Genomic DNA, 57671 nt, shown 5'->3' with positions numbered 1-57671 from the left:
CTTAAGGCAATTGCGTCATCTATATCCCTGAAACTAATTATAGGTGCCAGCGGACCAAAAGATTCATGCACTACCATATCAGCATCCCGGGGAACATCTACAATAACTGTAGGTTCAAGGAGGGCGCCCGTCCTTTTACCACCCAATATCACTTTAGCACCCTGTGCAACCGCTTTGTTGACCACGCTCTCGAGGTAAATAGCCGAGGCCTCATCGATGACTGTGCCCACCCTTGTTTCCGGATCAGCAGGATCCCCACAGGTATATTCCTTTGCTTTGGCAACAAATTTTTCAATGAAAACGTCCTTGATTTTCTCGTGCACCAGGATCCTTTTAACCGCAGTACAACGTTGGCCGCTATTGCGGAAAGAACCTTCTGCTGCGAGGTAAACCGCGAGGTCGAGGTCGGCATCTTCCATAATGATGACAGGGTCATTACCACCCAGTTCCAGGATAACTTTTTTGTACCCTGCGGCAGAGGCGATATGCTTACCCACGGGAACGCTACCCGTAAAAGAAACGATATCCACGCGTGGGTCTTTCACAAGGGGTTCGGCAATTTCATTGGTAGGGCCCAGTAACACACTGAGCATATAATGCGGTAACCCTGCTTCGTATAATAATTCAACAATCTTGATAGCAGTGAGCGGGGTCTTTTCCGATGGCTTTAAAATAACCGGGGTACCAACAGCGATGGCAGGTGCAATCTTATGCAGTACCTGGTTCAGCGGATGGTTGAACGGGGTAATGCAAACCGCGAGGGATAAGGGTTCGCGGAGGGTAAAGATTTTTCGGGCTTTACCTGATGGGGAGATATCACAGGAAAAAATCTGGCCATCATCTTTTAAGGATTCTATACCTGCAAACAACAACACATCATGGGCGCGGCCGGTTTCATAGATCGCTTCCCTGATCGCCAGTCCGGATTCCGCACTGATGATTTTGGCAATTTCTTCTTTGCGTTCCACCAGCAAATGCCTGGCTTTTTCCAGGATGCTGTAACGGTCGTAACGGGTAAGTTTCTTTCCGCCTTTCAGCGCGGCGAGGATTGCTGCTTCGGTATGCGATGCATTGGCAAGGTGAACGGTGCCTACCACACGACGGTCATACGGACTGCGCACCTCGAGTTTTTTCTCAGATACTATTTTTGTCCCTGCAACATAGCAGTGCATATCCAGGGTTTCCTGGCTGCGGCCATGCGTTACTGTTGGCGCTAGTATGGTGCTCATAAAGTCGTTCCATTTATGGTGAAATCGAAAATGTCGAAATTCCTGGGATCCGCAGCTGCCTTCATTTTATAGGCATTATTTAAAGGATGTGAAATGATCATGGGAACCATTTCTTCGTACCTGCCGCCATGAGAACGCAGGGTACCATCCAGGGCAGAAAGGTCGTGGTACTTCGGCCTGCGGCCAACTACAACATCGCGGCCGGATAATACAACCAGGTCACCAATACGGTCAGCGGGTTGTTCCAGCACATGCACTGCAGTAGCGCGGTCGTAAACTTCGGTTATACCTGGTTGTAAGGACAACCAGTTTTTCACATCTGGAATAATTGATTTATCATTCAAATGCACAACAACATAAGAACCCAGTGCACCGTGGTGTTTCACGTAAGGGTCTGTAATCGGGCAGATAACCCGGAAGCCTTTATCGCCGAACTGCTGCTCCAGCATATCTTCAACATATAATACATTGGGGGAACCATCAGCTTTAACTTTAGCGTTCATGCCATGATCGGCAGTAGCGCCTACAATTGCACCGAGTTGGAAGAGCTTGCCAAATTCCACATCCATCGCTTCATAAAAGGCAAGAGACTCTTCCGCTTCAGGGGAATAAGTGTGTTGCATATAATCTGTAAGCGAGAGGTACAGGAAATCTGCAAGGCCTTTTTCAATAAAGGCAACCCCGGCGCGCAAAACAAATAAGCTTGCGTCTGCGCTATAGATTTTCGGTGTTGGGTGACCGACAATATTTTCAACGTCGTCAATGCCGTGGGTTTCCACTTTGGCCTGGTTGGCTTTCTCGGCAGAGATAGCGATACCTTTCATTTTAAAAGAAAGGATATCCCTGAGTTTTTCTTTTGCCGTAACAACTGCCAGTTTCCTTCCCGCGTTGGCGGCAGCAGCCAGTATTGTTTCAGCACGCAGGTACTCAGCCGAGTTCATCATTACTTCCTGGTCGATGGCCTCGTTATAAAAAAAGTTACCGCTGATACCGTGAACGGCAGGGGCAACACCAGTAACAATGGATGAGTTATTGACATTGGTAAAAGAGGGCAAAGCACCACGCACCATACCACGATATCCCTGGCGCGCCATCCTTTTCAGGTTAGGCATCCTGTCGTACAAAAGAGTAGAATCGAGATACTCATCTGCTGATCCGTCAATGCAAATCACTACAATAGGTTTAGCAGCCGGCTGGTATTTTTTACCGTTCGCTTCGAAAGATTGGGTTGAAATATTCATGGTGTTATATTGATTCCGGGAATTAGAGACCGCAACAAAAGTAAAGATATAGTTTATACATGTTTAGTATCATTAAACTTTTGTTACCAAAAAACAGGATTTGGGGCTGGAATATTTTGCTGGCGGTGGTAAAAAGTTAAGTTACACTAACCTTTCCGGTTTGCTAAAAGGGTCAGGATTAATCCCTTGGGGTTGAAAAATAATAGATCACCAGCAGTTGGGCGTCGGATTCCCCGATATTGGAGGGTTTATGCCCAAGCCGGCCATCGAAGAAGAGGGAATCACCTTCCTCCAAAATATATTCCTGGCCATCTATAAGGTAGGCTACTGTTCCGGTGATGACATATTTATATTCGTAGGCATCTGTATGGACAACTTTATTCCGGGATGCCCCTGATTTGAGGGTGAGCAGGATAATATCGACCGGTCCGCCACTCAGGGAATGGGTAAAAATCCTTTTATAGTTAAAGCCGCGGGATGTTTCTTTCTGGAATGGCTGGTAGTCTTTTGCCCTTATGACAAAAACCTTTTTCTTTTCACCCCCCGGGGAGATGTCCTTAAAAAAATCTTTAAGGTCTAAATGGAGGGCGCCGATAATATTCATCAGCACAGGCAAAGAGGGCACGGTACGGTTGTTCTCAATCTGTGAAATCAGGCCTTTGCTCACATTTGACTGGTCTGCAAGTTGCTGGACGGTAATCTTCTTAACCTTTCGGCTCTCCTTAATTTTATTGCTGATCTTAATTAATATATCTTCCTGCATAGGGGCATATGGCAAACAATTGAGTTTGATTAGTTAGATCTTATTGATATTAAAGGGCAGGGTCCTGATCCTTTTCCCGGTTGCGGCAAAGATCGCATTGCACAGAGCAGGCGCCAATGGTGGCAAGCCAGGCTCACCCACACCTTTTATTTTATCACCACCTTCTGCCAGCACGAATACCTCGATAGGCGGCACTTCATTGATCCTGAGGGCAGGGTTATTGTGGAAATTTGATTGCGCCGTGCGGCCGTTTTCGAAAGTAATGCCGTTTTTTATGGCTGCTGTAATGGCCATGACCACTGCACCCTGAACCTGTCCGACAACAGTATCGGGATTAACCACGGTTCCCAGGTCGATAACGGAATATACTTTTTCAATTTTGACCCCTTCGCCGTTTTGGGATACCTCCACGACATTAGCCGCCAGGCCCGCAAAGAATTCCCACTGCGCCACACCCCGGCCCCAGCCCTTCTGCAGGGGTTTGTCCCAATTAGAAACTTCCCTCAGTTTCCTGAGCACACGCATGGTATCTGACTTGGCGTCCAGCATATTAATGCGAAAATCCATCGGGTCCTTTTTTGCCTTCACCGCCAGTTCGTCAATAAAGCATTCATGGGAAAATGCGAGGGTGGTGCTGGTTACGGCACGCCATGCGCATATGGGAATGTGGATATCAGCCCAGACATAAAGGTTTTTCATGTTCGGGATCCTGTAGGCCTGCTCACTGATACCTTCGGTCATTGTGCCGTCGGTCTTTGTTTTATCGTATTTGTCATCACGCGCAGCATTCAGCGAAGGTGCGATCACTTTATGCTGGAAGGCAGTCAGTTTACCATCAGTTCCCAGCGCGCCTTTCATGGCGGAGAAGGTCATCGGGCGGAAGGGTCCCTGCTGGGTGTCATCTTCGCGACTCCAGATCAGCTTCACCGGCTTGCTTATTTTTTTGGATAAGTATACAGCTTCATGCACGTAGTCAGGATACAACCTCCTTCCGAACCCGCCGCCATTGAAGAGCACATTGACTTTAAGGTCTTCTTCCTTTATGCCGAATTCTTTGGGGAAGCTACCCATAATCCTGCCGGGCACCTGGGTGGAGGTCCATATTTCTACCTTATTGCCTTCTTTCCAATGCGCCACACAGTTCATGGGCTCAATCGGGGAATGCGATACCACGGGCGTTTCGTAGAAGGCTTCAACTTTATTTGGCGCTTCCGCGAATGCCTTATCAAAATCACCTATACTCTTATCTACTACACCTTCGGTTTTCGCCAGCTCACGTAACTGCTGCGCATAGCCGGCACTGTTAAAATTCTCCTTGCCCTGGAAATCCCATTTTACTTTCAGCGCTTTGCGGCCCTGCACGGCTGCCCAGTAATTATCGGCAATCACTGCAACACCTTCAGTACGGTACTTGCCAAAAAGGCGCTCGCAGGATATTACCTGTTGCACACCCTTGACCTTTTTGGTTGCAGCATCATCAAAACTGACCAGCCTGCCACCAAAAACGGGGCACCTTTCAACGCTGGCATATACCATGCCCGGAACATCAATGTCAATACCGAAAACCGCTTTACCACTGGATTTCAGCGGCACGTCCGGACGGGGAATTGATTTTCCCAGCAGTATAAAATCTTTCGGGTCTTTCAGTTTGGGGGATTTAGGCACTTCCAGTTTCGAGGCTGCTTCAGCCAGCTCACTGAATTTCGCCGACCGCTCGCTGGCCAGGTGATGCACTTTGCCGTTTTCCACTGTACATTCTGCCACAGGCACTTCCCACATTTTGGCGGCGGCAGTAACCAGCATCTCTCGGGCAGCTGCGCCAACGGTCCTGTATTTTGTATAGGTTGTCCTGACAGATGAACTTCCACCGACAAACTGGTCGGGGCCGAATTCTTTTTCACCGCCCGTTTGCTTTATGGTTACCATGTCGAGGGTGAGGTTCAGTTCTTCCGCAATCAGCGATGGGATGGACTGGAAGGTTCCCTGGCCGATTTCCGGTTTGGTATTAAATATGGTGATCGCACCACTCTTTTCAATAATTATAAATGGCGTTAAACCAAAGGACTCCCCGACGCCGCTCATGTTCACTACCTCCTCTATACCCTGCCCTTCCGCCACTGATAACCCGATCATAAATCCGGCTCCGGTAATACCGGTAAGGCGAATGAAATTCCGCCGGCTAATGGTTGATTGCCTGGTATGCATGGTTTAGTCTTTAGGCTTTTTGTGATTTTTGTATTTCTGCTGCGCGATGGATCGCAGTTTTGATGCGCGGATAGGTGCCGCAGCGGCAAAGGTTCCCCTGCATGGCCGCATCAATTTGCGCATCGGTTGGCGACGGGTTTTTTTTCAGCAAGGCCACGGCCGACATGATTTGCCCTGACTGGCAATACCCGCATTGTGGTACCTGCAATTCAATCCAGGCCTGCTGTACAGGATGGTCTGTTTTCTCGGACAAGCCTTCAATAGTGGCAATTTTTTTTCCTGCTGCCGCCGATACGGGATAGCTGCAGGAACGAATTGGATTGCCATCCAGCAAAACAGTACATGCGCCGCACTGTGACATACCGCATCCGTACTTGGTGCCTTTTAATCCAACGAAATCACGGATAGCCCATAACAATGGCATTTGGGGATCTACATCAATTGTATGGGAAGCGTTGTTAATATTGAGCGTAATTGAGGCCATAACTAATAGTTTAAGCGGGTAATCAGGTCCACTAATTTAACAAATGTTTTGGGTTAGTCCATCGGGTTATTTAACCCATATTATATTTGAAGGATGAAGCAAAAACACCCGGCCCCCGTTTCGGTATTTCACTTATCGGTTATTGTTGCCGCCCTGGGCTTTTTTGTAGATGTATACGACCTGCTGTTGTTTGGTATTATCCGCAAGCCCAGCCTGCTTTCACTCGGGTTATCCGAAACTGAAGTACTAACAAAAGGGGAATATATCATCAGTGTGCAAATGATTGGGATGCTTGCAGGGGGTATCCTCTGGGGGATACTGGGCGATAAAAAAGGCCGACTTTCGGTATTATTCGGATCCATCCTCTTGTATTCGGTTGCAAATATTTTAAACGGGATGGTGACTTCGATTCCGCAGTATGTGCTGCTGCGCTTTATCGCGGGAGTAGGACTGGCGGGTGAACTGGGTGCCGGTATCACCCTCGTGAATGAATTGCTGCCGAAGGAAAAACGTGGCATCGCATCCGCCATGGTGGCGGGATTCGGCGTATTTGGCGCAGTTACCGCTTTCTTTATGAAAGAGCAGTTTGACTGGCGCACCTGTTATTATATCGGCGGCGCGATGGGACTTGCATTGCTGGTCTTACGGATATCTGTAAGTGAAAGCGGGCTCTACGACCAGGTGAAAAAAACTTCAGTTGAACGCGGCAACTTCCTGATGTTCTTTACCAACCGCGAACGGTTCGGGCGCTATATGCGCTGCATCCTGATTGGCATCCCGGTATGGTTTACCGTAGGGGTACTGATCACTTTTTCAGACCAGTTCGGAAAAGCCTTCGGGATTGAAGGCATCGATCCCGCCAAGGCAATTTTGTACCAATACCTGGCCATTGCATTTGGTGACCTTACCGTTGGCTTGTTAAGCAACTGGTTGCGCAGCCGCAAAAAAGCCCTCTTCATTTTTTACGGCATCCTCGCTTTCTTTATGGTATTATTTTTCCTGCAGGATGGTGGAAGCACCGACCGGTTTTACTGGATCTGCGCCGGGCTCGGGTATGGCACCGGGCTTTCCGTAGTATATATCACAATGAGCGCTGAACAATTTGGTACCAACCTGCGCGCAACCGCAGCGATCACAATTCCCAATATGGTGCGGGCTGCCGTACCGCTGAGTTTATTGCTTTTCAAGGGATTGCGTAACCTCACGGGCAACTACATCACCGGCGCATGGCTAACTGCAGTAATCGTAATGACCATTGCCGTTTTAGCGGCCTTGAAAACAGCGGAAACTTTCGGGAAAAACCTTGACTTCGTGGAGGAATAGTAAAACTTCACCCGCCGGGTGTTACCCGGCGGGTGAAAACTATACGATTAGCGGCTATTTGCGGCGAGGTTTGATTTGCTGAAAAACCACACCATGCCTTTTTCCCTTTGCTCGGTGAATGCCTGGGGAACCAATGCCATCAGGTTTTTCTTTTGCAGCTCATTGAGCAAACTCCTGATAGGCAACCCCAATTTCTCGTCTTTTGCGAAGATTTTCTTCTCCACAAAGAAATCCATCAGGTCAATTGCTTTGACTTTTAAGAACTCAGGATGCTCTTCAAAATACTCGGCCACTGCTTTTTTAACCTTAAATGCTGCCTGGATCTTTTCGTCTTTCATACTTTAATCAGTTCAGATGGCTGCAAGGTAGGCCTTTATTCCTTCACCCGCCGGGTGTTACCCGGCGGGTGAAGTTAACACACTGCCAAATCAATGAGGATCATCCAAAGCGCTGACCCAAGTCATTGAGGGCGAAATGGTGAGTAGCGAACTTTATAGCGTATCCGATCATTCTTTAAACCAGGTTTATGAAACAGTCCACCAAAGCAGTTGATTACAAAGTGCTGGCTATAAGCAGTGCGGCTTTCGCCGATAACGGCATGATCCCTTCAAAATATACCTGTGACGGCATTGATGTAAACCCGCCCCTCCAGGTAGATGATATTCCACATAATGCAAAACACCTGGCAATAATTGTGGATGATCCTGACGCACCCGGCGGAACCTGGGTGCATTGGGTGAGCTGGAATATGCCGGTATCGAGCCATATCAAAGAAAACACGGCAACCGGCGACGAAGGCGTGAATGATTTCGGCAACCAGGGGTACAATGGCCCTTGCCCGCCTCCGGGAACCCACCATTATCATTTTAAGGTATACGCACTTGACGATACACTGGACCTGCCAGCGAGGGCAGACAAAGCCAAACTGGAACATGCCATGGCCGGACATATATTAGCATTCGGGGAGTTGGTCGGGCTGTACAGCAGGAAGCGGTGAGGAAATAATAAAAACGGACAAATGACGATAATTTTACGACATAATGCTATTTTTGTAAAAAGGGAGAAAAATGGCAAAGACAAAAAACCTGGAAGAACCAGCAATTGCTTATAATTTTTCAGACGATAAAAGCATTTTCCGTTTAATAGACGCTGTCAGGAATGGATTGTCCTACACCTTATTTAACTCACTCCTGGATAGCATTCCTTTCAGTTTATCAGAATGGTCGCAATACCTGCATCTTTCAGACAGAACCATCCAGCGCATCAGGAAAGAAAAAAAAACATTTGACCCGGCAAGCTCCGAGCGCATTGTAGAAATCATCCGATTATATAATTATGGTACCGGCGTTTTCGGGAACAAGGAAAACTTCGACAGCTGGCTGGAAACGACCAACCTGGCCCTCGGTAGTATTGTACCAAAAAGCCTTTTGGATACCAGCTTTGGCATCAGCCTTCTCAAAGATGAACTCACACGCATCGAACACGGTGTACTGGCATGATAGTATTCCGGCTGGCAAAGGAAGCCTATGCAAAAGACCTTTCGGGAGCGGGTGCGGAAAAATCCGGCGGCCGGTGGAACAGTAAGGGCAATGCCATGCTGTACACCAGCGAATCACGTGCTTTATGCATGCTTGAAGTTGCCGTGCATATTCCCCTGCATTTAATCCCGTCCGATTATTGGCTGGTAACCCTTGAAATACCGGGCACAATACCCGTCCTGGAAATTAATCCCAAAAACCTGCCGCCCGAATGGACAGCAATCCCGCCTGCAAATTCCACGCAAGAAACAGGTGACCGGTTTTTACTGGAAGCAAAATATGGTGTTATGAAAGTGCCGTCTGTGGTTGTGCCGGGGGATTTCAACTGGCTGGTGAATCCATTACACCCTATGGTGAAAAAAGTAAAGATCATTGCCACCGAGCCCTTTAAGTTTGATGGCCGGTTGTTTAAAAAGTGAACAATTTAATCCAGGCGCCACTGGTGCATTACATGGTGTTTGCGCATAGTCGTGAGTAATGCATATTTCCCATTCTCCTGTTTTTCCATAACCACGATATCGCAATTTTTAGGATTTGCGAGTTCCTCAAATTCCTCTACGGTATAATGAAACCAGCGCATCAGGAAAAGCCTGATGGTCATGCCGTGAGTAACCACTACTGCATTCTCTGCGAAATCGGGCTTTTCAAAATCGCGGAAAAGGGTATTGAAGAAATCACTCACGCGGTCGAAGACATCGGCGGCTGATTCTCCGTCTGGAATGCGGAAATAAAATGTCCCGAAAGCATCACGGCTCCGTTCAACCGCGTTACATTCTTCCAGGGTTCGCAAGTGGCCCCATTCCTGTTCCCTGATCCGCGGTTCCTCCTGCATCTGGCAAAAGTTTTCCGGAAATACGTTGGCTATCTCCGCAAAAGTTTGCCGGGTGCGGAATAGCGGGGATACATAAAAGTAGAGTGATTCATTCCCTACCAGGGATTTTAACTGCTCACCGGCTTTCCGCGCCTGGGACTTCCCTTCGTTGGTTAGCAGCAGAGCATAATCGGGCTTTCGGTTATACATGGCTTTTTCCACATTGCCCTCGGATTGGCCGTGGCGGATAAGTATGATGCGTTTGGGTTTCATAATATTTTCATTAGTATTAATCTTTATAGGGCGCCGGCACCTTCAATATACGCCAGTTCGAAGTAATCTTCTTCAATGCCTTTGGTACTTCCCCTTCAAGTCCATGAATAATGCCCCGCCATTTTCCATCTTCCATAAAAAGCGCAAGGTCTGTCCGTTTATCCAATTCAAGGTGAAACTTACCCGCACGGACCGATTTTAATCCGCCTGCTGCTATCGCTTCCACATCGCCGTCTTTATCTAACCGGATAGCCGCAATACCGAGCGCATCAAAATCAACTTGTATACCGTGGATTGTAATCGTGCTGTGGATCGGATCTCCCATTACATCCTTTTCGCCGGAGGCCTGGATGACTGTACCATCGAGCAAACGGATTGTTCCATTGGGCTTAGGCATCACAGAAGCAGGGAAGCCTGAATTGCCCCGCATTTCACCCCTTGTTTGTGGTGCTATTCCTTTTACTTTCAGCGCACTGATGATTTCTGCTGCTGCAGCCCCGACATCTTCTGCAACATGCATTGCCGCAGGAATCGCATCATGCACTGGCTCGCCTTCAAAATCAATTGTTCGGTTACCCACGGAATAAAGCAAGGTTTTCCCGGGTTCTCCGGCTTTAGAAAAGAAACCTGCAATCTCGTTATGGTCGCAGCCTGGTTTATATAAAACAACGGCCTCGTATTGCTGTGGGCCATACTGGATTTTGCCATCTGCATTTACCTGCATTGCACCATTAACAATTTCACTGGATGGGATAAGGTCAGCATAATAGCCTTCCTTCCATAAAGCGTTGGTTATATCCAGGCCAACATCTGCAAAACCATTTTTATCAGCAAAGTTTAACGCGGATGGATGACCGAATACAACTGCCACCGGGCAATCAACCGGCGCTGATGAAATATAATTGAGCAGGCTGATCCGCCTTTCGGCCATAAGGAGGTTGCCTGCCAGCAGAGATGTTGTGAGGTTTTTCCATTCAGAAGGCCATAGCGGATGATAATTCAAACGGCCACCGCCGAGTATAGCAATCCAAAGGTCCTTATTGTACTCTTCCATAGATTTTTCATAATACATATTGTACCAAAGCGGACTATTCCATTTTTTGCTTAATGCGGTACGCACACAAAATGGGGTGCTTTCATCCGTTTGCGCGAGGTCCCGTTTAGCAGACCACCAACTCAGCCCGTTCTTAAAAATTTCTTTGTCACCGGGATAAGGAAACCATGTTGGATGTGTTGCTGATACCGCCTGTTGCCCGAATATTTCCTTGATAGCCTTGTAATAATCCGTTTCAATTTCGCCGTTACGCTGCCAATTCATTTCCATGTAATGGTTAATGGCAGCCAGCCTTTCCCCTTCGCGGCCCGCTTCACCAAAAGACATTAATACCATATCCCGCAAGAGTTCATGACCGGGTCGTCGCTTCGCATATGCTTCTGCCATATACCGGGAATACCACAATTCACTGGTCAGCGGATCAAACCGCCCCGGGAAGCCCCATTCGTCTTTACAGGCCCCGGCAAGCGGTGCATCCTGGTATTGTTTCAGTATCTCTCTCTGGTAGGATAATAAATGCGGCGCAAAAACATCGGGCGTGTAAACAGTTACGGCAACCAGGGCACAGGCTGTCATGCCCTCGTCTGTGGCCAAACAATCAACAATGATATTTACCGAATCCTTATTCCCGAAAGCTTTAATGCGGTTACGGATCTCCGTGACTGACCCGGCGCAGATTAACCCATTCTTCTTTTTATACTTATAAATGCCCACCACTTCACTCTTTAAAGAGTTGTAACCTGTGCGGCCAAAAGTGTAGTGGTCTTCAAAGGAAGGGGATTTTACCATCGTTTGAACAGAGCCGGATCTTGCCAGGGGAAATTCCTTTAATAAAATAATCTGCTGTTGTTCTTCCGGATAACGTTCCAGGAATTGCTTCCTTGCCAGCCGCAGGTCAAGGTCCATGACAATACCCATTCCTTTTTGCTTTGCATAGGCCGCACCCGCCTTCACCTGGTCATGCACGGTAGGATCGGTGAGTTCACCGGGATAACGCAGGCTGGTGGTCAGCAAAGAGAAGGGGGAATATTTTTCGTACAGGTCAATAAAGCGCCTGTACCCTCCTGGTTCAAATTCGGCAGCCGTCCAGAACCAACATCCAATGGATGGCCACGATGTTTTAATGAGGTTAGCCTGCTGGCCAGGTAGGGAGACTTTAATTCCCTGGGCTTTGCAGGACAGGGAAAATATTACTATGCCTACTAAAAAAATTACCCTGTTCCTGCGGATCAGTTTCATGTGTTATTTTATTTCGACCTTTTCGCCAGGTAGTCGATCAGTAATTTCGGGTAGTCAGTTTGTATGATGTTCACACCATGCTGCAGCACCTGTTCAAAAGCTTCCGGATGCCCTCCAGCAACGGCTTTATCTACATCGCCCAGTGCATTGATCCAAATACGGCCACCCATGGCTTTTATTTCTTCCACTATTTTATCAGTATGCTGGTTTTCATCGATGTGGATAGCGTTTGCTTTATAGGGATCAAAAAATGGTGCAATATCTGCTTCCTTATAAGACCTGGCCAAAACAAGGCAATCCTTGTCGATATCCCTGACCATTTTTATTTCCTGCGGTTCGTAGACAAAAAAGATGACGGTCCGTTCCGCTTTCATTTTTTGTACCATCGCGATAATCTCTTTCACTTTATCATCTGCCTTGATATCGAGGTCCACCAATATTTTGTTCCTTGCCAGTTTCAGCGCTTCCTCAAAAGTAGGCACCTGTTCATTTGTTACCTGCCCATTATGCTTTAAACGCAGTTTCCTGATTTCAGCGAATGTCAGGCTATCGACCCGACCGGTACCATTTGTTGTGCGGTCTACCTTGCTGTCGTGCATCAATACCAGTACGCCGTCTTTGGTTGCACGGATGTCGAGCTCAACGATATCAACCCCTATTTCAATTGCTTTCCGGAATGCAGCCAATGAGTTTTCAGGATCATCGTTATGTGTGCCACGATGGGAGGCCACCATGATGACGCCAGATTGCGGCGACAGAAACTGGGTCCGCTTTTCCTCGAAACTCCTTTTAGCGCCATTGCCCGGTGCAGGTTGCGCGAATGTTACAAAACCAAATACTACCAGAACCAGTAATAAACCAACCTTAACCATTTTCATAGCGTGTACTTTTTCGGCCTGAAGTTATTAAGTTATTTAATTGCCCACCCTTTGCATTTCTTCTACCGTAGTTCCTTTTTTATTTACCGGTTTGAATGGATTCCCAAACCTGTAAGTGAATGCTAAAGTCGCTACCCTGCTGTCACGCTGCAGTTTAAAATATTCAGTGGCGTGGTTAAATAAGGTAAAGCCTTCCATATCCTGCGTGTAGAATATATCGCGGTAGGATAATTTCAGGCTGCCTTTATTTTTTAATACCTGCCTGGAGATACCCAGCGATACCTGTCCTGTTGGTTGTATTACCTCCTGGATATCGGCCTGGCTCCGGGTGATATAATAACCTGAAAGTTCCGCTACCCAGGCTTTAGCAAAACGATATTGGTTGGTGAGTGAAAAATTCATTTGCGTAATGGAAGATTCCATATCCTTCCATACAAATCCCGCCATCTTTTTATGGATAAGGTCAAGCTGTGCGTTGGTGGTTAAGTCCGGAATTACTGTTTTATTGAAACCAACGGACAAGCCCCATACCTGCCTTTTGCCGAGGTTTCCATCGGAGTAGTAAATAGTACCAATACTGTCCCTGTAAAATACCTGTGAAAAATAATCTTTGGTTATACTGTAGGAGAGGCTGGTGCTGAGGATATCCCTGAAGCGGTGACTCAATTCAACGTTGTGCGTGTATTGCGGTTTCATCAGCGGGTTACCCGCCATGTAGGTGTACTTGTTGATGATGGTAACAAATGGATTTAATTTCTGGTAAGGCGGACGGTCAACGCGCTTACCAATGGTGAAACTTAATTCATTGTCGGCATCGATCCTGTAGCTTACCCTAAGGTTCGGGAACAGGCTTCCATAGTTATTAGAAACAGCGGAGTCTTTCCGCAGGCTGTTCCCGAATTGTTCAGCTGTGTAGGAAGTAAACTCATACCTGAGCCCCATTTCCAGCGACCAATTATCTGATTTTTTCCCAATGCTCGCATAGGCCCCACCAATACTTTCCGCATACAGGAAATTGTTTGTACGCGACAGTTCTTCTTCCCATCCGGCACCCTGGTCCACATAATAAGCTGCTTTATTATCGGTTTTGGTATCCGACCATTTTACACCGGTCTCCAGTTTTATTTTATTGCCCAGGTCGAGCTGGTGGTCTGCCTTAAAAGAAAAGATCCGGATGGCAGTAGGCAGTTCCCCTTTAAATGATTCAGTATAGGAAGTATTGCCCGTTCTTTCATTCCTGAAAGCCTGGTCGCCTTCAATGTTGTAACCCAGCCAATCGAGGTCGGCGGTCAGTTCTTGCCTTGGGGAAAATTTATGCCGGAAGTTGAGGTTAGCCGAACCATTTTTCCAATCGGTTGAATTCTGGCTCCTGGTATCAATCAGTGAATCCTTTGCACCGGTTTCATTCATCCAGATGGCCTGCCCGGTCCCCTTGCTGTTCCTGTTAAGCAAGGTTCCCGATAAAACAATACCAAGTCCGGTATTCGTGGAGAGCGCATAATCGACACCGGCACGAAGGGTTTGGGTGTTTGACCGCATCTTAAGGAAAGTGGGCTGCTCCAGTAAGGAATGAATGGTTTTATCATCATCCATATAATAGGTGCGAAGGGCATACATGTCGATGTAATTACCATTCGAATTCAGGCCATAATTACTGAAGACATTGAATTTCCCGTTACGGTAATTCAGCCCGATACTGTTATTGGTTTTACTGTAAACACCTTGCCCAACCGACAGGTTCACATTTCCATTAAAGCCCTTTTGCCCGTTTCTTTTCAACCTGATATTAATAATACCACCATTCCCGGCGGCATCATATTTTGCGGAAGGGTTATCTATCAGTTCAATGGATTCGACCTGGCTGCTGTTCATACCGGCAAGCATAACCGATAATTCAGCACCGCTGAGGTAACTTGGTTTATTGTCGATCATTACAAGCACCTGGCTGCGACCCTTCAAACTAATATTACCATCCTTGTCGATCGTAACACCAGGGGTCCTTTCCAGGAACTCCAGGGCGTTGGTACCAGCGTTGCTGATGCTGGCATCGACCTGGATAACGGTGCGGTCGGACTGGTATTGAACAGCAGTTTTTTTACCGGTAACCGTAACATTCTCCAGGCTGCCGGATTTCTGCAGGGAGAATGAAAATTCATACCCGGCGCCAGGCTGTGGCTGGGAAAGATCAACCAGCTGGCAGGATGCCTGGAAATTTACGCGGGTGATACATATCCGGTAACTGCCGGCCTCAATATTTTTAAGGATTGCGTTGCCGGATGAATCGGAGCGTACTGAGGAAACCAGGCTGGAATCCATTGAATTCAGCAGGCTGATAGTAGCAAAATCCAGTGCATGCTGCTGGTCGTCGGTAACGTGCACGATGATTTCCCGGCTATTATTAACAGCAGGTTGCGCAATGGCAATGAATGGAAGCAGCCAAATGAAAAAGCAGGATAAGGCAAGTCTTGGCTTCAGCATTTAAATGAAGATAGAAAATGTCTTTGTGATAAGCAATCACCCGATAAATTGACTTAAATCATTATTCTTTTGCTTTCCAACACGCAAATTTGCCATATCCGGAAAATAGCCCGGCAAACATTATGAGAAAGGTATTAGTCCCGACCGACTTTTCGGCCTGCGCCAACAATGCGGTTGCTTTTGCCGTTCAGTCGGCCAAAGCGATTCCCCTGGAAATCACCCTGCTGCATTCCTTTGAGCTTATGGGCAGTGTCTATACCGACTATATGGGCATTAATAAAGAATTCAACCAGATGCAGCTGGATGAAATAAGTAAGCGGTTGTATGACCAGGGAGCGGCTATAGAAAAAGAACTTGGACAGCCGGTAAAAATAAAAGTGATTACGGAAGCCCTGGGCAAGGCCATCCTGCAGGCAACTGAAGAAAATAAATTTGACCTCATCATTATGGGAACAGTGGGTGCCGGGGAGAGCCGGAACAGGTTCTGGAGTACCAAAACCGGCGCCGAAATAGGAAAGGCAGAAACGCCCATATTAGTGATACCGCAGGAATACCAATGGCAAAAGCCAGCCAATATACTATTTGCCACCAATCATTTTGAACATGACGAGGCCATACTTGATCCCATTTTTGAGTTGGCGGGAATATTTGGGGCAAAGGTACAGGTAGCCATATTTACTGATGAAGATGATGACAGTCCCTATACCTTCCTGGACCATGCCCATACAACGCCTAACTATGAAAAGGCGCTGAAGAAACTTCACCCGGAAAGCAGCGTCAGCACTGTACAACTATTCGGGCTTGAATTCAGCGAAACACTGCAGCGGTATATTGATGAAAACAGAATTGACCTGCTGGTGATGGTAAACTACCACAAAACACTTTGGGACAGGTTCTTCCATCCAAGCATGACAAGGCAGATGAGTTATCATACAAAAATCCCCTTGCTGGCCTTACCTTCACAGCAGGAAGAATGGAGACAATAACCAAAGACTGTAAAACAAATCATGGCTGCCAAAGCACGTTTCGAAGTTTGCGCTTTTAATATACAATCCTGCATCATAGCAGAAAGAGCCGGAGCTTACCGGGTGGAATTATGTGATAACCCTGTAGAAGGCGGAACCACCCCAAGCTATGGACATATCAAAAGAACCAGGGAAAAAATATCCATCAAATTATATCCCATCCTGCGGCCAAGGTGCGGGAACTATTATTATGATGAAGATGAACTGGCCATTCTCAAAACGGATATATCCGTTTGCAAAGATTTAGGATGCGATGGCATCTCGATAGGTGTGCAGAAAATCAATGGGGAAATAGATGTAGATAAGCTGAAGCAATTTGTTGAATGGGCATATCCCATGGGGGTGACCTGTAACCGTGCATTTGATGCAACACCTGATCCATTCAAGGCTTTGGAAGACCTCATTGAAGCGGGCTGTGAGCGGGTATTGACATCAGGGCAAAAAAGCGGCGCGCCGGAAGCCGGTGCTTTGCTGGGGAAGCTGGTTCAGGCCGCAGGCGACCGGATCATTATCATGCCGGGGGCTGGAATTACGGCTGCAAATATTAAGCAGTTAATAGCAGAATCGGGTGCGAAGGAGTATCATGGTTCGGTGCGGAAAGCAACGAAGAATCCCATGAGTTTTGCCAATCCAAATGTGCTTGATTTCGGCAATGTGTATTTGCCGGATGAGGATGAATTGAAAGCGATTATAGCCTGTTTATAAGACAGTCCGTTCCGGCTGGATTTAAGGGGGTTGCACCATGTATATCAGTTTCCCAAAAAAGGCCGCACTATTTGTTGCCCAATCAATACAACGATGACTGCATAGAGGACCACGGCCAGAATTATTTTTACCTGCAGTTTTTTGTTTTGAAATGCCTGCAGGAATTGAAACCTGGTATAAACCAGGTAAGCGAGCACCGGTGGAATGATAAAAAATACCGCATAGGCATACAGGTTAAGATTCCTGGCAATTAGCAATAGCGGGATAAACATCAACTGAATCATGGAAACGCCACAAAACATATAGACGTTGGCAATTACCATTTCCGGCAGGTTGTATTTTTTTTCCCGGAAAACCAGGTAATCGCCGATGCTGCACAACATGCAGAAGAATATAGTCCTCAATGCAAAATATTTATGCGCGACCATGGCGCTCTGCTCCTCCAACTCATGCAGGTTAACGGAAGCCAGTACCGTGCGAAAATTAAAATGAACATACAAATAAGAACAAAGGCCCCCGGTCAATACCAGCATGGTAAATGGATTTACATGCCCCTTACGCTTTCCCTCCAGGTACTCCCGGATGCTATGCCCCGGTCTTTTTATTAATTCCAGGAGCGAGAAAAACAGTCCGTGGTCAACATGAAATATTGCATGCGGCAGGTGTTCCAGCAAAAGTCTCCATGTGATGCGATGCGTGCCTGCGCTTTGGCCACAAGCATTACAATAGTTCAACTGGAAACTATGCCCACAGTTTTTACATATCATCATATCACCTTCCAGGTTGTTTGTTTTGTTATCAGCAGTTAACATTATTTTTTCCGGCTGCCGCCACCCATATTTCCGCCCCGGTTCGTTTTGTTGAAATTGTTATTCTGGTTGCTGCTTCGCTCCCGGCTTTGCATTTGTTTATCAAGGTTTGCTTTTTGACTATTATCTACTGGTGACCAGCTGTTATTATTTCGTTGCTGCCAGCCACCTTTTTCATCGCGCTGGTAAACGTTGCCATTCTTATCGGAAACCAGATTATTCTGTTGAGGCTTGTTAGGTTGACTGAGATCCTTATTTACCGGTTTATTACCAGGCGCGTTTCCGTTTCTTTTGATATCATTGGTCGTAACGCCATTGCGCTTATTGTAGATATTATTAGAGTTATTAACATTGATATTTACATCGCCGCCAATATACACCGGGCCGCGTCCACCATACATCCCGCCATGGTAGTGCGGGTGATAAGGTGGATGGTAAACGGGCGGGCCCCAGTAACCATAATGTCCGCCGGTATAGAAATGGAAACTGAAATACCCGGTGCTGTAATGGAAACCCATGCTCCACCCGGTAAAGGGATTGTAATGCATGCTAAATCCATAAGTTACCGGACGCGGATAATAATAAGGCCCATACCATGGATTGTAATAATAGCCGGTTCCATATACCACTACAGGCCCGTACACATAACAGCCCATATAGGCCGGTGTATAGCCTACATACACATATTGCGGCGTGCTTTCGTAGATGTACACATATTTGGTATTATAAGCCTGGCTGCTGGCCGGAATATTGTCCACATCTTTGGGGCGCTCATCAGAAACGGCCCAGGGACCCGTGGGCTTTGAAGCTTTAAACCAGACACCGTTTTCAACGCAATAATAATCGCTGCCCGATTTTATAACCGTGCTGGCGGTGTTTTTAGCGAGATAAAGACTGGTGCCTTCAATCTGTTCAAATTTGGGTTCGCCATCATATTTTACAGTGCATTTGGCCGTCTTCCGGTCCACTTTTGCCGTTTGGGGTATCTGCGCATCCATCACGGCATCGTGGGCTTCATCGGTTCCAGCCACACTGGCCAGGACGATATCTTTTTCTGAGCCTTTGGGAATCTGGGCGAAATCACGGGGCAACTTGTCGCTCGCAACATAGGTCCAGGGCCCTGTTAATCTCGGGCTTGAATACCAGCGACCTGATACCAGGATAAAGTAATTACGGGAATTGATATCCATGAAGATGTTGTCATCTGTATTGGATGCATAAAGAAGATTGACACCCGTGATGACAGCAAAATTCGCTTCCCCGTTTGTCTGGATCAACTCGGTTGGTGTTGTTGCCACCACGATCATGGGTGCGGTTTCCGGAGATGAGGTGCCTGCAGATGGATTTTGCTTTTTTTCCTGTTCCTTTACCTGTTTATCCAGTTGCTGCAATTCGGCGGGCAATTTGGTTACCTGCTTCCAGGTTCCTGTTATTGCGGTAGTTGAATACCAGAATTTGCCGCCATAGAGATAAAATAAATTGTCCTTCGGATATTGTACAATTAAAAAGGCGGTATTCAACACTTTTTTCATCTTCAGCTTGTCATCCATCTGCAGCTTAGGCTCACCATCGATCAGCACAAGCGTTGACGGTTGCGTAGCATATATAATACTGGGCGGATCATTTTTAAGATCGGCAGCCAGTAATTTTTGTTCTTCTTCAGCAGCCGCTGCGATGTCGTCAATAGAGGTTTTCAAATTCCAGCCCGGCGCTTCTTTCTCCAGGTAGGATTTCATTGCGGTAATTTTTTCCCCTTCAAGTCCTGATATTTTAATATCGTTGATCTTTACTTTTTTAAGCAGGGCCATCCTGTTATCGCGATTGGTTTCCATTTCTGCTGTAAACCAGAGTGCACCAAACACAGGATCGTCAGTAGGTTTTTGTTTGATGGAAACAGCCGTCCTGCCGGTAGCGATATTACCGTCCAGTTTTTCGAACTGAGGCTGGTAGATTGTAATTTGTCCATCACCGTTACCCTTTAAAACCCGGGGCCATTGTTCCTGGGCCATACAAATGCCGGATAGCAGGGTAAGGACTAAACTGTAAAATATTTTCATTGCAATTGGTGTGGTTTGCTTTTTGTTCATATAGTTTATCTAGTCATTCTCTTTGCCCGGCATATAGGATGCTTTATACACAGAGTCGTAGTGGCCATGGTGATCGTATACTTTATTTTGCGTAGCGTAAACATTCCATGCTTTTATTAAATCAGCTTTAATGTCGGGATGCTGTTGCGAGAGATCCGTTGTTTCCGCCGGGTCTGTATCCAGGTCATACAGCTGCCATTCGCCGGAACCAAATGGCCGGGGCAGCCTTAATATTTTCCACCTGCCTTTGATATAGGCTTTCATTTCAAAGAGCTCCCAGCCCATGCCTTCGCTTGTGTGCACCGATACTGAATCACCTTTTAAAACAGGGACCAATGATTTCCCGACCAGCGGGTGGATTTTTTTACCAGGGTCATTCGGGTATGGTGTATTTGAAAGTTCGAGGATGGTGGGCATCAGATCGGTAACATGGACAAAGCTTTTATTCCATTCGCCGGCATGGTTCATTTTTCCCGGCATTTTTATGATGAGGGGCGCTTTGATACCACCTTCAGTTGCAAAAGTTTTAAATAGCCGGAATGGAGCCGAAGATGCCTGTGCCCAGCCGGGACCCATTTCTACATAAGAATTCCTTTTCCCCCGATTCTCATACTTGTTGTTGAACTGGCTAAGGTATTTTCCATCGGCATTGCCCGGGTAAGTATCGGCGGTTGCACCGTTTGCCCCATTGTCAGACATAAATACAACCATGGTATTCTCATATAAGCCCTCTTTTTTCAGGTAGTCAATCACGCGACCCATACTCATGTCGAGGTATTCCAGCATGGCCGCATACACTTCCATATCGCGGGCGAATGCTTTCTGTTGTTCCTTGCTGAGCGATTTCCATTGCGGGATCTTAGGGTTTTTGGAGAAGCGGTTTAAATTTTCGGGGACGATTCCCAGGGATTGTAAATTATGCAAACGCAGGGTCCAGAGCGAGTCCCAGCCGATGTCGAATTTGCCCTTGTATTTCGCAATATATTCATCGGGGGCATGCAAAGGATCATGGACAGCCGTATAGGAGAGGTAGGCAAAAAATGGTTTTTTATCCGATTTGTTCTGGTCAATAAAATGAATCATGGAATCGGTATAATTCTTCGAAGAATAGAAATCCAGCGGCGGTTCCACCACGGTGCCGTTCCGGGTATATTCCATGTGTTGCGGCGGCGCAAGTGCTTTGCGGTCGTTCCAATGGCTACCGCCGCCCGTACCCAGGATAAAAGATTCTTCAAAACCACGATCGTGCGGATCCTGGCCAGGCCCTTCCCCCAGGTGCCATTTTCCCGTCATATAGGTATGGTAGCCGTTGTTATGCAACAATTCGGGAATCGTAACCACCTCATCACTCAGATGGGCCCTGTAGCCGGGAAGATTTAACTGGTGTAAGGCAGGATAATCCATCTCGCTCATGATGCCAAGGCCAGCAACATGATTATCGTTCCCGGTTAATAAAGCCGAGCGCGTTGGGGAGCAGGTAGGCAGGACATGGAAACCAGAGAAATGCATTCCCTCCTTGGCCAGCCGGCTGATAACAGGCGTTTCGATATTACCACCAAATGGGGCGATATCACTATACCCCAGGTCGTCGGCCACGATAATTAAAATATTAGGCCGGGAGGAGTCTTTCCCACTGGTTGTTGCGGCATTCTCCTGTTTTGTTGCAGTGTTCTTACAGGAAGAAACAGTTAACAAAAAACAGGCGAAGAAACCAAAATATATATGTCTCATATCCATTGACTTAAATTTTCCAGATGAGGTTTAGGTACTGTAATATTTCCTGTTCAAGGTCGAGGCAGAGCGCTTTGTACTCGTTTTCCATGCGGGTATCAGCCACTATCAGGTGTTGCCTTAATTTTGAGAGCGTGTTTTTACATTGAAGGTAATCATCCGATAATGATTTGAAATCCTCATTGTTGTTGTATAAGAGGATAATTTTTTCCCTGTATTGCGGAAACCGTTCCAGGATGTTATCAAGCTCTTTTTCCATAAATACCTATATTAGGTGTACTGCCTGAAAAAATATTTATCTTGCCACAGCCATTCAAAAAGTGAGCACAATAATACCCAGAAGGTTAACCGCAGACAAGTTAAATACCGTAAAACGGGTGTAAAACAAACTGTTAAACGTGGACAAAATGGCAATTAACCCTGCTATGGTGAATGAGCAGCTCTCGCAAATCCTTTCTTCGGAAACATTCCAGAGTTCAACGATACTTTCGCGGTTCTTAAAATTCATTGTCGAGGAAACTCTTGCCGGAAATGAGGCAGCATTAAAGGAATATACCATTGCATTAAAAGTATTGTCGAAAAGGCCGGACTTCAACCCGCAGTTAGACCCGATTGTACGCATACATGCGGGAAGGTTAAGGCGCAGTCTCCGGGAATATTATAACAATGCCGGGCAATCAGACACCCTGATCATCTCCATGCCCAGGGGTTCCTATGTTCCTGCATTCTCGGCTATTCCTGCAGGAGAGATTACCAGGAACCAGGCTGCTGTGAAGCAGGAGATCATAGTCGGAAGGAAGACATCCATTGCCGTGCTGCCCTTTAAAAATATTGGTGCAGATGCCTCCACGGGAAATTTTGCAGATGGATTGGGAGACCGCTTAAGCACCGAGTTGACGCGCTACCCGGAACTGGCGGTAGTAGCGTATTATTCCTGCAGGAGTATTGCTGACAAGATCACTGATGTTAAAGAAGCGGGCGCCATGCTGGATGCCCAATACCTGTTAACAGGCAGTGTACAGAGAGACGATACGCACATACGCTTAACCGTTCAGTTGATCCTGGCCGGGACAAGGGAGCAGGTATGGGCCAATTTTTATGAAAGGGACAGTAACGTGTTGAATTTACTGGAAGTACAGGATGAGATCGTCTGGCAGGTTGTAAGCCAGGCAGCGGGGCATTATGGCGCTATATTAAGGAATGTATCAAAAATCCCGCCGGCGAAAAGCATTCATGATATCAGTGTTTACGAAGCGATTTTCTGGTATTACCATTTTGTAAATAACCTTTCGGAAGAGATATTCCACAAAGCAGAAAATGCCATGCAACAAGCGGTGGAAGCAGACCCTGAATATGCGCTGGGCTGGGCTGTGCTGGGGGAATTATTTGTAGGTGGATACTTTTTAGGGTTCCAGAGTAAGCTCACCCAACAGCAGCTGGAACTGGCCGTAGTGTATGGTAAAAAGTCCATCAAGACAGACCCGTTTTGCCAGCATGGCTACCAGACCATTGCCCTGGCCAACCTGTTTCTCCATAATAAAACCGAAGCAAAGAAAGCCATTGAAGCGTGGATGACCATTAAGCCCGGAGCCGCGGGTATCATGGGCGCAATAGGCTTTTGCCTGATCTGTTGCGGGGAGTATGACCGGGGATTTAAGTTACTGGATGAATCGATACATTTAAATCCCTATTACCAATGGTGGTTCAATGGTGGGCTTGGGTTCTATCATTTTGAGAAAAAGAATTATGCAGATTCCATCTATTGGGCCGAGAAAATGAACATGCCAGGTGTGCCCTGGGAGCTGCTCTTAAAAACAGCATCGCTTGCGGAACTGGACCAAATGGCGGAGGCCCAAAAATGTGGTGAGCAGTTAATGCAGCAGTTTCCCTTCCTGAAAGACAAACTCCGGGAATATACCGGCGCCTTTATCAATGATGAACAATTCCTACAAAACTTACATAAAGCTTTATTGAAAGCAGGGGTGCAATGATTTACCGGTGGTTTACGGTAAAACACTTATTTACTACAATCAGCGAGGCTAATATTGCGCAGGATTTCTGAAGAAATAATTAACCAATTAAACATTAAAAAGGAAAAAAGGAAGGCACAGGCAGGATCAAAATAAATAAGATAAAAAGATAAAACAGGCATGACACAATATTTGTTGTTATAATATCATACCGATTGGTATTTTATTTGTATATTCGAAGCTCAATATGCAAGAAACAATATCAAAATCGGAAAGGACCAGGCAATTTATTATTGAGAAAACAGCGCCTGTTTTTAATGCAAAGGGCTTTGCCGGTACCTCACTAAACGACCTTACGGAAGTAACAGGGTTAACGAAAGGAAGTATCTATGGAAATTTTGAAAATAAAGACGCGGTTGCTTTGGCGGCCTTCGACTACAATTTTGGCAGGGTTACCCTTTACATGAAAAGCAAAATACAGGAAAAGGAAAACGCGATAGAAAGACTATTAGCCTATCCAAAGGTATACCGGGATTTCTTAAAAATTCCTTTCCTGCAGCCCGGATGCCCTATCCTGAATACCTCGACAGAAGCAGATGATACGCATCCATTATTGCGCCAAAAAGCCGCCGATGCATTGGCTTTCTGGAAAAAATCAATAGAGAACCAGGTTAAGAGAGGAATAGAAAGGAAAGAAATCAAGCCAAAAACAAACCCTGCTGAAATTGCGATCATCATCATGTCGCTCATTGAAGGCGCCATCATGCAGGCCAAAGTAACGGGCAGGTCAACGGAATTAAAAGTGGCCATGGATTTCCTGGAAAAATTGATTCGTGATATCGAAAGCTAATTTTTTTACCCAATAATATACCGTTCGGTATATATTAAACAGCCCATTATGACAACACTCAAAAAAGTACTGGAAAGTAAAATGAAGATCCGGTTTCCTGATGGAAGTGGTAATCATCGAAACTCAATTAATTGAGCTCACAGAGAAGAGGCTGCTTTTTGAAGCCCTGATGTGGAATAAGGATAAAACAACGCTGAAGGCTATCATGTGGGGAAAACTGGTTCATTACAACCTAACCACACAAAGGAGCATTGCACATTCGGAAGAATTAACCCAGTTCTTCAAGCAGGTGGTCAATCCACTACCAATAAAAATCAGTTTTGAAGAAAGAATAAGAAGTATCAAGTATACCACTTAAAAATACCAGACATGAAATTTGATTACCTGAACGCTTTGCAAATACTCGAAAGAACACCGAAGGTGCTCCATAGTTTATTGCATGGTATTTCTGATGAATGGTTATTTAGCCATGAAGGAACCGGAACCTGGAGTCCGTTTGATGTTGTGGGCCACCTGGGTAGTGCATGATCTTAACCACCTGTCACAAATATCCAGGGTTATGGCGAAGCAGTATAAGGATGAAGTGGGCTCATTTACCACCTATCTCCGTATTCTTAAATAATGCAAGATGAAAATAATCGGACTTGTAGGGGGTATCAGCTGGAGTTCCACCATAGACTATTACCGGTTTATCAATGAAGAAGTTAACAAACATATGGAGGGATTACAGTTTGCTGAATGCATCATTTATTCTGTCAATTTCCACGAGTTCCAAAGGTGTAATGCAGCATATAACTGGGATGGCACTTTTGAACTTTTGGCAAATGCCGCTTCGCAGCTGAAAAAAGCAGGCGCTGAAGTCCTTCTGCTGGGCGCCAATACAGCACATATTGTAGCGGACAGGGTCAGGGAGCACACAGAACTTCCACTGATCGATATCAGGGTGGCCACTGCCCATGCCATTAAGGCCAAAGGAATGTCCAAAGTTGGTTTATTGGGAACCAGGTACACCATGGAAATGGATTTCTATAAAAAGAAATTATCGGACTATCATATTGAAGCGATAATCCCGGAAAACCAGGCAGACCGGGACTTTATAGAAGAAACATTACTTCATGAGCTGGGCAAGGGGATATTAGTAAACGAAACAAAAGCGGCCTACATCAGCATAGCAGATCAATTGATAGCCCGGGGAGCAGAGGCAATAGTATTAGGATGTACAGAAATCCCCTTATTGATACAGCAGGAAGATATTCCTGTCCCGGTTTTTAATACCACAGCCATCCATGCACAGGCAGCCGTAAATTTTGCATTATCTATCTATGAAATGGAACACTAACCTATACGATCAAGAACATGATTTCGTCTCAAAATACGGAGAAGATGTCATTGCGCTATTAGCGCCACAAAAAGATGAATACATCCTGGATCTGGGTTGCGGAACCGGTGACCTGGCGGCAATTATCAGCAACAAAGGGGCGACCGTAATTGGGGTAGACAATTCACCTGAGATGATTGCCTCTGCTAAAAATAAATACCCTGCCATCCGCTTTGAAATCGGATCTGCCGATGACCTCGGTTATGCAACAGCATTTGACGCCGTTTTTTCCAATGCAACGCTGCATTGGGTTTTGGAATACGAAAAAGCAATACAATGCATTTATCATTCCCTTAAACCAGGCGGGCGTTTTGTTGCAGAATTTGGAGGTAAAGGAAACGTTGCCCATATTATCAGGGCCTTACAATCAGCATTGGTTGGAAATGGATATGCTGCGCTGGCTGCTAAAAAAGTCTGGTATTTCCCAGCCCTGTCCGAATACAGTTCCTTACTTGAAAAGCAGGGCTTCAGGGTTGTATTTGCCACTCATTTTGACAGGTCAACGCTATTAAAAGGGGCTACTGGTATCAGGAACTGGCTACACATGTTTGGCCAGCCTTACCTGCAAACCCTGCCTGCCGCCGCAATTGACGCTGTCCTGAACACGGTCGAAGAACAAATACGACCAACCAATTTCAGGAATGGAAGCTGGTATGCGGACTATGTGCGGCTAAGGATAGTAGCTATAAAACAATAAATAAAACCGATATGCCAATTGACATTACCAATGCTGTTGTACATGATTTGCCGGTCATCTACCAGCTATTTGAAGAAGCCATCCTTTTCCAGAAAAGGAACCAGTATATCGGCTGGGACAGTTACGACAAAGAATATATACAGGAAGATGTTCAGAACGGTCTTTTGTTTAAGATGGTGCAGGACAATACGATCGCATGCATTTTCAGTATTTGTTACAGCGATCCGCTAATCTGGCGGGAGAAAGAAAATGGTGACGCCATTTACCTGCATCGTATAGTCCTGAACAGGGTGTATAAGAATGAAAAGGCATTTAAGACAGTTTTAGAATGGGCGATAAGCCATGCCAGGGAAAAGCAGGTATCCTATATCAGGATGGACACCTGGGCCGACAATGAAAAGATTATCGGGTACTATAAAAGTTATGGTTTCCACTTCATTGAAAACTATACCACTCCAGGCACGCCCGATTTGCCACTGCAGCACCGCAACCTGAATGTAGCTTTATTAGAATTTGAAGTTCATGACCTGCAAAAAGTCAACATACAAAACGGATTCTCACAAATCGATACCTACTGGAACCAAAAAATCATTGGCCAGGCAAATGGCCAGTTAATTAAACTGGCTAAAGGATTAGGTGAATTAAACTGGCACAAACACGACGACCAGGATGAACTATTTATCCTGTACAAAGGGCATCTGACCATTCAATTAAGAAATAAAGACATCGAACTGAATAAAGATGATATGTTCATTGTTCCCAAGGGAGTGGAGCATTGCCCCAGGGCAAACGGGGAGGTAGAATTTTTGATAATGGGCTTAAACATTACTTCTAACAAGGCCGGCGGTCGTCCCGATAACTTTCCCTTATATCACGATACCCTATAATCGCATATACAAAAAAACTGTTTGGAAATGGATAATGAAACACAAATGCTCATACATGCTGTCAAAGCAATACAGTACCGGTTTATCAAAGCTACCAATTGTTCAAAGGAACATTTTGGGGAATATAAAGTTGGTCCCCACACCAGGACACCTAATGAAATTACCAATCACATATATGATTTGGTAAACAAAACAGCATGCAGGATTAAAGAAGGTCATTTCAATTGCCCTGCACCTCAATTGTTAGATTTTTCCAGAGAAAAAGAAAGGTTGCTGTCAGGGCTGGAAGAATTGATATATATCATAAACACTTCAGTAATGGATTTTGAATTGTGGAAAAAATTGCTTCAGGGTCCTGTTTTGGATATAGCCACACATATAGGTCAAATAGCCATGCTGAACGGGCTGCACGGCAACAAAATACCAGGAGAAAGTTACTTCGATGCAATACTGACCTAATCACTGCAAATGAAGAATTTCGAAAATTTATACATAACAGGTGCCGGGGCTATCGGCTTTTCCGATGGAGTTAACATTACTGATCGGGACAATGTAGCTTTTGTGGATGCGCAGGAATTGCAGTTGCGGCCATTGGGCAGCAACATATCTGTTTTGGTCATACGCGGGTTAGCTGGTGGCGGTATCAGAGACCATTGCAAATAGGTTACAATGGCCCTGTTCATATTTGGGGACTAAACTACTTCACATGAACAAACTCTTATTGATTGCAGTAATGGCCAGCCTTGTCCGGGTGGCTGCGGGAATCGGTATCGGTGAATAAGCTGGAAGTATTCTTGGAAACATGTACCCGTGATTTAATAAAATCATTTGGATTATGAACGATGAAATTGTATCAGCGTGTGACCGTTGCGGTAAGCCTATTCCGAAAGGAAGCGCTTATGTCTGTATCTCGAGGAATATTGAGCAAATTGAGCACAATATTGCCGGGAACGAGGATGAAGTGCAGGTTATAGATGCAGAAATAATAATTGCTTTATGTGGTAGTTGCGGGAATAAATTTGATACCGGCGCGCTGCAAAAATTAGTGCAATTAATCCCATGGGATCCGGAGGACAGGAAAAAGAATTAACCAACCGGGGGAACGGCATTATCCATCAACAACGATGCCTTTCCAGGAAGCTTCAATGCATAAGGCCTGTTAAAAGCCTCCTGGTTAAGCTTAAACCTTTCTGAGAGGATCCGAATAGTGTCCTTAGACAGGCCTTTTTTGTAGTTGAGCATATCGGAAACCAATCCTTCACTTACCTGTAAAAGTTTAGCTAAATCAACGGCCTTCCTTATATTGTCTGCTTTAAAAAAAACGAACAAAATTGATATCACCTGCCTCCCTGAAGAAATACAAATCATCATCATTGATGATCAGTTCTGCAAAACTGAGCATGGTGCCACCGTTACGGGCAGGCTTGTTATCCAGCCATCCCTGTAACTGACTTAACAGACCCTTGTACATGCCGGAAGTGCCAATGATTAAAAAGATGCCGTAATCCGCACCCTGCATGAGCAGTTTAGAAAATAACCGGGCAGACTTTTTATGCTGGGTTATTTTCAACTGGAACAGCTCATCGATGATGATCAGGAAATGTGAAGCCGGGCGGCTGGCTTTCCTGGTGAATAGATCTGTAAGGTATTGTTCCAATTCCAGCCAATGGGTAAAATTGGTGCCCTGGATATTTTCCAACCGATAGCGGGAAATCACCCGAAGCACTCGGTCCTGGGGTAATAGCGCTGAAGCATAATGCTGGGTAAACTCCTCCAGGTATTTATGCCACTGGCTTTCATTATTGTATACAACAAATAAGACAGGCAGTCCGGCACAGGGCCTGGTTACTGTAGTATTGTCACTGGTTCGGCCGAGGTAAATAGTCAAAGGGAGCGTTTAGCGGTAGCTACAATTTACGCCGATTGAATTGTAATCTATTTGCAAACATGTTGTATGCCTGCATAGTTTACTTGTATAATATTTGTGGAATCATGGCCAACACATTGGTCAATTCATTCTAAAAGGATCAGTTATAAATCGCGGCTGTAAAATCACCTCCTCGCGGGAAAAGATCATGATTCGACTAAGGTCTGGTTGAATACCATAGTTCCTGATAAAGCCTGACGGCGCCATCACCACACAAGAAAAACAACTGAATTTTTGCCGGTAAGATTCGTTTAACCCGGAATAAGCAGATATCGTTTTCACCTGCTGCACCAGGAAGTTTAGTCGAACAGCAATAAACTCCACATCAAAATTATACCGGCTAAGCGTTTCGTATTCCTCGTGTTCGTCATTATAGATTGCCACCAGGGGTTTTTGGAAATCCTGTTCCTGCCGGTATTGCAAACCCTGGTAGATCTCGATCCTTGACCGGGCTATTTCCACCTCCACCAATTTTGAGTGCTGTTTTTCATTGTTAATCAGCATCAGGGCTGATTCTTGAAAAGGAAAGTGTAAATGCGACATATTATAGGTTTTATTTTGACTGAGTTTGTCCGCATTATATGCCCACCGTGGTGCCTCCACTCGGTTGGTATCATCATAAAAGATGAACTCTTAATGCACTGCAAATATACAATTTTTTCTTTCGCCATGTTACCAGCAATACTCTTCGATCTGTGGTTGCAGAAGTGTCTTCAATAGTGTCGTGCAGTAAAGCCACCTGGATGGCAAAAGCAGTATCAAAATTTTCGGTATGGAAACCCGCTATGATGATCCCCATTGTTACATTGCTCAAATGAACAACATATGGCAGGTCTGAACCAGGCACATCCTGGTTTTTTCCAGGTGTTTTGCTGTTGCATATTTTATCGTTTCCTGGTAAATGCTTTGAATATCCACTGATTCAGTTTTAAGATTGATGCTATGGGTGGATTATTGTATCTTAAATCTATGTCATTGAATTTTTTCACCTTCAGAAAAGAAGATATCACTTGTCTCAAATGCGGATGGAAAGGAAAAGGTGCGGAATTATCATATGGTGACTTTAGTGAAGAACATGCTATTTGCGATATGGATTGTCCTGCTTGTGGAGAACATGTAGGTTTCTGGCAAGCTCCATTGACTGATGAATTAGAAAGATGGAAAAAAGCAAATCCCGGAGCAGAAACAGGTTGGTAAGGACGAATGCAACCTATTTGCAATGGACTAACTATGTCGCGATGCAGCAGGAAGTGTCATCTGGGCCAACTTTTGGGGAATGTGATCCCAATGCTTAAGAAAAATTCCCCCTCTTCTATACTGCCTCTTTTTGTTTTTTGTTTTTTACCGGGGTACATACGATCGGCTCACCCAATGCAGCTTCAATCTTAGCCAGGGAGCGGAGTGTATAGTTATGCAAACCGCTAAGTAATTTGCTCACTTCTGCTTCAGACTTTCCCAATAGTTGGGCCAGGTCTTTTTGTTTCAAATTCTTTCGGTCAAGGACCCCAGCAATAAAATGGGCAATTTCCAAAGACCTTTCAACAAATATCTTATCCTCTTCCGGCAGTTGCCTGATGGATTCCCGGATCTCAGGAACATGTACTGTACTCACTATTTTCTTGCTGCCTTGCTTCATAAATGGCATCAGATAATTTATTGGCAAAATTGAAATGCGGAAAACAATTAGGGCAGTCCTGAACCCGTTGCGCTGTTTTCCGACCTCCATTTAGCAGGATGACCACCTGTTCAGATAAAACCAGGCAGTATAGCCTGAGCCCAAAATCCGACTCCCCATCACTTTCCACAAAACGATAAGTTGGGGGCGGAAGCCTTTCTGCATAACCCTCTCTTTTAAAAAAGTGGTCCTGGGCACCATAAAGGGTTCCTATCCTGCTGAGCCACCAGTTCAATATCCCAACCTGTTTCCAGTCTTTGGGGTCCTTCTTCATTCGTTTCATAAAGTCGGCAAATTCCGAATCCGGCTTGCCAACAACTTGAGCAGAATAAAATGCTACTTTATCATATTGATGATCAGGTAAGGATATTATCTCTAGCAGCAACTTAATTTAAAAGTTAAGACGAAAGTAATTCGTCTGGGTGAAGAATGCAAATTTATCCATGGCCTTTTTTAATGCATTGAAAATCAGTTTTATTATTATTCCCTGCAATAGTTAATACACCCTTTTTTTAACTGTTGATCACCTATCAGCGGGATGCAGGGTCCAATAACCTATTCATTGGTTTAGTTAACACCCTCTTCAGATATTGCTTCACTTGCAATGCCACCGGCATTATTCCAGGTTGCTTTAATTTCAAGCTGCTTAATTTTTAGAGACATTCCATCCGTCATTTATCAATTGGATTTGCTGGCGGCAGGCTGCTTCCATAGTCGGGGAAACATTAAATACAATTTTTGCCATTTCCCTGGAAAAGGAATAAGAGAAGCGGCGTACCGGCAAAGCAAATTGTAGCCATATAAACAACCGGCCAAAAAATTAATTACTGTTAAAATCTGGCAAAGTCAGGGTATATTGAACCCCTAATAATAACTGTTAAATTATTCCATCATTAAAAGCAGCGGCATGAGCGCAACAAAAAACAGCTTACTGGAAAAACTTGAAAACGGTAAAAATGTATATGGAACCTGCATTACTTCTACAGGCCCGATGTGGCCCCGGGCAGTTAAAAGTGCGGGACTCGATTTCGTATTTATTGACACAGAACATATCCCTTTAGACAGGATAGAACTTACCCTGCTTTGCCAAATGTTTAAAGCGGATGGAATTGTGCCAATTGTCCGCATCCCTTCACCAGATCCCTACAGGGCCTGCCAGGCGATTGACGGTGGTGCCACGGGGATTGTGATGCCGTATATAGAATCCGTTGCGCAGGTTGAAGACCTTGTCGGTGCTGTTAAATACCGGCCGCTTAAAGGCGAGCTTTTATCCGCCTATATTAAGGGAACGAAGGAAATGCCGGAAAGCTTAAAGAATTATATTGAAACCTACAACAAAGGCAATATCTGCATCGCCAATATTGAAAGTGTTCCGGCCATGGAGAAACTGGATGAAATCCTTTCAGTACCCGGTCTCGATGGTGTCTTTATTGGCCCCCACGATCTATCGGTTAGCCTCGGACTGGCCGAACAATATGACCATCCTGATTTTGAAGCGGCAGTTACTACCATTATAAAGAAGACCAGGGCACATGGCCTGCATATCGGCATCCATTTCTCCCTCGAACCCGAACGCCAGGTAAAATGGATGAAGGAAGGGGCCAATATTGTCGTTCACAGTATTGATATCGCCCTCTTTTCGCAGCGGTTAAAACATGACCTGCAGGTTATTAAAACAGCAGCCGGTGATATTATGGTTAGCGGTGACAACAGCCAAATGGTGGTATAAACAACTGGTGGTATAAACAACAAAAAAAACCCGGCTTAATTGCCGGGTTTTTTAATTAACCATATTTCGTTTATACGAGATTGTTGTCTCCAATTAATATTGTCTTCGTTGATTTCATCAAAGGTTATGGCAATCCTGCCGTTCTTAATTAATTCCTTTGGAACCGGGAATTCTTTTGGTTCACCGAAACCCTTTCCATACAAAGTGTGATCAACACGCTGCCCGTTTATTTTCAGCAGGCATTCACCAAAACCGGTTACCCGAACAATATAACTGGAAACACTATCCAGCCCATTATACTCAATCCCGATTGGCCAGCGCAGGCTGGTTATCCAGGATTGGCGTTGGCGGCTGAAGCCATTATCCCACCAGGCAAAACTGGGGTTATCTGCCTTCCGCATCAACGGGTCAGTGGCCATTGGCTCACCCCTAAGCACATGCGGAGATTTTGATACGTCACCAACATTATCGTAATAACTGCCAGGTCCGGGGTGTTCCCAGTTGGCGATCTGTTCCAATGCAGCCACCTGTTCAGTCGTGGAAAGTTTTTTTATGGCAGCGAACCTGTCTTCCAGCCACCAGGCGTTATTCAGTGGGTAGTCCAGGAAGTCCAGCACTGCCCCGCGTTCTTCACCAGAAGCCTGGTATTTTTTTACGCTGGTCTGCAACCCAATGGATTGAAACAGGTCTTCACAAAGTGATACCACGCGGTTTCTCAGCATTGAATCAACAGGCTTGCGGGCTTCATCCAGTATCCGCTGCGCCCCTGCCATGGCTTCTCCCGGCCCGATCAGGGCAGCCTGGCGCAATATATCATTTGCCTGTTCTTCCAGGCCAGCTTCATATATTCCCCGCTTCCTAGAATAGGCATCATAGTTAGCACGCAGCAGGCACATCTGCCATCTCCAATTGGATGCCAGTGCAGGGTTCTTTTGTTCCATCTGCTTCCAGGCCATCCAGGTGGTTTGAATACTTCCGTTTGAATTTGCAGGACCAGTCCAGTTCGATTCGAGGGCAAGAATGCCCTCTGCCGCTTCTTCTTTTACCGCTGCGTTGAAGAAAAAATTAGCATACTCCATCAATATGTTACGTTCCGATAAGGTGGGATCCCAGGCGAGGCGGGTCCAAATGATCTTGTTGACATCATCATGCACCCCATCTGAATAAGATATAAACCCATCCATAAACTGCTCAAGGAAATGATAAAGCGCAGTGTAGTGTACAGGGCGGGGATTAACACATTCGCGGCCCTCCGTGAAACTAAATACGGGGTCCCAATAAGGCACCTGCCAATCGCAACGGATGTTATGGGTTAGATCGGGATAATAGCGTACCTGGTAGGACGCGGGAATGGAGGCCCTTGTTTCTTCAATCGGCGGGCTTGATGGGCCGGTAACCAATCCGCCCAGCCAAACAGGTTTCTGGTCCTGTACATATTTATAGACCGCCTGGTTTTGTGCAGGCGTATATCCTTGCAGGGATAGCCAAACCTTAGCTTCAGGATGGTATTTTTTCAGGATGCCTGCCATATCACTTAACAGTGGCAATACTGTTTCCGGGGAATTATCGCCGGGATCACCACCAGGGAAAAATATTCCGTTAAGGCGGGGAGACATTTTACAAATCGTCACAATCCTGTCGAGGTAATGATTTCTTTTGGCAACATCGTGTAAATCAAATTGAGCCGGCACCCAGATCCAGTAATCAAGGTCGTATTTATCACAAATACCGCTGATGGCGGCATTCATTTCATCGGGCTTAAGTTTGAAATGGGGACTCTTTTCCTCTTCAAAAATCGGGATGCTTTCTATACTGTTGGTGCCAAATATGACCAGTTCACGGATGTATTGCTCAAACTGGGCTTTTGTCCATCTGTCATAGGAATTGGCGGTATTCCTATACCCCAATTGGTGGCCGCGCATCCCTTTCGAAGGCGTTGAGGATACTGCCAGGTTTGCGGGTAAACCAACAGCCCCGGACTTGTAGCTAAAATCCCTTAATAACTGGCCGGCCCCAAACAAAACACCCCTGCCATCAAATCCTTCCACCACAATAACCGTCCGCTTATTTTGATTTTGGGAAATGATGCGATACGATTCCGGTTTGGCAATCAATGCAGGTTTGTCCTGAATAGCAATTTCTTTGTGCGAAGCAACAGCTGCCTGTTGCAGGAGGATAATATTACCGGATGCAGGCCAGTTGGCTGAAATATCAGATGACAAGCCGGTTCTTTTTTTAATCTCTTCTGAAAGCATTGTGGCCGCAGCCTTTTCTGCTTTAGAAATGGTTCCTCCACTAGTTACAATATGCAGGTTTTGCAGGTAACTGTTTTGGGCCATTCCCGAATTGTTTACACTTAAGAGCATGACTATTGCGGAGAGGCAAATCAATCTCTTCATCATTTGCTTTATTACAAAAGCAGCATCGTTAATCCTGGTGTGTTGCATAATAGTGGCTAAATATAAGAGCAAGTATTAAGAATGAAAAAACTTGCCAGAATTGTATTATGCATTGCCTGTATTATATAATATCCAACGATCGGACAGCCTTTAGGATTTATTTAGGCCTGGATAAGTTTCCCGCAATGGCATGGACTTAAAGCTACAATGCCGGTATACCAGGCTTTTTGGAAGTGTTTATCTTACTTCTTTGGATAGGTTGATGAATATCCTTTTACAGAATACCAGGACACTCGGCTAAATACTTCCATATCGCCCAAATCAACATCACCCAGTGGAATTTTCATGGATTCCTTCGCCCAATACTTTTGCTTACCCTTTAGCTGCGTTATTTTAGGGTTCATTTCATTCAACGGTATTTGGTTAGGCAAAGCGGTGAAGGGTGTAAAGTTGGGTTTATCTGTGAAACAATCAATCAACGGAGTGGCTACCAGGTCAAACTGGTTCATTGGCGGAAGACCAAAAATAAGTTCAGTAGTTCTCAGAATGCTGTTATGATTGTACATGGTACTTACCACTGCATTACGCCGGGTATATGGGCTGATGCAAAGTGAAACAGTCCGTCGTCCGTCAACATGATCCAGGCCTGCCTGGGCGTCGTCTTCAATAACAAAAATTGCAGTCTCTTTCCAGAACCTGCTTTTGCTTACCGCTTCGACAATCTGGCCCAGGGCCAGGTCATTATCGGCCACCATGGCTCTTGGTGTTGGAAATTTTTCATTTGCTGCGGCGGTGTGATCATTAGGTAAAAGCATGATCATGAAGTTTGGCAGGTCACCTCTTTGTTCATATCCTTTTAACTCTTTGATAAATTCATTTGCCCTGTATATATCAGGTACGACCTGGGGAAAGCCTATGAAGTTGGGACTAAGATATGGCCGCAGCATAGCCAGTTCCGCTGTAGCTTCTACCTTAATGCTGTTGGTTTTGCTGATGAAGTCATTATAGATATCTGTCCAGGTTGCATTCTCCGGTGTTATTTTTGCCTGCACCATTTCTCCGTAATTCCTGAAGGTAAGGTTATGTTGGAGCACATTATTCCATATAAATCCGGATGAAGCATAAGCCAGTGGATCTTCTCCACCACAACAGGGATAGCTGCGCACAAATCCGCCATAACTTCTTTCAAGATATCCCGTTGCCAATCCTTCATCAGTCCATTGATGTCCATCTGCACTATTCACCCCGTTACAATATGTATTATCCAATAAAACAAATTCGTTAGCCAGTGCGTGGGCATTTGGCGTGACCGATTTACCAAACAGGCAGAGGGAGGAATCTCCATTCCCTTTAGCGATATCTCCAAAAACCTGGTCGTATGTCCTGTTTTCCCTGATGATATATAAGACATGTTTAAAAACAGATTTTTCCCCGGCCCTGGTGGGTACGGGAACCATGCGGGCTTGACCGGCCGGTTGTTTTAATGCCCGGTAAATTTTTGGCAGGTTCATGTTAGTGATTGCCTTCTCAGTATACGCCTGCAATAATTTATCATCGGGCACGGGAATAAATGACACCGAACCTAAATGATCATGTGAATTATAGCCTTTCTTTCCGGGGTCTAAATCTCTTCCGCCTACACCTTTTATATTGGCAACAATCAGTTGCGTACCGGCGCGATTCAGTGACACAGCACCGGGATACCATCCGGCAGGAATCATTCCGGTTACTGTATCTTTTCCAGTATCAAAAACAGCCAGCGCATTGTTACCGCCATTGGCTATATACAATTTCTTACCATCAGGCGAAAGGCTTAATGCAGTGGGTGAACTTCCGAGAGGAAGGTCATTATAGGGTTTGCAGCTGAAGGTTTTAATAACACCATAAGTGCGTGTATCAATAACCGAAATAAGGTCACTGTTGGAATTGGCAACAAACAGTGTGTTTCCATCCGCAGCCAGCGCCATTGCAGTGGGATGCAGCCTGACATTAATCTCACTGATCACTTTGTGGTCATGCAGATCGATAACAGAAACCGTACCTGTAGAAGCGATGCCTGTTCCAGGATCAATCACTATTGAAGTGCCTGATGAAAGCGCAGTTTTGTCACCAGCCACAGGTATCCTGCCGCCCTGGTTAGTCACATATGCCTTATCCTTATGCAGCAATACAGTGAAAGGCGCTACGCCAACGGGAACCTGGCCGACGATGGCCCCTGTTTTCATATTCACCACACAGACTGAATTATTCCTGTTTAAGGCAACGTAAATAAGTCCGCTTGCTTCATCAATCGCAAATCCGCCAGGGTACACAGATTTCTTATCAATTTTTGTTAAGCCGCCGGGGTCCAAACCATTTGCGTCCTTTTTCACCAGTGCAGGAAGCAAAAACTGATCAGCCCAATCATAACGCCCATTGCTATTGATTTTTGCGCTCCTTAAATAACCCTCCGTATCAGTGGTCCAGACCTTTTCGTCATTCCCTTCACCGCTCCATGCTATACCTGAGAAAGTATTGCCCCCCTGGGGAATTTTAAGCGTTTGAATAATTTTTTTATGTTCAACATCAACGAAATCTATACTCTCCATGTTTTTTATCGCCAGCGTTTTTTCGCTAAGGTTTACACTAATATCTGTTGGCCTGCCCGGAAAAGTAATTGTTTCTCCGGCCGGATCAATAACCTGTGTTGTTGCAACCAAAAAGCTGCTGTCTGCAAGCGGACCAACCTTCGAATGCTCTAAAAGGTATTCATTCTTTTCCTCCTGTTCCTTACTACTGCTTTTATGCGAAACAGAACAATCTGTCAGGAATATTAAAGTGGAGATGCAAAAGGATAAAAGTCCTTTATTCATTATGGATATTTTTTTCAATCTACAAATTATTTCCCTGAACCTAAGGTGCTGGAAGCAATACGCAATTGATATTAAAATATCGTGTTATTGTATTTTTAACAGTGCAAAAGCGATTATGAAGGCGATCTTGCTTCTATTGACGATAATTTTTAATTATGTTGATTTAGCATTTAATTTACTCCAGGAAAAACGGGGTACCCAACAATAGCCCATCAGAGATGTTACCAATAGCATGTCCAAACTGATCAGTTTTACAGATATGGGCCTCTACTGCAAACAGGGGAATTTTTATATTGATCCCTGGAAGCCCGTTGAGTTTGCCATTATTACCCATGGCCACAGCGATCATGCCCGGCCTGGACACCAACACTATTTATGCCATACCCTGACCAAACCCATTTTGCAATTGCGCTTAGGGCAAAACAATTACCAAACACTTGAATGGAATGAAACCATATTTGTAAACGGGGTAAAAATCTCTTTGCATCCGGCCGGCCATATCATCGGCTCTTCGCAGGTGCGCATTGAATATAAAGGTGAGGTGTGGGTATTTACAGGTGATTATAAAACGGAAGACGACGGTATCAGCGGGCAATATGAAGCCATCAGGTGCAACACGTTTATTACTGAAAGTACATTTGGCCTGCCCATCTACAAATGGAAAACACAGCAGGAAATTTATGGCAACATACAGGATTGGGTGCTGCAAAACCAACAAGACGACAAAGCCTCGGTATTGATCGCCTACAGTTTGGGAAAAGCGCAGCGGTTAATGGATGCAGTAAAAAACATTACCGACACGGTATATGTGCACGGCGCCATTTACAACATGCAGCAATTGCTGGATGAAATGGGCTATAACTTTGTACAGGTTAAACGAATCAGTTCCGGAACAACAAAACAGGAATTAAAAAATGCGATCGTCATTGCACCGCCCAGTGCTGATGGTACACCCTGGATGAAAAAACTGAACCCGTATCGTTTAGGCATCTGTAGCGGCTGGATGCAGGTGCGGGGAAATGTACGCCGGCGAAATGCTGATATTGGATTTGCCTTAAGTGACCATTGCGACTGGGAAGGATTACTATCCAGCATTACAGCAACAGGGGCCGAAAATGTGTATGTGACCCATGGCTTCCAAAGCGTGCTTTCCAAATACCTGAACGAACAAGGTATTGCGGCATGGGAAGTAAAAACCCAGTATGGCGCCGAAGATGATGAGCAACCGGTAACCGATCACGCAAACTCAACTGAACCATGAAACAGTTTGCGAGGTTGATTGATGTGCTAAACATTACTACCAAAACCAACGAGAAGCTGGCGGCATTGCAGGATTATTTCAAAACGGCAAACGATAAAGATAAAGTTTGGGTGATTGCCCTGTTTACCGGAAGAAGACCAAAAAGGACCATCTCCGCTACATTACTGAAACAATGGTGTGCTGAATTTTGCCAGATCCCTTCCTGGCTTTTGGATGAATGCTATCATACCGTGGGCGACCTGTCAGAGACCATCGCCCTGTTGATCGATGCGCATTACCAGCCGCAACAGCCTACCACTGAAATGCCGCTTCACTATTATATTGAACAATTCCGGCGACTGGAAAAAGCGACAGAAGAAGAAAGAAAGGCCTTCATGTTGCAAGGATGGACACAACTGCAAACCACCACTGAACGATTTATCTTTAATAAACTACTGAGCGGCGCTTTTCGCATTGGTGTATCCCAACAATTAATCGTGCAGGCATTGTCGAAAGTAACCGGCAAAGCACCATCTGTAATCGCCCATCGCATCAGTGGTCAATGGGATCCGGGCAACATTGGATTCGAAGCATTAACCAGCGACGAAAATAATATCGCCGACGACAGCAAGCCCTATCCCTTCTACCTGGCCTATCCTGTAGAAAATGAAGTGGATAAGTTGGGCGACATCAATGAATGGCAGGTGGAGTGGAAATGGGATGGTATACGCGGACAAATGATCAAGCGAAACAATGCATTTTTTGTCTGGAGCCGCGGTGAAGACCTGATGACAGAAAAATTTCCAGAGTATGCCTTGTTGCAGGAACAGTTACCAAACGGACTTGTACTGGATGGTGAAATTATCGTAGCAAAAGGGAGTACGCCCCTGGCGTTTGCATTAATGCAAACCCGCATCGGAAGAAAAAATATTACCCGGAAAGTGATGCAGGATGCGCCGGTCAGTTTTTTTGCGTACGATGTACTGGAATATGATGGCAAAGATATCCGCCATGAACCACTGTATGAACGAAGAAAAATACTGGAACAAATTGTAGCTGGCGTGAACCAGGAAATACTTCAGTTATCGCCGGTTGTACACTGTACTGATTGGGTAGAACTGGCCACTCTAAGGGAGCAAAGCCGGGAACATTTTGCAGAAGGTTTTATGCTGAAAAGGAAAAACAGCAGCTATCAAACAGGCCGGAAAAGAGGTGACTGGTGGAAATGGAAAATTGATGCCCTCACCATTGATGCCGTCATGATTTATGCACAAAAAGGAAGCGGCAGAAGAAGCAACCTGTACACAGATTATACCTTTGCCGTGAAAGATGGCGATGCCTTAGTGCCTTTCGCAAAAGCGTATAGCGGATTAACGGATAAGGAAATTGCGCAGGTAGACAATTTTGTGAAACGGAATGCCATTGAAAAATTCGGGCCTGTGCGTACGGTAAAACCAGAACTGGTTTTCGAACTGGCATTTGAGGGAATCGCTGCAAGTAAGCGCCATAAAAGCGGCGTGGCATTGCGGTTTCCCCGGATTAACCGCTGGCGCCACGACAAAAAGGTGGACGAAATAAATACACTGGATGACCTTAAACAAATGCTTCAATTGTATGGGAACAAATAAGGCGACAACAACTTACTACAGCCAAAAACTATTTGAATAGTTTATGACAAAGAAGAAAAAAGACCTGCCGGTAAAAATCTGTGCGGCCTGCCAGCGCCCATTTACCTGGCGCAGGAAATGGGCGAAGGTTTGGGATGACGTGAAATATTGCAGCGACCGGTGCAGGAAGAAGCGGTGAGGCTACCCGGCCATTGGATTAAATTTACAGGAACTTGTTTGAGAAGTGGGTGGCTCCCTGCGAGCCGCATTAAACAACAACCAACTATTAATGAAGTCAAAACAATTAGTTATCTTCTTAATTACCTACATGGTATTTCCATTTGCAGGCATCGCTCAGCAAGTTGATTTTTCGGGCGCAACCATTTTCTTTCCTGAAAATAAAAATGCGCAACTGGCAAAAGCCGTCCAGGTTTTACAGGAGGAAATTCAAAAACGGACCCATATCTCCCTTCCGGCAACTGATAAATTGACTTCCAAAAACAAACTGGTTGTTGCCATTGGCGTTGAAGGCCGGTTGGATAAATTTCCGGAAGCCTTCAAAACCGCGCTCAGCAAACTACCGGCAACCGGAAAGGATGGTTATAAAATTGTTCTTGCTGATAATAACACGATCATCATTGCCGGTCACGACGAACGAGGCGCGCTATATGGGGTTGGCCGGTTGGTCCGTAAAATGGAGATGAAAAACGGGCAACTATTAATACCTGGAGATATAAACATGGCCTCCAGCCCAACCTACCCGATTCGCGGCCACCAGTTGGGTTACCGCCCGAAAACAAATGCTTATGATGCCTGGACGGTGGCGCAATACGACCAGTACATTCGCGACCTGGCCATTTTTGGCGCCAACAGCATCGAAATATTGCCACCACGCACCGACGACGATTCCACCAGCGAAAACATGAAAGTTCCGGCTATAAAGATGATCGCCGAACAATCGCGCATCTGTAAATCGTATGGCCTTGACGTGTGGATGTGGTATCCCAACATGGGCAGCGATTACACAACACCCGACGCTATTAAAAAGGAATTGGAAGAGCGGGATAAAGTTTTCAGTGTATTGCCAAAACTGGATGCCTTATTTGTTCCCGGTGGAGATCCCGGTGAACTCGAACCCGATGTGCTGTTCAGCTGGTTAGAAAAAGAAGCCGTTGTGTTACACAAATATCATCCGAATGCTAAAATATGGGTATCACCACAGGTCTTCAAACCCAGTGGCGAATGGTATAAGAAATTTTACGAACTGGTTAACCGTGAATATGATTGGTTTGGCGGAATCGTGTATGGTCCCTGGATCAGGACACCACTTCCTGAAGTTAAGAAACTGGTTAAACCTTCGGTGGCGATCCGCCTTTACCCGGATATTACCCACAGTTACAGCTGCCAGTATCCCATACCTGACCTGGACCTTGCCTACGCGATGACCTTAGGCCGTGAGTGCATCAATCCACGTCCCGATGATGAAAAATACATCCACAATCTTTATGCGCCATTGGCCCAGGGAAGCATCAGCTATTCCGAAGGGACCAACGATGACGTAAACAAATTCGTATGGAGTGGCCAGGACTGGGATCCTTCGAGGCCGGTGATCGAAACACTTCGTGAGTATGCGCGATATTTTATTGGTCCCGATTATACTGAAGGTGTAACGGCGGGATTATTTGCATTGGAAAAGAATACGAGGGGACCCCTGTTATCGAACGAGCAGGTACAACGCACCCTTCAGCAATGGCAGGATATGGAAAAATCGGCGCCACAGGAAGTACTCAGTAACCCACGCTTCCAAAACGGGTTGATAAGGGCTTATTTTGATGCCTACACCCAGCGCAGGCTGATCTATGAAACTGCGCTCGAACGCCAGGCACGCAACATTTTGGAAAGCGCAAAAGCTTCAGGTTCAAAACCGGCGATTGCAGCAGCCAGGAATACCCTTTCGCAGGCGCATGAACAACCCGTATCGCCGGAACTAAAAGAACGCTGCTATGCTTTGGCTGATTCCCTGTTCAGGAGCTTTGGTGCGCAGCTGACGGTAAAAAAACACCATGCCATGGAAGGCCGTGGCAATTTTATTGACAATATTGATATTCCGCTCAACGATGCATTGTGGATCCTGGACCAGCTCAACCAGGTCGAAAAACTGGCTACTGAACCGGAGCGACTGGCTGCGATTGACCAGCTGCTGCACCGGACAGATCCCGGACCAGGCGGATTTTACGACAACTTCGGAAACCCGGCGGCATGGCAGCGGATAAGAGCAAAGAAAACATGGGCAGAAGATCCCGGAAGCCTGGAGTCGCCAAGGGTAAGTTTTGGGGTTGGATTAACCGGAGTCGATTGGGTTCATGAAATTGTGGCCAAAGGATTTGAAGGGCAGACCACGCCGCTGGCCTGGATGAACCAGGTCAATACCTTGTACGACACGCCTTTAGAAATGGAATACGACAGGTTGGATCCCAATGCTGCATACACCCTGAAGATTGCTTACACAGGCCGTTTCCGATCCAGCATTAAACTGGTGGCTGATGGTGTAACGATACATAATTACATCCGGATGGGAACGAAACCTTTGTTCGAATTCTCATTGCCTAAGGAGGTCACCAAAGATGGAAAAGTCAGGTTAACCTGGACTTGCGGAACGGAAGACAAAGGCGAAGGAGAACGAGGTTCACAGGTTGCTGAAATCTGGTTGATCAGGAAGTAGAATATTGATATGGAATGTAGCCACCTTAGTCGAGTTTAATATAAAATATCTGATCTCTAACCTCTTTAGTTCCTTCTACAGCCACCGGACGATTGAATGCAACAATTTTCCCATCGTTCGAAAGCACAATTCCTGAAGGTGTTTTTTCTGTTCGTTCGGTCAATCTCCTGAATCGCTGATCAAAGGGTCTGTCAGAAACTTCGCAAGCCACAATACTGTTGTCCCACACGTAATAAACCAACTGATTATCCGGACTCCAGCGCACACCGCTCTGTACTCCGGATGAATGCCGGGTTAATTGAACCGGGTTGCCGCCCATTGGCGAAATCAGAAAAACCTGGTCAATTCCAGCAGAATCCTTTGCCAGATAGGAAATATATTTTCCGTCGGATGAAGACCGGACAACGCCACCACATCCGGGAAATTTATTTTCTGCCGTGTGGGTTAATCTTCTTTGGATCGTTCCTTTTGGTGGCATAGGGAAAGTGTTCATCGTTCCTTCCAAAGGTCCAAACTCTCCGGGAACATTGATTGAATCCGGAATGTCAACCACAAACAAATCATCAACCTGTTTACCTTTCCTGTTCGTTACTTTTCCCAAAAAAGCGCGGGCCACCTGAAGTGTTCCATCCGGCTTTTTATAACCGCTGGCGCCAATCCAGCTATCGGATGCAGCATTGCTGATTTCATTGCTTCCCGGCCTCGGATTGGGAACCACCCGCACAACTACTGCACTATACCATTCGCCCTGAACATTTTCCTGTGCGGCATCCAGATCTACTTTAGCATGGTGCTTTTGATTGGAGACGGCAATAGTCCGCAGGTTCCATTTCACACCCGTTGAATCTTCCAACCTTTTCATGATCGCATCGTTGTAAGTATACCCCACCCACTGACCATCGCGGCTCCATTCGTGACGATGCGTTCCACCGCGCAAAGCTCCGGGGGTAAAAGGAAAGGTAATATCCCTCGAATCCATGTATAACGCAACACCAGGCTTGTCATCACTAACCATCACGCCCGTCCGTCGCCATTGCTGGTACGGATTTTCTTTAGTACAAACAGGCAATCCGTGAATAAAAATCACCTTGTTTTCTGTTGGATGATAGCTGGCTGCTCCGGCACCCGGACCATAATCATGATTATCCGAAATTCCAAACAAAACTTCTGTCTTACCAGTTTCAATGTTAACCCGTTCAACAGAAGGACTTCCGCCAATGCCACCGATACCAGTGCGGGTATCATAAACGAGCCATTTCCCGTCGGGTGAGAAGTTGTCGTTATTATCCAGAGCGTGGTTTTTAGTACCGTCAAAAGTAATCTGCACCTCTTTCAAATAGGTTTGACCTGAAGCACAGGATGCAAAAAGCAATAGTCCGAATAGCAATTTGTTTCTCACAAACAGCAAAATGGTACGGTTCATCATTTCGGATTTTAAAGTTTTTGATTTTCAGCTTTTTTGATTTCGGTATCCTGAACTCCTTTTACCTGGTGGGTAGTTATGCCGGTTACATTTTTCAGAATAAAAAGTGGAGTCGCTTCATTTTTCTGTGCATCGATGTGTGAAAACGAGGCATCGTGAACATTATCCAGTATAAAAGCCGGGCGTTCGTCGCGGTTCATGGTTTTCAGCACCAGGTTGTTTACCTGCAACCCTTTCACGTATCTGAAGTAGATTCCGTAAGCAGGCATTGAGTGCCAGCGGTACGGGTCGGGGTACATGTCGATGTTTTCGGCAATTTCCTTTTCAATGGCTTCCTTTGGGCCGCCGCCACGATAAACAATCCGAATGTTGTCAAGTGTAAGGTCTTCGATGTAATACCCTGGAATTCCCATGACCATTCCTGCGCCCAGTTCCGGAAACTTTGGCCGTCCACCAACGTCATACACATTCAGATTGCTGATCGTAATCCGCTTGCAAACACCCACCGGAGTTCCCTCAGGACCTCGCATGCGGGCATTTAACCGGATGAAGAAGGGCGTATCTGTCACATCCCGCATGGTAATGTTGTCGATCAGCACGTCTTCAATCAAGCCACCATCGGCTGTTTCTATACAGAGTCCACGTGAATGTTCGAATACACAATTGGAAACCGTAATATTTTTAAAACCTCCGTTCGATTCAGTTCCCAGTTTCAAACGGCCTGTAATGCTATGATTTGCACCCGGCGCCTCATCTTTAAATTCGGTTTTGAATGTTCCATCCATTAATGTTCCATGATCGTAACCGTAAACATGGCAATTAGTTATGGTCACATTTTCGGTGGCGCGCGCGTAACCTAATGCGAACGACGATTTCAGACAAAGTCCGTCGTCAGTAGGCGAGTTGATGTTACTGTTTGAAACACGGACGTTTTTGCAGCAATCGATATCGAATGCATCGCGATCGGCATCGGCACGGACATTGTCAATGGTCAAATTATCAACACCAGTAGCCAGCATACAGAAATGACCACCATGAAGAATGGAAATGTCTCTAATTGTTACGTTAAAACAATTTTTCAGACCGATGGCTTTGTTCCCTGAACCTTTGATATCGGGCTTGTCATACGTGTATAAACCTCTGCCCCAAATCATTCCCTGCCCGGTGATGGCAATATCGCGCAGACTGTCACCGTAAATCAGGCTGTTTTTCCAGTAGTTGTGGCCAAAATCCTGGTATTTTTTATACCAGGCATCCTCCCCGGGCAGATCGTAGCCAACTCCATTTTTCTCCTGATCGCCGATCAAAACTGCTCCCTGGTCCAGGTGAAGTGTGATTTTACTTTTCAGGCGAATGGTAAATGACAAGAAATTCCCTGCCGGGAAAAAGACAGTTCCGCCACCGTTTTTCGAAGCCGCTTCGATGGCAGCATTGATGGCCTTGGTGCAGTTGGTTTTTCCATCTCCTTTAGCTCCGAAGTCAAGCACATTGTAAAACACTTCTTTCGCCGAGACAGACAATACTGCAGAAAACATCAAGAGTACCGTTAAAATATGCCTGGTTTTTATCATTTGTTATTAACTCTTGTTTTTAGAAATTCTATCAGCGCAGAAGGATTGTCGGTCTGTATGCCATCAGTACCCCATTTGAGCATCTGTTCCCACTCTTCAGGAGTTCCTTGTTTTTCGTCCACTATCACTTTGGCCCCGTGTTCGTGAGCTGTCTTTACAAAATTTTCGCTTAATTGTAGCATGTCGCTGGCCAGGACCCGGGGATGCGTTAAGTTGCAGACCTTTTCAATATTCGCTTCCGGACCGGGATCGGGCATGGGCATACACTTGTAACCCAGTTTTTTTATCAGTTTAATTTCGTCCACCCGGTTGCCCGAAATGTACCAAACAATATCGCGCTCCATATCGTATTTCCGGATAATGGGAACCAATTCGTTGATCAACGGCTCTTTCAGATCGAGATAAATACCGATTTGGCCGCGGCACAATTGCAGAATTTCCTGGATGGTAGGAATCTGAATACTCATTTGTTTCAGCTCCGCCAGCGTATAATCTTTTACCTTCCCTGTTTTACCCACTACATACTGATCGATGGTGGAGTTGTGAACACTTACAATCTGCCCGTCTTTGGTGAGGCGTGTATCGATTTCAACAAAATCGCAGCCCAGGTCAATGGCTTTTTGATATGCAGGCAGCGAGTTCTCGGGTATCCCTATGTGTGCGCCCCGGTGCGCTACCACATAGGTATTTCCGTGTCGCGGTTTTCTGAAATAATCTTTTACAACGGCTTCTGTTTTTGCGTTGGGGTCTGCTGCATTAGCCCAGGCCGGAACAGCTTTCAGCGCATCCATGTAATTGTGTATTACATCGGTGTGGCAATCTTCCTGCCAGCCACCTTCGCGCAGCCAGTTCCATTCGCCGGTCTGATCGCACACCACTCCGTCTTCGCGAATAAAATAAGTTATCCATGATAAATTCCGGAAAGCCATTTCACGATATTGCTCACCGCCACCAGCGGCATAAAACATGGCAGCCACCGCGCCAAAGGTAGAGTTGATGCCCCCCCAGGCGCGACGGTCGGTGTCCTGTTCTCCTACACATGTAACGCCGCCAGGGCGTTCAATTCCAAAATTCCGTACAGCAAACTGGATACATTGTTCGGCATGGCTTTTCCATTGCGGGTCTAGTTTGTCTTTCTTCTCGATAAGGTAACGGGCCATATTCAGCGGCGCCCAGGCATTACGGTTGTCTTCTTTGGGCTGATCTTCAAAAAACTGAACCCAAAGGCAATGTTCCCGGTCTTCAGGAGCTTTAAACTGAAAATTGACAATCCAGCTCCACAATTCTTTGCGTGGTTTCGTAAACTCATCACTTCCCATTTCAATTAATCTGTCAAACAAACGCAATATATAAACCATATTACCACTTCTTTCCCCCCAGTATTTTCCGGAAACCGCATCAACGCGGAATGGCCAGGGTGAATGAAGCGCATCGCCCTGTCGCATATTTTTGACCAAAACCCGTGCATTATGAATAGCCTGGTCAAAGTAGCTTTTATCTTTGGTCACTTTGTACAGTTCAAGTAATGCAAAACCGGCGATTCCGCCTTTATCCGGCTCAATGACATTCTTTCCATAATCTGCATCATTCTGTGCGCTTTGCTTTAGCGGAAAATCGGTAACTAAACCGGTTGAACGGGTAAAAGCTGGATAGGCACCCTCGTTCGCTGTATTGGCCTCCTTAACCAGGTAATCGCCCATTTTTTTGGCAACCGCCAATACTTTCGGATTCGATTTTCCTTTGTATTCCCAATACTTCAGGTACGAAATAATTCCCATTCCATTTTGAGTTGCCGGTATACAATCGTTCCGGTACGACTGATAATCTTCATCCATAAATGTGATGTACACATAAGATGGATACCCATGATCATTAAGAGGTGCTTTCAAATACCAGTCCATCTCCCGTTCGAGGGCATCGTTCCAGGTTGTCCACGGCCCCAATTTCGGGTCTTTTTTATTGTCGTCGTAAAGGGCATTGTGCCATCCTATTTGTGATGGCATATACTGCAATTCAGGTTGAGCAATTACCTGTGTCTTTACCAAAATCAAGGCAAATGCAAAAAGAAATCCAACAACTATTTTAGTTTTCATCGGTGGAATAATATGTTTTTTATATAGAGAAAGGGAACACCAACAAATACTCAGTCAATCTTTATAATGCGTTAGAAATTCCCAGTTATCAATTCCGGTTTCATAAAATCGAGCGGAGGAATACCGCCGGTGATTGAAACTGGTAGCTGATGAAGTTACCATACACAATTACATCCGGATGGGAACGAAACCTTTGTTTGAAATCCCCTTGCTTAAGGAGATCACCCAGGATGGAAAAGTCAGGTTCTCCTGGACCTGCGGGTCGGATATTAAAATCATTCCTTCAGAGCAACTGGAAGTTGTTCGGTTAAGGTTGCGCGTGATAAATGAGAATATGTTTCTGGAGGAAGTGATTGCGGCTATAAATAATCCCAAATATTGATGAGAAAATATGATGGTTAAATAATTAGCTTGCGGCAGTAAATTTTTATTTCAAATACTATTCCGTTAGTACCCAGAAAAAACTCTATGAAATTTATAATTGCTTCTATTTTTTCGACCTTATTTCTTATCACAAATGGACAGATCCAAACTAATTCTACAACACAGCCAATAGACACAAGTCTTTCAAAAAAAATATCATTGTCAGGATTTTGTTTGTGCCAGACAACTTTAACGGATTTGAAAAAGCTAGCTGGTAATTTGAAGTCAGTCGATGTAGAAGAAATGGACCTTCCAAAAAATTGTTACGGACAAGATGCGCGATATGTAAACGGCAAAGGTTATTCTTCAAACAAATATCCAGGCGTCATATTTCAAAAAGACAAAAACTCGGATTACATAAGTAAGATCAGGCTGACAAAAGACTTCAAGGGCAATTTACCGGGTGGAGTGCCCATAGATATGCAAAACCTGACCTTAAAGGAAGTGTTTAAAACATATCCAGAACTTACAGAAAAATGGGGCTCGAGAGGTTGCTCAACTTATTGGAATGTAGGCAATGACACAATTTCCTTTTTTGTTAAGATTGACCCAAACAGAAAACCACAATACCCTGTTGATGAAAGTTACTATTCTGAAAGACCAATAGAAGCAATTGATATTAAAATATCGTGTTATAGTATTTTTAACAGGGCAAATAACAGATTTAAAAAGTTATTTAACGACCCTGTAATTTTTATAGACAGTATGAATGTAACAAGGATTGAACTGAATGCGTACCAACCATCTGATATTGCAGTAATAACAGTATATAAAGATACTAATGCTATAAAGCTCGTTGGACCACAAGGAAAGGACGGTGTTATTTACTGTAATCAGTAAAGAGAAACTCTTTAAAGAGTATAACGTCACTGACAAATCTTACGGTGTTATAATTAGCGCTAATGTCAAAACTGAAAGCAGTGATGCTCCAAAAAAATAAAGAGTAAACGCAGGCGAAGTGTAAACAAAATTTCCAAAAGTCCGATTTCGGGAGCGATTAGTATAATTTCGGGAGCGATTTTCCAGTAAATAAAGAGGCTTTTTTTAAGGCCTCTTTATTTTTTGGGGTGGGCGAAATGCAGATTATTACATGAATCGTGCAGATTATTACCATCTTTTGTCAGATTGTTAAAAAAAGTTGGCGGTGTGTTTTCGGATAGGTATAGTTATAGAAATAATTTTTTATGAAAACAAACTATGTACTATTCAAAGAAAAAAGCACCCAGCACAGAATCAGTTTAGAAGCGATTCTTTATGTCCGTTCAAATGGCCGCCATACCAGGATGTATGTTGGCCAGAGCATGTACAATATCAGTCACAGTATTCAAGCGTTGCTGGAGCAACCTGAATTCGCAAACCTGGTGCAGATCCACCGAAGTTTTGCGGTTAACATCTGCCAGGTAACCGCGATTAACCGCCATGAACTCTTCATTGAAAATCTACGGTTACCCATTGGCCGGAACTTTTCCCAAAATGTTCTTGAAGCATTCAACAACACGACCTGATCAATGGCAGTTCCCTAACTGCAGTAACAGGTCCACCGGACAGCCTCATGGCCGGGTGGGAGATGAGGCCCCGCCCGGCCTTCCGGAAGACCTGCGACGCAGCAAAATGGGAACATCCATTCCCAGATAGGCAACTGTAGGGTAAGTGCCGGGAAAGAACCGGGAAAGCGCCGAGAAAGAACTGAAAAACTGCTAAAAAGGTGTCGCCAAAAGCCTAAAGACTGCTGGAAAACTGCTGAAATACTGCGGATTTACTGCTGGAAAACTGCTAAAAACATGCATGAACTGCATTGGTTTTCGCTGTAGGTCTTCACGAAACGCAAAGTTTTTAGACAAATAGATAGCGGTCCTGAATTAGCAAACGCGCTGCCAGCCCCCGTTATTTCCCCGATTACCGGTTGCCGCTTTAATCCAATTATTAACATGAAAACAAATAGAAATGGCAACTACCAATCGAAATTTCCTGACGTTTAGCTATGCCGGGAAAGTCGGAAAACAGTACTCTTTAAGAAACCGGGGTGATAAATCGATCATTGCGAGTTTACCCAAGAAGGCAAAGAAGGGAACCCCTGAAGAAGAGCTCACACAGCTGGGGGTGAAGGAAAAATTCCAACGCGCTGTCCTGTATGCCAAAACGGTTAAAGCCAATAACCCGGCACTGATGGCGGAATATGCTGCCGTGCGTAAGGGAACACAATCGGCGCACAACGTGGCTTTCCTGGATGCGTATAAAGCGCCTAAACTGTCGGACCTGCGTACTGACGAGTACGAAGGTGTGGTCGGCCGGGAGATCATTGTACAGGCGATGGATAATTTCCGCGTGAAGTCGGTGCGGTTCACTTTGTTTTCTCCTGACGGTACTAAGCTCGAAGAAGGCGATGCCAAGCAGAGCCTCGTAAATGGTTACGACTGGATTTACACAACCCAGCAAGCCAACCCTTCACTGGCAGGTACCAAGGTGCGGGTAACGGCAAAGGACATGCCGGAGAATATAACAGTACTGGAAAAAGTGCTATGACCCGTTTTGTAATCCTACCTATTGAACACTAATTATTCACTAAAACAATGTACACTATGAAACAATTTGATATGGACAAATTAAGCCTGGCCGAGCGGGCCATGGCAGAGACGCCACCCTTTTTTGTAAAACTGCGGAATATCGGCATTGCGCTGGCAGCTATCAGTGCTGCGCTGCTGGCATCGCCGGTTGCATTGCCAGCCATTGTGGTGACCATCGCCAGTTACCTGGGCGTTGCCGCAACCGTGGCCAGTGCCGTGAGCCAGGTGGCGGTAAAAGGTTGATCTATGGAGCTGCTATTGGAGCGCGAATATTATCCGTTGGGCACGGATGGTATTCTTAGCAGCGGGGGAATTTTTCTATGCTTTACCATTGAGTTGCCCTGGCGAAAAAACCAGCGGAATATATCCTGTATACCAGAAGGCAGGTATCCATTGGCGATACGGTTCAGTAAAAGGCATCGCATGCACCTGCAGGTTATGAATGTACCAGAACGCAGCCTGATACTGATTCACAAGGCCAACAATGCACTGAAAGAGTTGGCGGGATGCATTGCACCTGTGCGGGAATCGGTATCGCCGGGCATCGGTAAAGACTCAGTGACCGCTTTCAAAGCACTGATGAAAACGGTCTGTGAAAGCATGGAAAATGAAGAGGAAGTATGGTTACGTATCAGTCGGCTATCTGACCGGTACGGACATACGACGTAGCGTTGATCACATCATCCCCTGGCCAATCCTGGCCGGGGGATTTATTACCAGGATGTATGATTTCGGGAGTTTTTTTTCAAAAGGCAAAATTCGGCTTCAAAATATTTTACTAAATGCAAATCTAATTCTAGCTTAAAGAAACTATCGTGCTGACACAACTTTCACATAACCGGCTTGGCAGGATTAACCTTAGACCCCTGGATGTTGACACCAATGCAACAGACAGCCTGAGACCGCGTTCTGTGCTTTCAGCAGATGTGTTCATGGGCCGGGTCACGGTACATGAGTACGGTAGTACAGACGGCTCGCTTTACCAGTATTCATATGCGTTAGAACCCGAAGTGGAGTTGAGGAAAGAGCATGAATCTGAGGGTTTAAAAATGATGCTGATGCTGGATGGGCACCTTGTATTAAAGGAGGGGCTTTCAGAAGATATTGTGGTGACCAGGGGCGTTATTTGTTTGTTTCGGTCCCGCGATTATACAATCGCCCTGAAAGCACAACTTAAAGTGCGTTACCTGTTGTTTAATATAGACCCCCTGGCCAATCGCCTGCAATTAAAGGGCTTTGAAGAAGGACGTTACGAATTCACAGAAATGATACAGGCCCAGGTGTCTGAATTATTGCATCCACCAAAAATATTGGGATCACCTGATGAATGGTTAACGGGACAATTGATTAGCATAGCCTACCTGTTGAAAGAATCTATATTGCGGGGTAGAAGATTAAACCCCAAGGTATATCATCTTGATTATGCGCTGGCGGCCGATAAGTTCATACAACGGAACCTTTCGAAAGACCTTACTACTAAGGAAATTTCCAGGCAGGTGGGTTTAAATGAAAATGCCCTAAAAATAGCTTTTGCTGATTACTTTGGTATGGGAATGGCCAAGCGGCAGAACTTATTGCGGATGGAGCTGACTAAGAATTTATTGGTGCAATCCGGTAAACTAGTCAGCGAAATAGCCAAAGAAGTTGGCTACAAGAATAAGGGGACGTTCAATAAAAATTTTGGTCATGTTACAGGTCTCACCCCCGCCGAATGGCGGCAAAAATATAGTCTATGATAAGTTATAAGGAACAAATCGAAGCGGTTGCGCCTTATGCGAACCTGAACCAGAGGGCATCGGCCATCATACAACATTTCTTCCTGGAGATCGCCACCCAGGAGGAAAAGGATGAGCTGGACGAGTGGTTAAACGAAAGTGAGGCCAATGAACGGTTGTTTGACCTGCTGATATCGGCCACCAGGGGTGGCGTGGGTGCGGGAATAATCAAACTGATCAATGATCATACGAAAAAGGAGCCTAAAAAAAGAAGCCGGTCAGGGAAGATATTTCGCATAGCAGGGATAGGATTATTGATCATACTTGCCATTGATCAACTGGTGCCCCTGACTCCCTTGCGGCATTGGATGCAGCAAGTGGATGGCATTGACAAGGTGAATAAAATTGAAGAAGCCAGCGGAGAGTCAAGGATTATAAAACTGTCCGATGGCACACGTGTAGAACTGCATCCGCATTCGAAGCTGGGGTACTCAACAAAATGGTATTGGTACGACAGGAAGGTATGGCTGTGGGGAAGTGCCAGTTTTGAAATAGCCGCTTCGAAGGATGGCCCATTCAAGGTAAAATCAGGGAAAATGTCCATAGAGCTGCCCGAGGGCCCGGTTACGGTGCTTGGAGACAGTGTAAATCCGGTAGTTTTTCATTCAAATCAATAGCTTCCAAATGAATACCATTATGCAAAGGGAAGAATTGCTGATACCATTTGGGCCCGGGCTTGAACGGGTTCCGGTACCCAGTATCCAGTATATAGAATCTGACAAGCGGTTATGCAAGATCGTTACTGAAACCAGGAGTTATACGATATACGCCAGTATACGCAGGTTTGAAGAAACGCTATCGAAGGGGCGTTTCCTTAGAATCCATAAGCGGTATATTGTTTCGATGGATTTTGTAAATTTTATTGGGAAGGCAGAGATTAAGGTGGCCGGGCGGGTGCTGCCGGTTTCGAGGAAGGCGAAGGAGAAGATGCAGGAGATGTTCATAAAGTATAGGTAGGGGAACACAATCGTTTTCAGAATATTTCAGGAATGAAATACCTTTAATACGCATGTAACGCATCATGGTACCGAGTTCTATAGCCGACTGGCGTCAGATATTGTTTTGGTAAAACACCCATGCAAACTTTTATAGAATCACTTAACCTGGCTAAAAAGTAGACCTTGATCTAGACCTCATCGGCTACCTTAGTTTAAACCCAAATCCTTTTGAAAAAGAAAAATCTTCAACTGTCGGATCAACTGCTAAATGTTACATATTTAATATATTTAAATTATTTGCTGTTCCTCTTCAAGCCAATGGGTTTTTGCTAGCATGAATCCATTTACACTTCTAGCCCCTATGGTCATAAGATGATTTGCAATAATCCTATATGACCTTCCCAATGTAACTACATCATCAACTAATAGAATATGCTTGCCATTAATGACGCCGAATTCAATGCTTTCTAAAACATGATCATAGTTTCTATTACCACCAATATGTATCTCATTTCTATCTTAAACTGGTCTCAGTAAATCATATCTGTTATTTACGTTAACCGCAGTTGAGATTCTATTACATAAATTTTGAAATCTTGTTTGAAGTCCTGATGATTTTTGACGAAGGAATTACGCACAACCAATAGTTAGGGAAATTTTTTACCCCCTTTAATCTATTAATTGCTTGAATAAAGAATAAATACCCCGGACTGAGCTTTCCAACAAACCATATCTCTTTAAGAAATACCTGGACCACGAAAGCCGATACCCGAGTTTTGTAGTATTGCCTTTGAACTTTTCATTGACCTGATCAGCACTTAAATTCAAGTCCTTCGCAACCTGATTTTCAATTTATCAATTGAACCTGACCCCCCAAGATTATGCAAAGCAGCAAGAGTTGGGTCAAAAAGTTCATCGTAATTGTAGCTGAAATGTTCCTTCATAATCTGTTTAATCGGTGGGTATATAATAGCGCATACTTATAAAAGTAGCACCCATCCCTTATACCTCCAAGATATAACCGCAATTAAAACACCCTACAACCAGTATTTTGAAATGTATGCCCCGGCCTTAGTACCAGTTCCGGATGAGTCACCCTTATGGTAACACTGTAATTTTCAATGTTTGAAAGGTAATAAGGATTTCAATTTATCCAATTTACATTTTAGTTGGCTGGTTGTTACCTTATCTGCGGTAAATTGACAAAAATATTCAACCTATAAAGAAAATCATATTAAGTGAATAAATATTTATTATCTCACTTTCATAATAGGAAGTGGTAATATATCTTTCAGCTTAAATCAAATACTTACTACTAAATGGCAGAATGTTCAGCTTGCGGTTCCTATACTAAATACAATGGTGGGTTATGTTCCAAATGCTTTACAGGACAATTGGATGGAAAATCTGAAGTATCCGTTCCTTCTGCCAACAATTCAGGATTATCTGAACGTGATAGAAATTTTCGCTATGGCATGATAAAAGGAAGAATTGCGGAAACCTTAATTCAGGAATTGTTTTTAAGTTTAGGTTATAATGTTTTTAGGTATGGAATGGAAAATACAATACCTGGAATAATGGAATTATTGAAAGGAGTTCGCTCTGATGTTGCAGAAGATATTAAGCGAATGCCAGATTTTGTAATTCAGAATCCAAACACAAAAGATGTTCATTTCATAGAAGTAAAGTTTCGCGCGAATGGGTGCTTTTCGCAAAAAGACCTGGCTAAAAATTATCCTTATACAAATGCTTATATTGTTTTAGTCTCAAAAAAGCATATTAAATGTATTACAGTTGAAGAACTACTAGAGGGTAAAGAAATCCATGAAAAGTCTAACAATTACCTGGGATCAAGGAAGGAATTTGATGTTGACAAAGAAATAATAATTGAATTCTGCAAATTTGCGATTCAGTTTTTTGAATCCGTATAAAATACATTTGGCTTCCCCTGACCTCCCCAAAAAACTCTAACGTGTAGATGTTAAATGATGAAGTTTTACCCGCTGCATTACAGGATCGACTACACAATAGGTGTGCGGTTATTAACTTAACTGGAAATTGCTATCGATTATAAAACCGGCAATCCATTTTCTCAGAACTAAATACTGACAATATTTTCTCTGGTCCTGTATTCATTGGTGCCAAATATTATGCATCCTTGTTGCCATATTCTCTGTATTGTTAAATGCAAAAAGTTCTTTATTACTGATTGTTGACTACATAATCATATTAGACCCTGCGAAAAATAAACAAATGAAATATTTTAAAGTTGTTGAAAGTTTATCTTCAGATGTTATAATTGACACTAAAACCACAAACTATAGTTTGACGCTAGTCGATAAAGACAGGCATTTTGAATTTTTAAACTGCATTATTCAATCATCCAAAGAACTTGACCTCCCATTCGATTTTTACTTTACTTTAAACAATAATCTGGCAATGTTTGGCAATGAGTATTTAAGAAATTTGCCAAGATCAAATAACGGTGTATTTGAAATTCTACAGTTAACCCAAAATATTAATCATAGGAATTTATTTATAGAAGAAAGTGATTTAATTTTTCTTGTTGAAAAAATTGACAAAATTGGTATTTCATTTTTTGAAAAAGGATATTATTTATGGGAACATATTTTAGAAGACATTCGCCTTCTAAATTACCCGGACAAGCCTAGTCGACAAAAATCATTCTTCTTATTTGACAATATTGAGAGTTGCAAATATTATATTAATAACCATATAAGAATAGGAACAATTTGTGAAGTTAAACTGCTTGAAATAAATTCATTATTTAAAGCAGATATGAATTGGCTTGACACAATTCCTTCAAAATTTACAATTAAACAAGCGAATCAACAAGTTGAAAATTATTGGATGGGAAATTCAATGGGGGCGCCTCTTTTTGAATATTTATTTCAAGGAAAATGTATGCTAATTCCAATTTAATTTTATTCAGGCAAATTAAAACAAATACGAACACTTGAAATTCAGGATGGGGCTAAATGACACCCTGTCTGGCGGGTTGAAAATCATTGTAATAATTTTTGTATTTGGCTTCACTGCCTTCGGGCAACGATTCAA

At 44.8% G+C, this 57671-nt stretch carries 59 protein-coding genes and 1 riboswitch (2 of these 60 only partly in view); of the genes, 33 read left to right on the top strand and 26 right to left on the bottom strand.

Translation table 11 applies throughout. From position 1 onward, the window contains the following. From phnY to LAQ65_RS10985, 5 genes are all read right to left on the bottom strand, one after another. Positions 1-1229, bottom strand: partial view of a phosphonoacetaldehyde dehydrogenase gene (phnY, locus tag LAQ65_RS11005; protein ID WP_224117017.1) — the 5' portion only. It extends 235 nt beyond the left edge of the window; 1229 of the gene's 1464 nt are visible here — the first part of the coding sequence; the start codon lies at positions 1227-1229; its stop codon lies beyond the left edge, outside the window. Continuing rightward, positions 1226-2470, bottom strand: coding sequence for a phosphonoacetate hydrolase (gene phnA / locus LAQ65_RS11000; RefSeq protein ID WP_224117016.1), 1245 nt, complete (start codon positions 2468-2470; stop codon positions 1226-1228). Before phnA ends, phnY begins: the two co-directional genes overlap by 4 nt. A gap of 178 nt (positions 2471-2648) precedes the next feature. Continuing rightward, positions 2649-3248 carry a helix-turn-helix domain-containing protein gene (locus tag LAQ65_RS10995; protein ID WP_224117015.1) on the bottom strand — a complete coding sequence of 200 codons (600 nt, stop codon included), beginning with the start codon at positions 3246-3248 and terminating at the stop codon, positions 2649-2651. 18 nt (positions 3249-3266) lie between these two features. Continuing rightward, a complete protein-coding gene (locus LAQ65_RS10990; protein WP_224117014.1) occupies positions 3267-5438 on the bottom strand; it encodes a xanthine dehydrogenase family protein molybdopterin-binding subunit in 2172 nt (723 codons plus the stop codon). Between the two features lie 10 nt (positions 5439-5448). Further along, positions 5449-5922: a (2Fe-2S)-binding protein gene (locus LAQ65_RS10985; RefSeq protein ID WP_224117013.1), complete on the bottom strand. Its 474-nt coding sequence runs from the start codon at positions 5920-5922 to the stop codon at positions 5449-5451. A 93-nt stretch (positions 5923-6015) separates the two neighbouring features. Here LAQ65_RS10985 and LAQ65_RS10980 point away from each other — a divergent pair, with 93 nt between their 5' ends. Continuing rightward, entirely contained in the window at positions 6016-7245 is a 1230-nt protein-coding gene (locus LAQ65_RS10980; RefSeq protein ID WP_224117012.1) for an MFS transporter, read from the top strand. Between the two features lie 47 nt (positions 7246-7292). Here LAQ65_RS10980 and LAQ65_RS10975 read toward each other — a convergent pair whose 3' ends face one another. Further along, positions 7293-7583 carry a hypothetical protein gene (locus tag LAQ65_RS10975; RefSeq protein WP_224117011.1) on the bottom strand — a complete coding sequence of 97 codons (291 nt, stop codon included), beginning with the start codon at positions 7581-7583 and terminating at the stop codon, positions 7293-7295. Between the two features lie 188 nt (positions 7584-7771). On the opposite strand from LAQ65_RS10975, the gene LAQ65_RS10970 reads away from it, so the two are divergent. The 3 genes from LAQ65_RS10970 (at position 7772) to LAQ65_RS10960 (ending at position 9202) form a co-directional block, all read left to right on the top strand. Further along, positions 7772-8242, top strand: a complete 471-nt coding sequence (locus LAQ65_RS10970; protein WP_224117010.1) for a YbhB/YbcL family Raf kinase inhibitor-like protein — start codon at positions 7772-7774, stop codon at positions 8240-8242. A 70-nt stretch (positions 8243-8312) separates the two neighbouring features. Next, the gene (parS, locus tag LAQ65_RS10965; protein ID WP_224117009.1) at positions 8313-8744 is read left to right on the top strand and encodes a type II RES/Xre toxin-antitoxin system antitoxin; all 432 of its coding nucleotides are present in this window, start codon (positions 8313-8315) and stop codon (positions 8742-8744) included. Continuing rightward, entirely contained in the window at positions 8741-9202 is a 462-nt protein-coding gene (locus tag LAQ65_RS10960; RefSeq protein ID WP_224117008.1) for an RES family NAD+ phosphorylase, read from the top strand. Before parS ends, LAQ65_RS10960 begins: the two co-directional genes overlap by 4 nt. 5 nt (positions 9203-9207) lie before the next feature. Here LAQ65_RS10960 and LAQ65_RS10955 read toward each other — a convergent pair whose 3' ends face one another. Genes LAQ65_RS10955 through LAQ65_RS10940 form a run of 4 tightly spaced genes read right to left on the bottom strand, consistent with a single transcriptional unit; the run spans position 9208 to position 15516 of the window. Next, positions 9208-9867, bottom strand: a complete 660-nt coding sequence (locus tag LAQ65_RS10955; protein WP_224117007.1) for a histidine phosphatase family protein — start codon at positions 9865-9867, stop codon at positions 9208-9210. Between the two features lie 16 nt (positions 9868-9883). Continuing rightward, positions 9884-12160, bottom strand: a complete 2277-nt coding sequence (locus LAQ65_RS10950; protein ID WP_224117006.1) for a hypothetical protein — start codon at positions 12158-12160, stop codon at positions 9884-9886. 8 nt (positions 12161-12168) lie between these two features. Then, complete coding sequence (locus tag LAQ65_RS10945) at positions 12169-13038, bottom strand: glycerophosphodiester phosphodiesterase family protein (protein ID WP_224117005.1); 870 nt, start codon at positions 13036-13038, stop codon at positions 12169-12171. A gap of 36 nt (positions 13039-13074) precedes the next feature. Continuing rightward, positions 13075-15516 (bottom strand): outer membrane beta-barrel family protein, encoded by a 2442-nt coding sequence (locus LAQ65_RS10940; RefSeq protein ID WP_224117004.1) that lies wholly within the window; start codon positions 15514-15516, stop codon positions 13075-13077. A 122-nt stretch (positions 15517-15638) separates the two neighbouring features. Here LAQ65_RS10940 and LAQ65_RS10935 point away from each other — a divergent pair, with 122 nt between their 5' ends. Both LAQ65_RS10935 and LAQ65_RS10930 read left to right on the top strand, forming a co-directional pair. Next, the gene (locus LAQ65_RS10935) at positions 15639-16502 is read left to right on the top strand and encodes a universal stress protein (RefSeq protein WP_224117003.1); all 864 of its coding nucleotides are present in this window, start codon (positions 15639-15641) and stop codon (positions 16500-16502) included. A gap of 21 nt (positions 16503-16523) precedes the next feature. Next, on the top strand, positions 16524-17246 hold the full coding sequence (locus LAQ65_RS10930; RefSeq protein ID WP_224117002.1) for a copper homeostasis protein CutC: 723 nt from the start codon (positions 16524-16526) through the stop codon (positions 17244-17246). Between the two features lie 44 nt (positions 17247-17290). On the opposite strand, the gene LAQ65_RS10925 is transcribed toward LAQ65_RS10930, so the two are convergent. From LAQ65_RS10925 to LAQ65_RS10910, 4 genes are read right to left on the bottom strand one after another with little or no spacing between them, the layout of a single operon-like run. After that, positions 17291-18058 (bottom strand): DUF3667 domain-containing protein, encoded by a 768-nt coding sequence (locus LAQ65_RS10925; protein WP_224117001.1) that lies wholly within the window; start codon positions 18056-18058, stop codon positions 17291-17293. Continuing rightward, complete coding sequence (locus tag LAQ65_RS10920) at positions 18058-20142, bottom strand: hypothetical protein (RefSeq protein WP_224117000.1); 2085 nt, start codon at positions 20140-20142, stop codon at positions 18058-18060. Before LAQ65_RS10920 ends, LAQ65_RS10925 begins: the two co-directional genes overlap by 1 nt. A 9-nt stretch (positions 20143-20151) precedes the next feature. Next, complete coding sequence (locus LAQ65_RS10915; protein WP_224116999.1) at positions 20152-21873, bottom strand: arylsulfatase; 1722 nt, start codon at positions 21871-21873, stop codon at positions 20152-20154. A gap of 10 nt (positions 21874-21883) precedes the next feature. Further along, on the bottom strand, positions 21884-22132 hold the full coding sequence (locus LAQ65_RS10910) for a hypothetical protein (RefSeq protein WP_224116998.1): 249 nt from the start codon (positions 22130-22132) through the stop codon (positions 21884-21886). Positions 22133-22280: 148 nt separating this feature from the next. Here LAQ65_RS10910 and LAQ65_RS10905 point away from each other — a divergent pair, with 148 nt between their 5' ends. The 10 genes from LAQ65_RS10905 (at position 22281) to LAQ65_RS10860 (ending at position 28745) form a co-directional block, all read left to right on the top strand. After that, the gene (locus LAQ65_RS10905; protein WP_224116997.1) at positions 22281-23864 is read left to right on the top strand and encodes a tetratricopeptide repeat protein; all 1584 of its coding nucleotides are present in this window, start codon (positions 22281-22283) and stop codon (positions 23862-23864) included. A gap of 226 nt (positions 23865-24090) precedes the next feature. Next, the gene (locus LAQ65_RS10900) at positions 24091-24693 is read left to right on the top strand and encodes a TetR/AcrR family transcriptional regulator (protein ID WP_224116996.1); all 603 of its coding nucleotides are present in this window, start codon (positions 24091-24093) and stop codon (positions 24691-24693) included. Between the two features lie 100 nt (positions 24694-24793). After that, positions 24794-25051 carry an acyl-CoA thioesterase family protein gene (locus tag LAQ65_RS10895; protein ID WP_224116995.1) on the top strand — a complete coding sequence of 86 codons (258 nt, stop codon included), beginning with the start codon at positions 24794-24796 and terminating at the stop codon, positions 25049-25051. Positions 25052-25062: 11 nt separating this feature from the next. Beyond that, entirely contained in the window at positions 25063-25221 is a 159-nt protein-coding gene (locus tag LAQ65_RS10890) for a hypothetical protein (RefSeq protein ID WP_224116994.1), read from the top strand. 100 nt (positions 25222-25321) lie between these two features. Further along, positions 25322-26032: an aspartate/glutamate racemase family protein gene (locus LAQ65_RS10885; RefSeq protein ID WP_224116993.1), complete on the top strand. Its 711-nt coding sequence runs from the start codon at positions 25322-25324 to the stop codon at positions 26030-26032. Continuing rightward, a complete protein-coding gene (locus LAQ65_RS10880) occupies positions 26016-26768 on the top strand; it encodes a class I SAM-dependent methyltransferase (RefSeq protein ID WP_224116992.1) in 753 nt (250 codons plus the stop codon). The genes LAQ65_RS10885 and LAQ65_RS10880 overlap by 17 nt, the downstream gene beginning before the upstream one ends. An 11-nt stretch (positions 26769-26779) precedes the next feature. After that, entirely contained in the window at positions 26780-27655 is an 876-nt protein-coding gene (locus LAQ65_RS10875; RefSeq protein ID WP_224116991.1) for a cupin domain-containing protein, read from the top strand. 27 nt (positions 27656-27682) lie between these two features. Beyond that, positions 27683-28114 (top strand): hypothetical protein, encoded by a 432-nt coding sequence (locus LAQ65_RS10870; RefSeq protein WP_224116990.1) that lies wholly within the window; start codon positions 27683-27685, stop codon positions 28112-28114. Between the two features lie 9 nt (positions 28115-28123). Beyond that, the gene (locus LAQ65_RS21275) at positions 28124-28318 is read left to right on the top strand and encodes a hypothetical protein (protein ID WP_262901447.1); all 195 of its coding nucleotides are present in this window, start codon (positions 28124-28126) and stop codon (positions 28316-28318) included. A gap of 172 nt (positions 28319-28490) precedes the next feature. Further along, on the top strand, positions 28491-28745 hold the full coding sequence (locus LAQ65_RS10860) for a hypothetical protein (RefSeq protein ID WP_224116989.1): 255 nt from the start codon (positions 28491-28493) through the stop codon (positions 28743-28745). Between the two features lie 222 nt (positions 28746-28967). Here the strand turns inward: LAQ65_RS10860 and LAQ65_RS10855 are convergent, their stop codons facing one another. The 3 genes from LAQ65_RS10855 to LAQ65_RS10845 form a co-directional block, all read right to left on the bottom strand. Further along, a complete protein-coding gene (locus LAQ65_RS10855; RefSeq protein ID WP_224116988.1) occupies positions 28968-29543 on the bottom strand; it encodes a hypothetical protein in 576 nt (191 codons plus the stop codon). Positions 29544-29663: 120 nt separating this feature from the next. Next, the gene (locus LAQ65_RS10850; protein ID WP_224116987.1) at positions 29664-30125 is read right to left on the bottom strand and encodes a hypothetical protein; all 462 of its coding nucleotides are present in this window, start codon (positions 30123-30125) and stop codon (positions 29664-29666) included. 1 nt (position 30126) lies between these two features. Beyond that, a riboswitch (SAM-I-IV-variant riboswitch) is annotated at positions 30127-30227 on the bottom strand. Then, positions 30199-30429, bottom strand: coding sequence for a hypothetical protein (locus LAQ65_RS10845; protein ID WP_224116986.1), 231 nt, complete (start codon positions 30427-30429; stop codon positions 30199-30201). (Overlaps the previous riboswitch by 29 nt.) A gap of 95 nt (positions 30430-30524) precedes the next feature. On the opposite strand from LAQ65_RS10845, the gene LAQ65_RS10840 reads away from it, so the two are divergent. Continuing rightward, positions 30525-30779: a hypothetical protein gene (locus tag LAQ65_RS10840; protein WP_224116985.1), complete on the top strand. Its 255-nt coding sequence runs from the start codon at positions 30525-30527 to the stop codon at positions 30777-30779. Between the two features lie 115 nt (positions 30780-30894). Here LAQ65_RS10840 and LAQ65_RS10835 read toward each other — a convergent pair whose 3' ends face one another. Continuing rightward, positions 30895-31194: a helix-turn-helix domain-containing protein gene (locus LAQ65_RS10835; RefSeq protein WP_224116984.1), complete on the bottom strand. Its 300-nt coding sequence runs from the start codon at positions 31192-31194 to the stop codon at positions 30895-30897. Next, positions 31172-31540, bottom strand: coding sequence for a hypothetical protein (locus tag LAQ65_RS10830; protein ID WP_224116983.1), 369 nt, complete (start codon positions 31538-31540; stop codon positions 31172-31174). The genes LAQ65_RS10835 and LAQ65_RS10830 overlap by 23 nt, the downstream gene beginning before the upstream one ends. Before the next feature lie 624 nt (positions 31541-32164). Here LAQ65_RS10830 and LAQ65_RS10825 point away from each other — a divergent pair. After that, on the top strand, positions 32165-32986 hold the full coding sequence (locus LAQ65_RS10825; protein ID WP_224116982.1) for an HpcH/HpaI aldolase family protein: 822 nt from the start codon (positions 32165-32167) through the stop codon (positions 32984-32986). 35 nt (positions 32987-33021) lie between these two features. Here LAQ65_RS10825 and LAQ65_RS10820 read toward each other — a convergent pair whose 3' ends face one another. Both LAQ65_RS10820 and LAQ65_RS10815 read right to left on the bottom strand, forming a co-directional pair. Beyond that, positions 33022-35433, bottom strand: coding sequence for a beta-N-acetylhexosaminidase family protein (locus LAQ65_RS10820; RefSeq protein ID WP_224116981.1), 2412 nt, complete (start codon positions 35431-35433; stop codon positions 33022-33024). A gap of 194 nt (positions 35434-35627) precedes the next feature. Continuing rightward, positions 35628-38237 (bottom strand): bifunctional YncE family protein/alkaline phosphatase family protein, encoded by a 2610-nt coding sequence (locus tag LAQ65_RS10815; RefSeq protein ID WP_224116980.1) that lies wholly within the window; start codon positions 38235-38237, stop codon positions 35628-35630. A 232-nt stretch (positions 38238-38469) separates the two neighbouring features. Here LAQ65_RS10815 and LAQ65_RS10810 point away from each other — a divergent pair, with 232 nt between their 5' ends. The 4 genes from LAQ65_RS10810 (at position 38470) to LAQ65_RS10795 (ending at position 43806) form a co-directional block, all read left to right on the top strand. Beyond that, positions 38470-39498: a ligase-associated DNA damage response exonuclease gene (locus tag LAQ65_RS10810; RefSeq protein ID WP_224116979.1), complete on the top strand. Its 1029-nt coding sequence runs from the start codon at positions 38470-38472 to the stop codon at positions 39496-39498. Next, entirely contained in the window at positions 39495-41105 is a 1611-nt protein-coding gene (locus tag LAQ65_RS10805) for an ATP-dependent DNA ligase (protein WP_224116978.1), read from the top strand. Before LAQ65_RS10810 ends, LAQ65_RS10805 begins: the two co-directional genes overlap by 4 nt. Before the next feature lie 43 nt (positions 41106-41148). Beyond that, complete coding sequence (locus LAQ65_RS10800) at positions 41149-41283, top strand: DUF2256 domain-containing protein (RefSeq protein ID WP_224116977.1); 135 nt, start codon at positions 41149-41151, stop codon at positions 41281-41283. Positions 41284-41373: 90 nt separating this feature from the next. Further along, the gene (locus LAQ65_RS10795; protein WP_224116976.1) at positions 41374-43806 is read left to right on the top strand and encodes a glycoside hydrolase family 20 zincin-like fold domain-containing protein; all 2433 of its coding nucleotides are present in this window, start codon (positions 41374-41376) and stop codon (positions 43804-43806) included. 25 nt (positions 43807-43831) lie between these two features. Here the strand turns inward: LAQ65_RS10795 and LAQ65_RS10790 are convergent, their stop codons facing one another. The 3 genes from LAQ65_RS10790 to LAQ65_RS10780 are packed head-to-tail and all read right to left on the bottom strand — an operon-like array spanning position 43832 to position 48893. Continuing rightward, positions 43832-45229: a DUF3748 domain-containing protein gene (locus tag LAQ65_RS10790; protein WP_224116975.1), complete on the bottom strand. Its 1398-nt coding sequence runs from the start codon at positions 45227-45229 to the stop codon at positions 43832-43834. 11 nt (positions 45230-45240) lie between these two features. After that, positions 45241-46800, bottom strand: a complete 1560-nt coding sequence (locus tag LAQ65_RS10785) for a rhamnogalacturonidase (RefSeq protein ID WP_224116974.1) — start codon at positions 46798-46800, stop codon at positions 45241-45243. Then, positions 46797-48893, bottom strand: a complete 2097-nt coding sequence (locus tag LAQ65_RS10780; protein ID WP_224116973.1) for a glycerophosphodiester phosphodiesterase — start codon at positions 48891-48893, stop codon at positions 46797-46799. The genes LAQ65_RS10785 and LAQ65_RS10780 overlap by 4 nt, the downstream gene beginning before the upstream one ends. A 133-nt stretch (positions 48894-49026) precedes the next feature. Here LAQ65_RS10780 and LAQ65_RS10775 point away from each other — a divergent pair, with 133 nt between their 5' ends. From LAQ65_RS10775 to LAQ65_RS10735, 9 genes are all read left to right on the top strand, one after another. Further along, the gene (locus tag LAQ65_RS10775) at positions 49027-49275 is read left to right on the top strand and encodes a hypothetical protein (RefSeq protein WP_224116972.1); all 249 of its coding nucleotides are present in this window, start codon (positions 49027-49029) and stop codon (positions 49273-49275) included. Positions 49276-49514: 239 nt separating this feature from the next. Further along, entirely contained in the window at positions 49515-50156 is a 642-nt protein-coding gene (locus LAQ65_RS10770; protein ID WP_224116971.1) for a hypothetical protein, read from the top strand. Positions 50157-50500: 344 nt separating this feature from the next. Next, complete coding sequence (locus tag LAQ65_RS10765) at positions 50501-50821, top strand: LytTR family DNA-binding domain-containing protein (protein WP_224116970.1); 321 nt, start codon at positions 50501-50503, stop codon at positions 50819-50821. Positions 50822-51260: 439 nt separating this feature from the next. Continuing rightward, the gene (locus LAQ65_RS10760; protein ID WP_224116969.1) at positions 51261-51839 is read left to right on the top strand and encodes a hypothetical protein; all 579 of its coding nucleotides are present in this window, start codon (positions 51261-51263) and stop codon (positions 51837-51839) included. A 56-nt stretch (positions 51840-51895) separates the two neighbouring features. After that, positions 51896-52123, top strand: a complete 228-nt coding sequence (locus LAQ65_RS10755; RefSeq protein ID WP_224116968.1) for a hypothetical protein — start codon at positions 51896-51898, stop codon at positions 52121-52123. Positions 52124-52126: 3 nt separating this feature from the next. Next, entirely contained in the window at positions 52127-52549 is a 423-nt protein-coding gene (locus tag LAQ65_RS10750) for a DUF5675 family protein (RefSeq protein WP_224116967.1), read from the top strand. Between the two features lie 146 nt (positions 52550-52695). After that, entirely contained in the window at positions 52696-53616 is a 921-nt protein-coding gene (locus LAQ65_RS10745; protein WP_224116966.1) for a helix-turn-helix domain-containing protein, read from the top strand. Continuing rightward, complete coding sequence (locus tag LAQ65_RS10740; protein ID WP_224116965.1) at positions 53613-54272, top strand: FecR domain-containing protein; 660 nt, start codon at positions 53613-53615, stop codon at positions 54270-54272. Before LAQ65_RS10745 ends, LAQ65_RS10740 begins: the two co-directional genes overlap by 4 nt. Positions 54273-54279: 7 nt before the next feature. Next, a complete protein-coding gene (locus LAQ65_RS10735) occupies positions 54280-54612 on the top strand; it encodes a LytR/AlgR family response regulator transcription factor (RefSeq protein WP_224116964.1) in 333 nt (110 codons plus the stop codon). Between the two features lie 650 nt (positions 54613-55262). Here the strand turns inward: LAQ65_RS10735 and LAQ65_RS21165 are convergent. Then, positions 55263-55445 (bottom strand): winged helix-turn-helix domain-containing protein, encoded by a 183-nt coding sequence (locus tag LAQ65_RS21165; RefSeq protein ID WP_224117733.1) that lies wholly within the window; start codon positions 55443-55445, stop codon positions 55263-55265. 467 nt (positions 55446-55912) lie between these two features. Between LAQ65_RS21165 and LAQ65_RS10725 the strand changes: the two genes are divergently transcribed. Together LAQ65_RS10725 and LAQ65_RS10720 are read left to right on the top strand one after the other, a co-directional pair. Further along, positions 55913-56524, top strand: coding sequence for a hypothetical protein (locus LAQ65_RS10725; RefSeq protein ID WP_224116963.1), 612 nt, complete (start codon positions 55913-55915; stop codon positions 56522-56524). 322 nt (positions 56525-56846) lie between these two features. Then, on the top strand, positions 56847-57536 hold the full coding sequence (locus tag LAQ65_RS10720) for a DUF2441 domain-containing protein (RefSeq protein ID WP_224116962.1): 690 nt from the start codon (positions 56847-56849) through the stop codon (positions 57534-57536). 52 nt (positions 57537-57588) lie between these two features. Here LAQ65_RS10720 and LAQ65_RS10715 read toward each other — a convergent pair whose 3' ends face one another. Next, positions 57589-57671 carry the 3' portion of a hypothetical protein gene (locus LAQ65_RS10715; protein WP_224116961.1) on the bottom strand. 115 nt of this gene lie beyond the right edge of the window, so only the last 83 of its 198 coding nucleotides appear in the window; its start codon lies off the right edge, out of view; the stop codon is at positions 57589-57591.

Source organism: Flavihumibacter profundi (genome assembly GCF_020076305.1).
Classification (GTDB): domain Bacteria; phylum Bacteroidota; class Bacteroidia; order Chitinophagales; family Chitinophagaceae; genus Flavihumibacter; species Flavihumibacter profundi.
The sequence above is the reverse complement of the archived record's forward strand: the minus strand, read 5'-3'. Positions and strand labels throughout refer to the sequence as shown.

Excerpts from the sequence above, each read along its gene's own strand:
- LAQ65_RS10800 (WP_224116977.1), top strand. The coding sequence starts at position 41,149 with ATGACAAAGAAGAAAAAAGACCTGCCGGTAAAAATCTGTGCGGCCTGC.
- LAQ65_RS10740 (WP_224116965.1), top strand. The coding sequence starts at position 53,613 with ATGATAAGTTATAAGGAACAAATCGAAGCGGTTGCGCCTTATGCGAAC.
- LAQ65_RS10980 (WP_224117012.1), top strand. The coding sequence starts at position 6,016 with ATGAAGCAAAAACACCCGGCCCCCGTTTCGGTATTTCACTTATCGGTT.
- LAQ65_RS10955 (WP_224117007.1), bottom strand. The coding sequence starts at position 9,867 with ATGAAACCCAAACGCATCATACTTATCCGCCACGGCCAATCCGAGGGC.
- LAQ65_RS10945 (WP_224117005.1), bottom strand. The coding sequence starts at position 13,038 with ATGAAAATGGTTAAGGTTGGTTTATTACTGGTTCTGGTAGTATTTGGT.
- LAQ65_RS10820 (WP_224116981.1), bottom strand. The coding sequence starts at position 35,433 with ATGCAACACACCAGGATTAACGATGCTGCTTTTGTAATAAAGCAAATG.
- LAQ65_RS10880 (WP_224116992.1), top strand. The coding sequence starts at position 26,016 with ATGAAATGGAACACTAACCTATACGATCAAGAACATGATTTCGTCTCA.
- LAQ65_RS10905 (WP_224116997.1), top strand. The coding sequence starts at position 22,281 with ATGGCAATTAACCCTGCTATGGTGAATGAGCAGCTCTCGCAAATCCTT.
- LAQ65_RS10725 (WP_224116963.1), top strand. The coding sequence starts at position 55,913 with ATGGCAGAATGTTCAGCTTGCGGTTCCTATACTAAATACAATGGTGGG.
- LAQ65_RS10930 (WP_224117002.1), top strand. The coding sequence starts at position 16,524 with ATGGCTGCCAAAGCACGTTTCGAAGTTTGCGCTTTTAATATACAATCC.
- LAQ65_RS10990 (WP_224117014.1), bottom strand. The coding sequence starts at position 5,438 with ATGCATACCAGGCAATCAACCATTAGCCGGCGGAATTTCATTCGCCTT.
- LAQ65_RS10910 (WP_224116998.1), bottom strand. The coding sequence starts at position 22,132 with ATGGAAAAAGAGCTTGATAACATCCTGGAACGGTTTCCGCAATACAGG.
- LAQ65_RS10875 (WP_224116991.1), top strand. The coding sequence starts at position 26,780 with ATGCCAATTGACATTACCAATGCTGTTGTACATGATTTGCCGGTCATC.
- LAQ65_RS10935 (WP_224117003.1), top strand. The coding sequence starts at position 15,639 with ATGAGAAAGGTATTAGTCCCGACCGACTTTTCGGCCTGCGCCAACAAT.
- LAQ65_RS10885 (WP_224116993.1), top strand. The coding sequence starts at position 25,322 with ATGAAAATAATCGGACTTGTAGGGGGTATCAGCTGGAGTTCCACCATA.
- LAQ65_RS10720 (WP_224116962.1), top strand. The coding sequence starts at position 56,847 with ATGAAATATTTTAAAGTTGTTGAAAGTTTATCTTCAGATGTTATAATT.
- LAQ65_RS10960 (WP_224117008.1), top strand. The coding sequence starts at position 8,741 with ATGATAGTATTCCGGCTGGCAAAGGAAGCCTATGCAAAAGACCTTTCG.
- LAQ65_RS10735 (WP_224116964.1), top strand. The coding sequence starts at position 54,280 with ATGAATACCATTATGCAAAGGGAAGAATTGCTGATACCATTTGGGCCC.
- LAQ65_RS10870 (WP_224116990.1), top strand. The coding sequence starts at position 27,683 with ATGGATAATGAAACACAAATGCTCATACATGCTGTCAAAGCAATACAG.
- LAQ65_RS10825 (WP_224116982.1), top strand. The coding sequence starts at position 32,165 with ATGAGCGCAACAAAAAACAGCTTACTGGAAAAACTTGAAAACGGTAAA.
- LAQ65_RS10830 (WP_224116983.1), bottom strand. The coding sequence starts at position 31,540 with ATGAAACGAATGAAGAAGGACCCCAAAGACTGGAAACAGGTTGGGATA.
- LAQ65_RS21275 (WP_262901447.1), top strand. The coding sequence starts at position 28,124 with ATGAAGAATTTCGAAAATTTATACATAACAGGTGCCGGGGCTATCGGC.
- LAQ65_RS10840 (WP_224116985.1), top strand. The coding sequence starts at position 30,525 with ATGGGTGGATTATTGTATCTTAAATCTATGTCATTGAATTTTTTCACC.
- LAQ65_RS10755 (WP_224116968.1), top strand. The coding sequence starts at position 51,896 with ATGAAACAATTTGATATGGACAAATTAAGCCTGGCCGAGCGGGCCATG.
- LAQ65_RS10765 (WP_224116970.1), top strand. The coding sequence starts at position 50,501 with ATGAAAACAAACTATGTACTATTCAAAGAAAAAAGCACCCAGCACAGA.
- LAQ65_RS10760 (WP_224116969.1), top strand. The coding sequence starts at position 51,261 with ATGGCAACTACCAATCGAAATTTCCTGACGTTTAGCTATGCCGGGAAA.
- LAQ65_RS10895 (WP_224116995.1), top strand. The coding sequence starts at position 24,794 with ATGGAAGTGGTAATCATCGAAACTCAATTAATTGAGCTCACAGAGAAG.
- LAQ65_RS10850 (WP_224116987.1), bottom strand. The coding sequence starts at position 30,125 with ATGTCGCATTTACACTTTCCTTTTCAAGAATCAGCCCTGATGCTGATT.
- LAQ65_RS10860 (WP_224116989.1), top strand. The coding sequence starts at position 28,491 with ATGAACGATGAAATTGTATCAGCGTGTGACCGTTGCGGTAAGCCTATT.
- LAQ65_RS10815 (WP_224116980.1), bottom strand. The coding sequence starts at position 38,237 with ATGAATAAAGGACTTTTATCCTTTTGCATCTCCACTTTAATATTCCTG.
- LAQ65_RS10985 (WP_224117013.1), bottom strand. The coding sequence starts at position 5,922 with ATGGCCTCAATTACGCTCAATATTAACAACGCTTCCCATACAATTGAT.
- LAQ65_RS10780 (WP_224116973.1), bottom strand. The coding sequence starts at position 48,893 with ATGAAAACTAAAATAGTTGTTGGATTTCTTTTTGCATTTGCCTTGATT.
- LAQ65_RS10975 (WP_224117011.1), bottom strand. The coding sequence starts at position 7,583 with ATGAAAGACGAAAAGATCCAGGCAGCATTTAAGGTTAAAAAAGCAGTG.
- phnA (WP_224117016.1), bottom strand. The coding sequence starts at position 2,470 with ATGAATATTTCAACCCAATCTTTCGAAGCGAACGGTAAAAAATACCAG.
- LAQ65_RS10805 (WP_224116978.1), top strand. The coding sequence starts at position 39,495 with ATGAAACAGTTTGCGAGGTTGATTGATGTGCTAAACATTACTACCAAA.
- LAQ65_RS10970 (WP_224117010.1), top strand. The coding sequence starts at position 7,772 with ATGAAACAGTCCACCAAAGCAGTTGATTACAAAGTGCTGGCTATAAGC.
- LAQ65_RS10915 (WP_224116999.1), bottom strand. The coding sequence starts at position 21,873 with ATGAGACATATATATTTTGGTTTCTTCGCCTGTTTTTTGTTAACTGTT.
- LAQ65_RS10950 (WP_224117006.1), bottom strand. The coding sequence starts at position 12,160 with ATGAAACTGATCCGCAGGAACAGGGTAATTTTTTTAGTAGGCATAGTA.
- LAQ65_RS10920 (WP_224117000.1), bottom strand. The coding sequence starts at position 20,142 with ATGAACAAAAAGCAAACCACACCAATTGCAATGAAAATATTTTACAGT.
- LAQ65_RS10790 (WP_224116975.1), bottom strand. The coding sequence starts at position 45,229 with ATGAACCGTACCATTTTGCTGTTTGTGAGAAACAAATTGCTATTCGGA.
- LAQ65_RS10890 (WP_224116994.1), top strand. The coding sequence starts at position 25,063 with ATGAAATTTGATTACCTGAACGCTTTGCAAATACTCGAAAGAACACCG.
- LAQ65_RS10810 (WP_224116979.1), top strand. The coding sequence starts at position 38,470 with ATGTCCAAACTGATCAGTTTTACAGATATGGGCCTCTACTGCAAACAG.
- parS (WP_224117009.1), top strand. The coding sequence starts at position 8,313 with ATGGCAAAGACAAAAAACCTGGAAGAACCAGCAATTGCTTATAATTTT.
- LAQ65_RS10795 (WP_224116976.1), top strand. The coding sequence starts at position 41,374 with ATGAAGTCAAAACAATTAGTTATCTTCTTAATTACCTACATGGTATTT.
- LAQ65_RS10785 (WP_224116974.1), bottom strand. The coding sequence starts at position 46,800 with ATGATAAAAACCAGGCATATTTTAACGGTACTCTTGATGTTTTCTGCA.
- LAQ65_RS10940 (WP_224117004.1), bottom strand. The coding sequence starts at position 15,516 with ATGCTGAAGCCAAGACTTGCCTTATCCTGCTTTTTCATTTGGCTGCTT.
- LAQ65_RS10900 (WP_224116996.1), top strand. The coding sequence starts at position 24,091 with ATGCAAGAAACAATATCAAAATCGGAAAGGACCAGGCAATTTATTATT.
- LAQ65_RS10925 (WP_224117001.1), bottom strand. The coding sequence starts at position 18,058 with ATGTTAACTGCTGATAACAAAACAAACAACCTGGAAGGTGATATGATG.
- LAQ65_RS10750 (WP_224116967.1), top strand. The coding sequence starts at position 52,127 with ATGGAGCTGCTATTGGAGCGCGAATATTATCCGTTGGGCACGGATGGT.